General features: G+C 65.2%; 39 protein-coding genes (1 of these 39 cut by a window edge). 25 read left to right on the forward strand and 14 right to left on the reverse strand.

Going from position 1 to position 49,466, the window contains the following annotated elements:
- From C9F12_RS04910 to C9F12_RS04925, 4 genes are all read left to right on the forward strand, one after another.
- A protein-coding gene (locus tag C9F12_RS04910) for a DUF945 family protein (protein ID WP_108448154.1) crosses the window boundary here: on the forward strand, positions 1-534 show its final stretch. Its footprint begins 723 nt before the window's first position; 534 of the gene's 1,257 nt are visible here — the last part of the coding sequence; its start codon lies off the left edge, out of view; its stop codon occupies positions 532-534.
- A 201-nt stretch (positions 535-735) separates the two neighbouring features.
- Entirely contained in the window at positions 736-3,183 is a 2,448-nt protein-coding gene (gene lon, locus C9F12_RS04915; protein ID WP_108448155.1) for an endopeptidase La, read from the forward strand.
- 213 nt (positions 3,184-3,396) lie between these two features.
- Positions 3,397-5,244, forward strand: a complete 1,848-nt coding sequence (ilvD, locus tag C9F12_RS04920; protein WP_108131397.1) for a dihydroxy-acid dehydratase — start codon at positions 3,397-3,399, stop codon at positions 5,242-5,244.
- A gap of 246 nt (positions 5,245-5,490) precedes the next feature.
- Positions 5,491-6,582: an oxidoreductase gene (locus C9F12_RS04925; protein ID WP_045993077.1), complete on the forward strand. Its 1,092-nt coding sequence runs from the start codon at positions 5,491-5,493 to the stop codon at positions 6,580-6,582.
- Between the two features lie 122 nt (positions 6,583-6,704).
- On the opposite strand, the gene nudE is transcribed toward C9F12_RS04925, so the two are convergent.
- Complete coding sequence (gene nudE / locus C9F12_RS04930; RefSeq protein ID WP_045993076.1) at positions 6,705-7,289, reverse strand: ADP compounds hydrolase NudE; 585 nt, start codon at positions 7,287-7,289, stop codon at positions 6,705-6,707.
- A gap of 269 nt (positions 7,290-7,558) precedes the next feature.
- Between nudE and yrfG the strand changes: the two genes are divergently transcribed.
- The 10 genes from yrfG to C9F12_RS04980 all read left to right on the forward strand — a co-directional run bounded on the left by yrfG (position 7,559) and on the right by C9F12_RS04980 (position 19,230).
- The gene (gene yrfG, locus C9F12_RS04935) at positions 7,559-8,239 is read left to right on the forward strand and encodes a GMP/IMP nucleotidase (RefSeq protein WP_108131398.1); all 681 of its coding nucleotides are present in this window, start codon (positions 7,559-7,561) and stop codon (positions 8,237-8,239) included.
- Positions 8,232-8,618 (forward strand): S4 domain-containing protein, encoded by a 387-nt coding sequence (locus C9F12_RS04940; RefSeq protein ID WP_108131399.1) that lies wholly within the window; start codon positions 8,232-8,234, stop codon positions 8,616-8,618. The genes yrfG and C9F12_RS04940 overlap by 8 nt, the downstream gene beginning before the upstream one ends.
- A gap of 99 nt (positions 8,619-8,717) precedes the next feature.
- Positions 8,718-9,593, forward strand: coding sequence for an Hsp33 family molecular chaperone HslO (gene hslO, locus C9F12_RS04945; protein ID WP_108448156.1), 876 nt, complete (start codon positions 8,718-8,720; stop codon positions 9,591-9,593).
- A gap of 329 nt (positions 9,594-9,922) precedes the next feature.
- Positions 9,923-11,479, forward strand: coding sequence for a phosphoenolpyruvate carboxykinase (locus C9F12_RS04950; protein ID WP_045994135.1), 1,557 nt, complete (start codon positions 9,923-9,925; stop codon positions 11,477-11,479).
- Positions 11,480-11,848: 369 nt separating this feature from the next.
- Positions 11,849-12,346, forward strand: coding sequence for a peptide-methionine (R)-S-oxide reductase MsrB (gene msrB / locus C9F12_RS04955; RefSeq protein WP_045994136.1), 498 nt, complete (start codon positions 11,849-11,851; stop codon positions 12,344-12,346).
- Positions 12,347-12,453: 107 nt separating this feature from the next.
- Complete coding sequence (locus C9F12_RS04960; RefSeq protein ID WP_045994137.1) at positions 12,454-14,823, forward strand: Tex family protein; 2,370 nt, start codon at positions 12,454-12,456, stop codon at positions 14,821-14,823.
- Between the two features lie 170 nt (positions 14,824-14,993).
- Positions 14,994-16,631 carry a glutamate--cysteine ligase gene (gshA, locus tag C9F12_RS04965; RefSeq protein ID WP_108131631.1) on the forward strand — a complete coding sequence of 546 codons (1,638 nt, stop codon included), beginning with the start codon at positions 14,994-14,996 and terminating at the stop codon, positions 16,629-16,631.
- Positions 16,628-17,152 carry a disulfide bond formation protein B gene (locus C9F12_RS04970; RefSeq protein WP_108448157.1) on the forward strand — a complete coding sequence of 175 codons (525 nt, stop codon included), beginning with the start codon at positions 16,628-16,630 and terminating at the stop codon, positions 17,150-17,152. The genes gshA and C9F12_RS04970 overlap by 4 nt, the downstream gene beginning before the upstream one ends.
- A 152-nt stretch (positions 17,153-17,304) precedes the next feature.
- Positions 17,305-17,787, forward strand: coding sequence for a sigma D regulator (gene rsd / locus C9F12_RS04975; RefSeq protein ID WP_108448158.1), 483 nt, complete (start codon positions 17,305-17,307; stop codon positions 17,785-17,787).
- A 468-nt stretch (positions 17,788-18,255) separates the two neighbouring features.
- The gene (locus C9F12_RS04980) at positions 18,256-19,230 is read left to right on the forward strand and encodes a malate dehydrogenase (protein ID WP_108448159.1); all 975 of its coding nucleotides are present in this window, start codon (positions 18,256-18,258) and stop codon (positions 19,228-19,230) included.
- A 157-nt stretch (positions 19,231-19,387) separates the two neighbouring features.
- On the opposite strand, the gene C9F12_RS04985 is transcribed toward C9F12_RS04980, so the two are convergent.
- Positions 19,388-20,044 (reverse strand): HAD family hydrolase, encoded by a 657-nt coding sequence (locus C9F12_RS04985; RefSeq protein ID WP_045994142.1) that lies wholly within the window; start codon positions 20,042-20,044, stop codon positions 19,388-19,390.
- Between the two features lie 221 nt (positions 20,045-20,265).
- Here C9F12_RS04985 and C9F12_RS04990 point away from each other — a divergent pair, with 221 nt between their 5' ends.
- Both C9F12_RS04990 and ptsP read left to right on the forward strand, forming a co-directional pair.
- Positions 20,266-20,757: an RNA pyrophosphohydrolase gene (locus tag C9F12_RS04990; protein WP_045994143.1), complete on the forward strand. Its 492-nt coding sequence runs from the start codon at positions 20,266-20,268 to the stop codon at positions 20,755-20,757.
- 122 nt (positions 20,758-20,879) lie between these two features.
- Positions 20,880-23,141 (forward strand): phosphoenolpyruvate--protein phosphotransferase, encoded by a 2,262-nt coding sequence (gene ptsP, locus C9F12_RS04995; RefSeq protein ID WP_108448160.1) that lies wholly within the window; start codon positions 20,880-20,882, stop codon positions 23,139-23,141.
- Positions 23,142-23,205: 64 nt separating this feature from the next.
- Here the strand turns inward: ptsP and C9F12_RS05000 are convergent, their stop codons facing one another.
- Positions 23,206-24,000 carry an NRDE family protein gene (locus tag C9F12_RS05000; protein ID WP_108448161.1) on the reverse strand — a complete coding sequence of 265 codons (795 nt, stop codon included), beginning with the start codon at positions 23,998-24,000 and terminating at the stop codon, positions 23,206-23,208.
- Positions 24,001-24,121: 121 nt separating this feature from the next.
- Between C9F12_RS05000 and C9F12_RS05005 the strand changes: the two genes are divergently transcribed.
- From C9F12_RS05005 to C9F12_RS05040, 8 genes are all read left to right on the forward strand, one after another.
- Entirely contained in the window at positions 24,122-25,327 is a 1,206-nt protein-coding gene (locus tag C9F12_RS05005) for a response regulator (protein WP_108448162.1), read from the forward strand.
- Positions 25,327-26,115, forward strand: coding sequence for a sulfite exporter TauE/SafE family protein (locus C9F12_RS05010; RefSeq protein WP_045994147.1), 789 nt, complete (start codon positions 25,327-25,329; stop codon positions 26,113-26,115). Before C9F12_RS05005 ends, C9F12_RS05010 begins: the two co-directional genes overlap by 1 nt.
- Before the next feature lie 121 nt (positions 26,116-26,236).
- Positions 26,237-27,040, forward strand: a complete 804-nt coding sequence (lgt, locus tag C9F12_RS05015; protein ID WP_108448163.1) for a prolipoprotein diacylglyceryl transferase — start codon at positions 26,237-26,239, stop codon at positions 27,038-27,040.
- Positions 27,041-27,262: 222 nt separating this feature from the next.
- Positions 27,263-28,102: a thymidylate synthase gene (locus C9F12_RS05020; protein ID WP_045994149.1), complete on the forward strand. Its 840-nt coding sequence runs from the start codon at positions 27,263-27,265 to the stop codon at positions 28,100-28,102.
- The gene (locus C9F12_RS05025) at positions 28,099-28,662 is read left to right on the forward strand and encodes a dihydrofolate reductase (RefSeq protein WP_108448164.1); all 564 of its coding nucleotides are present in this window, start codon (positions 28,099-28,101) and stop codon (positions 28,660-28,662) included. Before C9F12_RS05020 ends, C9F12_RS05025 begins: the two co-directional genes overlap by 4 nt.
- Positions 28,663-28,867: 205 nt before the next feature.
- Positions 28,868-30,403, forward strand: a complete 1,536-nt coding sequence (locus C9F12_RS22885) for a ProQ/FINO family protein (protein WP_240184175.1) — start codon at positions 28,868-28,870, stop codon at positions 30,401-30,403.
- 518 nt (positions 30,404-30,921) lie between these two features.
- Entirely contained in the window at positions 30,922-32,079 is a 1,158-nt protein-coding gene (locus C9F12_RS05035; RefSeq protein WP_108448165.1) for a porin, read from the forward strand.
- A 102-nt stretch (positions 32,080-32,181) separates the two neighbouring features.
- Positions 32,182-33,351, forward strand: coding sequence for a hypothetical protein (locus C9F12_RS05040; protein WP_045994153.1), 1,170 nt, complete (start codon positions 32,182-32,184; stop codon positions 33,349-33,351).
- 201 nt (positions 33,352-33,552) lie between these two features.
- Here the strand turns inward: C9F12_RS05040 and C9F12_RS05045 are convergent, their stop codons facing one another.
- Positions 33,553-34,998 (reverse strand): catalase, encoded by a 1,446-nt coding sequence (locus C9F12_RS05045; RefSeq protein WP_108448166.1) that lies wholly within the window; start codon positions 34,996-34,998, stop codon positions 33,553-33,555.
- Positions 34,999-35,184: 186 nt separating this feature from the next.
- On the opposite strand from C9F12_RS05045, the gene C9F12_RS05050 reads away from it, so the two are divergent.
- On the forward strand, positions 35,185-37,164 hold the full coding sequence (locus tag C9F12_RS05050) for a diguanylate cyclase (protein ID WP_345840274.1): 1,980 nt from the start codon (positions 35,185-35,187) through the stop codon (positions 37,162-37,164).
- A 149-nt stretch (positions 37,165-37,313) separates the two neighbouring features.
- On the opposite strand, the gene C9F12_RS05055 is transcribed toward C9F12_RS05050, so the two are convergent.
- The 10 genes from C9F12_RS05055 to C9F12_RS05100 all read right to left on the reverse strand — a co-directional run.
- The gene (locus tag C9F12_RS05055; protein ID WP_205254628.1) at positions 37,314-39,668 is read right to left on the reverse strand and encodes a tetratricopeptide repeat protein; all 2,355 of its coding nucleotides are present in this window, start codon (positions 39,666-39,668) and stop codon (positions 37,314-37,316) included.
- Between the two features lie 118 nt (positions 39,669-39,786).
- On the reverse strand, positions 39,787-41,445 hold the full coding sequence (locus C9F12_RS05060; RefSeq protein WP_108448167.1) for a BatD family protein: 1,659 nt from the start codon (positions 41,443-41,445) through the stop codon (positions 39,787-39,789).
- A complete protein-coding gene (locus C9F12_RS05065) occupies positions 41,442-43,073 on the reverse strand; it encodes a VWA domain-containing protein (RefSeq protein WP_108448168.1) in 1,632 nt (543 codons plus the stop codon). Before C9F12_RS05065 ends, C9F12_RS05060 begins: the two co-directional genes overlap by 4 nt.
- Positions 43,070-44,137 (reverse strand): VWA domain-containing protein, encoded by a 1,068-nt coding sequence (locus tag C9F12_RS05070; protein WP_108448169.1) that lies wholly within the window; start codon positions 44,135-44,137, stop codon positions 43,070-43,072. The genes C9F12_RS05065 and C9F12_RS05070 overlap by 4 nt, the downstream gene beginning before the upstream one ends.
- The gene (locus C9F12_RS05075; RefSeq protein WP_108448170.1) at positions 44,134-44,661 is read right to left on the reverse strand and encodes a DUF4381 domain-containing protein; all 528 of its coding nucleotides are present in this window, start codon (positions 44,659-44,661) and stop codon (positions 44,134-44,136) included. Before C9F12_RS05075 ends, C9F12_RS05070 begins: the two co-directional genes overlap by 4 nt.
- Positions 44,654-45,691 carry a DUF58 domain-containing protein gene (locus C9F12_RS05080; RefSeq protein ID WP_108448171.1) on the reverse strand — a complete coding sequence of 346 codons (1,038 nt, stop codon included), beginning with the start codon at positions 45,689-45,691 and terminating at the stop codon, positions 44,654-44,656. Before C9F12_RS05080 ends, C9F12_RS05075 begins: the two co-directional genes overlap by 8 nt.
- Before the next feature lie 108 nt (positions 45,692-45,799).
- On the reverse strand, positions 45,800-46,798 hold the full coding sequence (locus tag C9F12_RS05085) for a MoxR family ATPase (protein WP_108448172.1): 999 nt from the start codon (positions 46,796-46,798) through the stop codon (positions 45,800-45,802).
- Positions 46,795-47,799 (reverse strand): HAD family hydrolase, encoded by a 1,005-nt coding sequence (locus C9F12_RS05090; RefSeq protein WP_108448173.1) that lies wholly within the window; start codon positions 47,797-47,799, stop codon positions 46,795-46,797. Before C9F12_RS05090 ends, C9F12_RS05085 begins: the two co-directional genes overlap by 4 nt.
- Before the next feature lie 99 nt (positions 47,800-47,898).
- The gene (locus C9F12_RS05095; protein ID WP_108448174.1) at positions 47,899-49,371 is read right to left on the reverse strand and encodes an arylsulfatase; all 1,473 of its coding nucleotides are present in this window, start codon (positions 49,369-49,371) and stop codon (positions 47,899-47,901) included.
- Positions 49,343-49,466, reverse strand: a 124-nt coding sequence (locus C9F12_RS05100) for a transposase (protein ID WP_146188265.1), incomplete at its 5' end; no start/stop codon positions are given. The genes C9F12_RS05095 and C9F12_RS05100, both read right to left, overlap by 29 nt.

The raw sequence follows: 49,466 nt of genomic DNA on the forward strand, positions 1-49,466 counted from the left end.
AGCGAGCTGAGGCTGCAGAGCACCTTGACCATCGGTGAGGTGCGCTCCGGCGACGACATGCTGGTGGACGGCGAGGTCAGTCTGGAGCTGTCTCGCATCAACGCCGAGGCGCTGCGTTCGGTGGTGGCCCTGGCGCGTCACAAGACCGCGCTAGGCACCGTCTCGCTCGAGGACGCCGAGGCCTACTCGGCGATGGATCGCGCCCTGGCCCAGTTGCTCAAGGACTCTCCGCGTCTGGATCTGAAGGACGTGGATCTCGACAGCCCCATGCTGGGACTGAGTCTCAAGGGCGAGGGCGTGCTGGTGCTGGACCCCCGAGACCTTGCGTCGCTGAGCCTGCTGTCGCTGGATCGCCCCGAGATGCGTGAGCGCTTTCGCCAGCGCCTGGACGGAGACTTCGAATGGCGTGAGCCGCCGGCCGTGGTCGCGCTGTGGCTGGGGTTGCCGCTGGATACCTCGATGCTGGGCATCGACGTGGTCAAGGGGCGACTGCGGGTCAACGGACGTCCGGTACCACCGCTGCTGGGTGGTTGAGCGGACTCCGCTCACACCGTCAGACGTCAGAAGAGCCACCAGATTCCTGTCCCCTGAAGTCCCTCCCGGCCGGGCCCGGCAGCGTCCCCGATGGCGGCACTCTGCTGCTATCCTCCTTTCACGCCTTGAACTTGGTCGTGGTCGCCCGCATTGCTGATACCCAGACGGGCAAGACGCCCCCTACTTCAGGATGAGGACACCATGAGCGATGATCGCGATCCCCGGTCCGACGATCTGGACTGGATTCCCATGAGTGGCGACGCCGAAGACGGAACCGCGGACGGCCTGGCCGATGGCGAGCAGGTCCAGGGCCATGCGGTGATTCCTGCCAGCGCCTCGCTGCCGGAACGGCTTTACCTGTTGCCGATTCACAATCGTCCCTTCTTTCCCGCCCAGGTGCAGCCGCTGGTGATCAACCGCGAACGCTGGTCCGAGACCATCGAGCGGGTCGCCAATACTCCCCATGACACCGTCGGTCTCGCCTTCGTCGGAGAGGCCGGTGTCGAGGAGCTGTCCCACGAGGACTTTCCGACCATCGGCACCGCGGTCAAGGCCCACAAGCTGCAGGGCGAGGACAACCAGATCCAGTTCATCGCCCAGGGCGTGCGACGCTTCAAGATCGAGCGCTGGCTGTCGCGCACCCCGCCGTTTCTGGTCGAGGTGTCCTACCCTCGTGAGCCGGTGGACGCGGAGGAAGACGAGACCCGCGCCTACGCCATGGCGCTGATCAACGGCATCAAGGAACTGTTGCCGATCAATCCGCTGTACGGCGAGGAACTCAAGCACTACCTCAATCGCTTCAGTCCCCACGAGCCGGGCCCGTTGACCGACTTCGCCGCCGCCATCACCTCCGCCCAGGGGCAGGAGCTGCAGGACGTGCTCGCCACGCTGCCGGTGGTGCCGCGGATGCAGAAGGTGCTGCCGCTGCTGCGCAAGGAGATCGAGGTGGCGCAGCTGCAGAGCGAGATCAGCGAGCAGGTCAACGCCCAGATGCAGGAGCGTCAGCGCGAATTCTTCCTGCGCGAGCAGCTCAAGGTGATCCAGCGTGAGCTGGGCATCTCCAAGGACGACCGTGAAAACGACGTCGACACCTTCCGCGCGCGCCTCGAGGGCCGCGAGGTGCCCGAGCGGGTGCAGGAACGCATCGACGACGAGCTGGCCAAGCTGTCGGTGCTCGAGACCGGTTCGCCCGAATATGGCACCACCCGCAACTATCTGGACTGGCTGACGGCCATGCCCTGGGGCCAGCGCAGCCAGGACCAGCTGGACCTGGCCCACGCCAGACAGGTACTCGACCGCGACCATGACGGACTCACCGACGTCAAGGAGCGGATCGTCGAGTTCCTCGCCGAGGGTACCTTCAAGGGTGACGTGGGGGGCTCCATCGTGCTGCTGGTGGGACCGCCAGGTGTCGGCAAGACCTCCATCGGTCGCTCCATCGCCGAGGCGCTCGGCCGTGAGTTCTATCGCTTCTCGGTGGGTGGCATGCGCGACGAGGCCGAGATCAAGGGCCACCGGCGCACCTACGTCGGCGCCATGCCCGGCAAGCTGGTCCAGGCGCTCAAGGAGGTCGAGGTCGAGAACCCGGTGATCATGCTCGACGAGATCGACAAGATGGGCCAGTCCTTCCAGGGCGATCCGGCCTCGGCCTTGCTCGAGGTGCTGGACCCGGAGCAGAACGTCGACTTCCTCGACCACTACCTCGACGTTCGCCTGGACCTGTCCAAGGTGCTGTTTGTGTGCACCGCCAATACCCTGGATTCCATCCCGCCGGCGTTGCTCGACCGTATGGAGCAGATTCGCCTGTCGGGCTATATCGCCGAAGAGAAGCAGGCAATCGCCAGGAACCACCTCTGGCCCAAGCTGCTCAAGCGCGACAACATCCCCAAAAAGCGTATCAATCTGACCGCCGCAGCCCTGCGCCAGGTGGTCGAGGGCTACGCCAGGGAGGCCGGTGTCCGCCAGCTGGAGAAACAGCTGCACCGGATCGTGCGCAAGGCCGCCGTCAAGCTTCTGGAGAACGACCAGGCGACGGTCAAGGTCTCGCTCAAGAACCTCGAGGAATTCCTCGGCGCCCCACTGTTCCGCAAGGAAAAGGTGATGAAAGGGCAGGGCGTGGTCACCGGCCTGGCCTGGACCTCCATGGGCGGTGCCACCCTGTCCATCGAGGCCGGCAAGGTGCACGGGCTGGATCGCGGCTTCAAGCTCACAGGCCAATTGGGCGACGTGATGAAGGAGTCGGCCAACATCGCCTACAGCTATGTTCAGGGGCACCTGACCGAGTACGGCGCCGATGCCGGCTTCTTCGATGCCTCCTTTGTTCACCTGCACGTGCCGGAAGGCGCCACCCCCAAGGATGGCCCCTCGGCGGGGGTGACCATGACCACGGCGCTGCTGTCACTGGCGCGTCATCAGTCCATCGAGCGCAACCTGGCGATGACCGGGGAGCTGACGCTGACCGGACAGGTGCTGCCGGTGGGCGGGATCCGCGAGAAGGTTATCGCCGCGCGCCGCAGCGATATCTTCGAGGTGATCCTGCCCGAGGCCAATCGGCGCGACTATGACGAACTGCCGGAGTACCTCAAGGACGGCATGACCGTGCATTTCGCTAATCGCTACAAGGATGTCGCCAAGGTGGTATTCGGCTAACGGCAATATGACGGTGTATTTCGCCGACAGTGAGCCGGCAAGCCGTCCCGGATCGGGCCCGAGGCCGCATGACGCGGTTCTCGGGCCCGTGGCGTGATGGCCTGTGCAAGGCTAGTCAGTGCCGTCTGTGCGTGACAGAATCGACAGTCTGGACACGCGACACCGCCCGGTTGCCTTCTGCATCACGGGTGGACGAAAAATGACGAGGATTCCATGCCTGAGTATCGCTCCCGTACCACCACCGCCGGTCGCAACATGGCCGGCGCTCGCGCCCTGTGGCGCGCCACCGGCATGAAGGATGGCGACTTCCAGAAGCCGATCATCGCGGTGGCGAACTCCTTCACCCAGTTTGTGCCGGGCCACGTTCACCTGAAGGACATGGGCCAGCTGGTCGCCCGTGAAATCGAAAAGGCCGGCGGTGTGGCCAAGGAATTCAACACCATCGCCGTGGACGACGGTATCGCCATGGGCCACGACGGTATGCTCTATTCGCTGCCGAGTCGCGATCTGATCGCCGATAGCGTCGAGTACATGGTCAACGCCCACTGCGCCGACGCCCTGGTGTGCATCTCCAACTGCGACAAGATCACGCCTGGAATGTTGATGGCCGCCATGCGCCTCAACGTGCCGGTGATCTTCGTCTCCGGCGGCCCCATGGAAGCCGGCAAGACCAAGCTGCTGGATCACGGCCTGGACCTGGTGGACGCCATGGTCATGGCCGCCGACGATTCGGTGGACGAGGAAACCCTGAACGAGGTCGAGCGCAGTGCCTGCCCCACCTGTGGCAGCTGCTCCGGCATGTTCACCGCCAACTCCATGAACTGCCTGACCGAGGCACTGGGCCTGGCGCTGCCGGGCAACGGCACGGTGCTGGCCACCCACGCCGATCGCCGCCGCCTGTTCGAGACGGCGGGCGAGCGCATCGTCGAGCTGGCCAGGCGCTACTACGAAGGTGACGAAGCGCACCTGCTGCCCCGTGCCATCGGCTCCAAGGCGGCGTTCAAGAACGCCATGACCCTGGACATCGCCATGGGCGGCTCCACCAACACCATCCTGCACCTGCTGGCCGCCGCCCAGGAGGCAGGCGTCGACTTCAACATGATGGACATCGACCGGCTGAGCCGCGAAGTCCCTCAGCTGTGCAAGGTGGCGCCCAATACCCAGAAGTATCACATCGAGGACGTGCACCGGGCCGGCGGCATCATGGCGATCCTCGGCGAGCTGGATCGCGCCGGAGTGCTGGATACCTCGGTGCCCACGGTCTACGGCGACAGCCTCAAGCTGGCCCTCGACGAGTGGGACATCATGCGCAATCCGTCGGCGGAGGTGGTCAACTTCTTCAAGGCCGGCCCCGGTGGTATCCCGACCCAGACGGCGTTTTCCCAGAGCGCCCGCTGGCCGAGCCTGGACGGTGACCGCGCCACCGGTTGTATCCGCGACTACGAACACGCCTTCTCCAAGGAGGGCGGGCTCGCCGTGTTGAAGGGCAACATCGCCGAGAACGGCTGTGTGGTGAAGACCGCCGGCGTCGACGACAGCATCCTGGTGTTCGAAGGGCCGGCCCACGTGGTCGAGTCTCAGGATCAGGCGGTGGAACATATCCTTGGCGACAAGGTGAAGGAAGGCGACGTGGTGGTGATCCGCTACGAAGGCCCCAAGGGCGGCCCGGGCATGCAGGAGATGCTCTACCCGACGTCCTATCTCAAGTCCAAGGGACTGGGCAAGGGCTGCGCCCTGCTCACCGACGGACGCTTTTCCGGCGGCACCTCAGGGCTGTCGATCGGCCACGTCTCGCCGGAGGCCGCCGCCGGCGGCGCCATCGCTCTGGTGGAAAACGGCGACCGTATCCGCATCGACATCCCCGCTCGGACCATCAATGTCCTGCTGGACGACGCCGAGCTTGCCGAGCGCCGCCAGCGCCAGCAGGAGCGCGGCAAGGATGCCTGGAAGCCGAGCATTCAGCGTCTGCGCAAGGTGACTCCTGCGCTGAAGGCCTATGCCCTGCTAGCCACCTCGGCAGACATGGGCGCGGTGCGCGATCTGGAAAAGCTTGACGACTAATATCTGCGCTTTTTAGCACAGAGTAGCTCGATGAAGGCCGGCATACGCCGGCCTTCATCGTTGATGGCGTCCAGCGCTCAGGCGACCCGCTTGAGGAAATGAGCGACCGATCAGCGAAATGAAACAGCTTGCGTGTACGCCGGAACTCGATAATTTCCGGGGATTTGGTCATTCTGACGTGACAGGGGATCGACAGATCAAATAAGCCCTCGACAAGATGGGCGAGATGCAGGCACGGGGACCGCTATGAAAACACAGACTCTCAATGTGGGCCTGGTGGGTTACGGCATGGCTGCCAAGACCTTCCATGCCCCCTTGATCCAGGCCGCGCCAGGGCTCGAGTTGACCTCGGTGGTCAGCTCCGACGCCGACAAGGTCTTGCGTGACCTTCCGGACGTGACGGTGCACGCCAAGCTCAACGAGCTGCTCGAGGTGCGCCACGTTGACCTGATCGTGATTGCTACACCCAACGAGCAGCACTATGCCATGGCCAAGGCGGCCCTTGCGGCAGGCAAGCACGTGGTGGTGGACAAGCCGATCACGGTGTCGGCCTCGGAGGCGCGTCAGCTCCGCGCCCAGGCGGACCGCTCGGAATTGCTGCTCAGTGTCTTTCACAATCGTCGGTGGGACTGCGACTTCCTGACGGTGCGCAAGCTTCTGGAGCAGGGCCGGCTGGGGCGAGTGACATCCTTCACCTCGCGATTCGATCGCTATCGACCGGCGGTGAACAACCGCTGGCGAGAGCAGCACAAGCCCGGTGGCGGCATCTGGTACGACCTCGGCCCGCATCTGCTCGATCAGGCCATAGAGCTGTTCGGCATGCCCCGGGCGATTCTGCTGGAACTGGCCTCCGCCAGAGACGGTGCCGAGGTGGACGACGACTTTCTGGCGCTGCTCGAGTACGACCGCCTCAGGGTGACCCTGCAGGCCAGTTCGCTGGTAGCGGAGCCCAGCCCGCGCTTCGTGGTGCATGGCACCGAGGGCAGCTATTCGATCTACGGGCTCGACCCCCAGGAAGGCTGGCTCAAGCAGGGACTGATGCCGAGTGAAGACTGGGGCGTCGACGATGCGCCGGGACAACTGACCCTCAACCGAGGCAGCGCCGAGGAGCCGGACCTGGTCACCGAAGAGTGGCTGTCGGAACCGGGCAATTATCCCGCCTTTTACACTGCCGTCGCTCAGACCCTGCTGCATGGCGACCCGCCGCCGGTGTCCGGCGAGCAGGCGGTGGACGTGATGACCTTGCTGGAAGCGGGGCTCGACAGCTACCGCCAGGGGCGCTGGGTGCGCCTGAAGGAAGGCAACAGCAACCTCCGCCGGCTGCACGCCCGTCGCTGAGGCGAATCAGCCAGGCACGACAAGAGGGCCTTGGCCAAGGAAGCTTGGCCAAGGAAAATTCGACCAAGGCACGTTGACCAGGGGGCCGTCAGGGCCCCCTGGTCGTATTGGTAGGGTGGGTCTTACCAAAGTGAGGTATCGGCCTGCTCGCCCTTGAGCTTGTCCCGGGCGATGTACAGCGCGGCGATGGCGCGGGCCTCGTGGAAGTCCTCCCGGGCGAGCAGCGCGGTTATGCTGTCCAGCGCATGGGTCTCCACCACCAGCGGCTCCGGCTCATCGCCCTCCAGGCGCTTGGGGTAGAGGTCGCTCGCCAGCATGACCTGCATACGCTGGCGCATATAGTTGGGCGACAGGGAAAGCTCGACCAGCGGTTCGATACGCCGGGCGCCCACACCACACTCTTCCATCAGCTCGCGGTTGGCGGCGGTGACGATATCCTCGCCGGGGTCCACGACGCCCTTGGGCAGGGTCAGTACATAGTCCTCGAAACCGGCGGCGTACTCTCGGATGAGCAGCACATGGTCGGGGTCGGGCATGGCGACGATCATGACCGCGCCGATGCCCTTGCCGTTGCCAAGCAGCCGTTCGAAGTGACGCTCGGCGCCGTTGGAAAAGCGCAGTTCGAGTTCCTCGACCCGGAACAGACGGCTCTCGGCGACGGTCTTGCGTGAGAGGATGCGGGGTTTTTCCGGGGAACTGTCGTCCATGGGAGCTCCTGGGCGGTGGGATGGGCTGGTGGATCGCGTAATGAATAACGCAACGAATAGCGCAATGACTAGCGTAAAGAACTTGGGGCAGGCGGGGTTGGCGGCGTCGCGGGACATCCGCCGTCCGCACCGGGCCGAGACCAGGCGCAAGCGCCCGGGCTGCGAGCCCGAATGCCTTTGAGGTACACTAACACGTTACTCAGGTGTCGGCGGACGTTCGCCGGCGCAGTGGAACAAGCATTGAGCCGGTGATGGCGGGAGATGAGGTAATGCTCGATTGGGACACCATCGATACCGTGCTGCTGGACATGGACGGCACCTTGCTGGACTTGCACTTCGACAGTCATTTCTGGCTGGAGCATCTGCCTCGCCGCTACGTAGAACTGCACAAGCTGGATGAGGCCACCCAGGAAGTGGTGCGCGCGCGGATCATCCGGGAGCAGGGCACTCTCAACTGGTACAGCCTGGCCTACTGGAGCCGCGAGCTCGACGTGGATATCGTCGCGCTCAAGCGCGAGGTCCAGCATCTGATCGGCCTGCGCGGCGATGCTCTGGACTTTCTGGGCTGGCTCAAGAGCGCCCATCCGCGAGTGGTGCTGGCGACCAACGCCGATCGCGAGAGTCTGGCGCTGAAGCTGCCGCTGACGGGCCTCGACGACTACCTTGACGCCATCGTGTCGTCTGCCGATATCGGTGAGCCCAAGGAAGAACAGGCGTTCTGGCATGCGCTCAACGAGATCGAACCCTTCGACCGCGAGCGGACCCTGTTCATCGACGACAACGCGGCGGTGCTCGAAAGCGCTCGCGAGTACGGTATTCGCCATCTGCTGGGGATCCGCCAGCCGGACAGCCGGCGGCCGGAGAAGTCGCTCAAGGACTTTATCGCGCTGGACCGTTTCGCCGATATCATGCCCTCGGCGCCGCAGACTCCGGAGGCCCCCCGTGGATAGCGTCAGACTCGACAAGTGGCTGTGGGCGGCACGATTCTTCAAGACCCGGGCCCTGGCCAAGAAGGCCATCGAGGGTGGCAAGGTCGAGGTCGACGGGGCCAGGGCCAAGACCAGCAAGTCGGTAAGCCCCGGCATGTTGATACGTGCGCCTCAGGGCTGGGATGTGTGGGAGGTCGAGGTGCTCGAGGTCAGCGAGCAGCGTCGTGGGGCGCCGGAGGCGCGGCGGCTGTACCAGGAGACCGAGCAGAGTCGCGAACGTCGCGAGCGCGAGGCCGATCAGCGCCGCCAGGCCAACGAGGTCTTCAAACATCCGCTCAAGCGCCCCGACAAGCGGGCGCGCCGCGATATCAAGCGCTTCCAGCGCGAGGGCGGCTCCTGACGGCGCGCGTCGCGCTCATCCCAGCGCCCTCGTCGAACACCCTTCTTCTTTTCGTCAGACGCGCGCCCGCCGGGGCGCGCCCAGCAGAGATCGTTTTTCATGGCTGATCAGATCCAGCGATTCATTATCGATGACACCAACGTCCGCGGCGAAGTCACCCGCCTGTCCGAGGCCTACGACGAGGTACTGAAGCGTCACGAGTATCCGGCCGCCGTCAATCGCCAGCTCGGTGAACTGCTGGCGGCGGTGGCTCTGTTGACCGACACCGTGAAGCTTGACGGCACCATGACCCTCGAGGTGCGCGGCAGTGGTGACGTCTCCCTGATGATGGCGGAGTCCAATCCTGGTGGTGAGCTTCGCGCCATCGCCCGCCTCGCCGAAGATGCGGCACTGCCCGGCGATGAGGCCGGCTTTCGCGAGCTGGTGGGGGAAGGCCAGATCGTGATCACCCTCGACCCCAGGGAAGGGCGGCGCTATCAGGGTATCGTCGGCATCGAGCACGATCGCCTGGCCGGTTGCCTGGAAGCCTACTTCACCCAGTCCGAGCAGCTGCCCACGCGGCTGTGGCTGGCGGCGGACGGTGTCAGCGCCGGTGGCCTGCTGCTGCAGCGACTGCCCGACGAGTCGCTCAATCAGGATGACGACGCCTGGGATCGCGCCTATCACTTGGCTGCCACCCTCAGCGAACAGGAATTGCTGGAACTGGATGCGGCAACTTTGCTGGTGCGGCTGTTCCATGAGGAGCCATTGCGTGCCTTCGAACCCAAGGCGTTGCGTTTTGGTTGTACTTGTTCTCGTTCGCGCATCGCCGGGGGACTGATGTCGCTGGGGCACGAGGAATTGCGTCAGATCGTCGCGGAGCAAGGTACGGTCGAGACCCAGTGTCATTTCTGCAACACCCGCTACGCCTTCACCGCGGCCGATGTCGAAGCCTTGATCGAGGACCCCAGCGACGGCAGCCCAACGGTGCATTGAGCGGTTGCAGCGTCCAGGACCGAGCCGTCTCGCTGGCATGAACGGCAGGCTCGAGGTCATCGGGGCTGCGGCGTTGGTTGCAGGTTTGTAGTGGAATGACAGGAAATGCAGCAAAAAGGCCGAAATGTTGTAATTAAACTACAATAACGTCTTGAAAAATGGGCATTTCCTGTCTCGGGGTTTTTTGCCATAATCCCCGCCGATCCCGGACGCGTCGTCAGTCGAAGAAGACGGTCGAACCGCGTAGTCGACTCGCCGGATCCCTTGCGCCGTTCGCCCTGTCGGATGGCGCCAGTCCACGAGAGAGAAGCCGAAGGCCCAGGAATCCTATGACCACCACCACGCAGTCTTCTACCGTTCACGTCAACCTCAGCACTGCCGAGCTCATCGAGCGTGCGGTGGCCCAGGGCGAGGGCCGACTGGCCTCCCACGGCGCCCTCGTGGTCAAGACGGGTGAACGTACCGGGCGCTCCCCCAAGGACCGGTTCATCGTCGACGAACCGTCCACCAGCGCCCAGATCGACTGGGGCAGCGTCAACCGTCCCTTCGACGCCGAGCGTTTCGATGCACTGTGGGAGCGAGTGGAAGGCTACCTGGGCGAGAAGGACAGCTATGTCAGCGAGCTTCACGTGGGCAGCGATCCGACCCACTACCTGCCGGTTCGTGTGACCACCGAGACTGCCTGGCACAACCTCTTTGGCCGCACCATGTTCGTGCGTCCCGAGGCCTACAATGCGTCACGCAAGGACGAGTGGGAAATCCAGAATGCCCCGCACTTCGTGTGTGAGCCGAGCCGTGACGGCACCAACTCCGATGGCTGCGTGATCATCAACTTTGCCAAGCGCCGGGTGCTGATTGCCGGCATGCGTTACGCCGGTGAGATGAAGAAGGCCATGTTCTCGGTGCAGAACTTCCTGCTGCCCGAGGCCGACGTGCTGCCCATGCACTGCAGCGCCAACGTTGGCGAAGACGGCGAGACCACCCTGTTCTTCGGCCTGTCCGGCACCGGCAAGACCACCTTGTCAGCGGACCCGGGTCGCTACCTGATCGGCGACGACGAGCACGGCTGGGGCGTCGGTACCGTGTTCAACTTCGAGGGTGGCTGCTACGCCAAGTGCATCGACCTGTCGGAAAAGAACGAGCCGGTCATCTGGAACGCCATCAAGTTCGGTACCGTGCTCGAGAACGTGGTGCTCAACGATCGTCGTGAGCCGAACTACGCCGACGACAGCCTGACCCAGAATTCCCGCGCCGCCTATCCGCTCGAGCACGTCGACAAGCGTGTGGCCGAAAACCGCGCCGGCGAGCCCAACGCCATCGTCTTTCTGACCTGTGACATGAGTGGCGTGCTGCCGCCGGTGTCGGTGCTGTCCAAGGAGGCCGCCGCCTATCACTTCCTGTCCGGCTACACCGCCAAGGTGGGCTCCACCGAGATGGGCTCTTCCAGCGGTCTGGAAGCGACCTTCTCCACCTGCTTCGGTGCGCCGTTCTTCCCGCGCCCGGCCCGCGAGTACGCGGATCTGCTGATCAAGCGCGTGGCCGAGAAGGACGCCCAGGTCTACCTGGTCAACACCGGCTGGACCGGCGGTGCCTACGGCGAGGGCGGCTCACGCTTCTCCATCCCGACCACCCGCGCCATCATCCACGCGATCCAGACCGGCGTGCTGCGTGATGTGGAAACCCGCCACATCGACGGCCTGAACCTGTCGGTGCCGGTGTCCGTGCCCGGCGTCGACTCCAGCCTGCTGGACCCGCGTCAGACCTGGGAAGACCAGGCAGCCTACGATCGCAAGCGCAGCGAACTGGCGGGCAAGTTTGTCGAGAACTTCAAGAAGTTCGACGGCGTCAGCGACGCCATCGTCAAGGCGGGCCCGAGTCTGGTCTAGGCGGCTCCGGGCCTGGTCTAGGCGGCTTCGGGCCTGATACAGGCCGAGGGCCAAGTTTGTCGGGCTGACATACGGCCAAGAAGTTCGACGGCGTCAGTGACGCCATCGTCAAGGCGGGCCCGAGCCTGGTCTAGGCGGCTCCGGGCCTGGTTTAACCTGCGGGTTGCCAAGGCAGTAAACGACTGAACCTTGCCGCGAGGCAGGGGTCGAGAAGAGGAGAAGGCGATGGCCTTCTCCTCTTTTTTTGCTCTTGTTCCAGCGCCTTGCCGTCGATAGTTGGCGAAGGTCCGGACGGACAGCGACGATTGAGTGTAAGGAAGGGGAGGGGCAGACCGACCCAGCATAATCCTTGACGCAGGAGACTCTACAATGAAACGACGCAACTTCCTCGCGCTGCTCGGGCTCGGCGGCCTCGCCAGCATGGTGCCGGCGGTGGCCAATGCCCGCCCGGAGCTGGAGCTTTCGCCAAGTCCCGATATCGAGCCGCTGGAATTGAGCGAGAGCGAGTGGCGTGAGCGCCTGAGCCCAGCCCAGTACGATGTGCTGCGCGAGGCAGGGACCGAGCCGGCAGGCTCCAGTCCGCTCGACGGCGAGAAGCGTGAAGGTGAATTTCGCTGTGCCGGTTGTGATCTGTTGTTGTTCACCAGCGCCATGAAGTACGACTCCGGCACCGGCTGGCCGAGCTTCTACGAGCACGTGGAGGGCCACCTGCTGACCAGTGTGGACTACAAGATCCTGTGGCCGCGTACCGAGTATCACTGCGCTCGCTGTGGTGGTCATCAGGGGCACGTGTTCGAGGATGGGCCCGATCCCACCGGTCTGCGCTGGTGCAACAACGGGGTCGCGCTCAAGTTCGTCCCGGCCTGAACGAAAAGCTGCCCGGGGGATGACGCCGGGCAGCGGGTGGCGGCGGCGCAAAAGGGCGCTTTGTGATACCTTGGCCGGATCACAGACGTCGTATTGCCAAGGATTTCATGGACGCTACAGCCAAGATCATTGCCCGCCTGGCCGAAGAACTGGCGGTCAAGGCCCCTCAGATCTCCGCGACCGTCGAGCTGCTGGATGGCGGCGCGACGGTGCCGTTCATTGCGCGCTATCGCAAGGAAGTGACCGGAGGACTCGACGATACCCAGCTGCGCAACCTGGAAGAGCGCCTGGGCTATCTGCGTGAACTGGAAGAGCGCCGCACCACAGTGCTTGCGGCCATCGACGAGCAGGGCAAGCTCAGCGACTCGCTGGCCGCCAGCATCCAGGCCGCCGATACCAAGCAGCGCCTGGAAGACCTCTACCTGCCCTATCGCAAGAAGCGCCGGACCAAGGCACAGATCGCCCGGGAAGCGGGTCTCGAGCCGCTGGCCGACGCGCTGCTGGCCGATCCGACCCTCGACCCCGAGACCGAAGCCGCGGGCTACCTGCGGCCCGCCGAAGGCGAGACGCCGGCGATCGAAGACGCCAAGGCGGCGCTTGATGGTGCCAAGCAGATCCTGATGGAGCGTTTCGCCGAGGACCCCGAGCTGGTCGGGCGCCTGCGCGAGAGACTGTGGAGCGAGGGCGAGCTGTCCAGCCGCGTGATCGCCGGCAAGGAGCAGGAAGGCGCCAAGTTCTCCGACTACTTCGAACACGACGAACGGCTCGCCAAGGTGCCTTCTCACCGCGCCCTGGCGATGTTCCGTGGCCGCAACGAGGGTGTGCTGGCGCTGGCGTTGCGCCTGCCTGGCGAAGACGAGGCGCCGGTTCACCCAGCCCAGGTCGCCATCGCGCGTCACTTCGAGATTCGCGACGAGGGGCGCAAGGCCGACCGCTGGCTGGCCGAGGTGGTGCGCTGGACCTGGCGGGTCAAGCTCTACACCCATCTCGAGACCGAGCTGATGGGGCGTCTGCGTGAGCGGGCAGAAGGCGAGGCCATCGACGTCTTCGCCGCCAACCTCAAGGATCTGCTGTTGGCGGCGCCGGCCGGCCCCAAGGCCACGCTGGCCATCGATCCCGGCCTGCGCACCGGCTGCAAGGTGGCGGTGGTCGATGCCACCGGGCAGTTCCTCGAGCAGGCCACCATCTTTCCCCACGCCCCGCGCAATCAGTGGGATGCGTCGCTTGCCGAACTGGCGAAACTGGTCAAGAAACACGGCGTCGAGCTGATCGCCGTGGGCAACGGCACCGCCAGCCGGGAGACCGATCGGCTGGCCGGGGATCTGCTCAAGGCGATGAAGGATCCCCGGTTGTCGAAGGTCATGGTCTCGGAGGCGGGGGCTTCGGTGTACTCTGCCTCAGAATATGCCTCCCGTGAGCTGCCTGATCTCGACGTGACCATTCGTGGCGCGGTGTCGATCGCGCGCCGCCTGCAGGACCCCCTGGCCGAGCTGGTCAAGATCGAACCCAAGTCCATCGGCGTCGGCCAGTACCAGCACGACGTCTCCCAGGTCCAGCTGTCACGCAGCCTCGAGGTGGTCATCGAGGACTGCGTCAACGCGGTGGGGGTCGACCTCAATACCGCCTCCTCGGCGCTGCTGTCGCGGGTGGCGGGGCTCAATCCGGGGCTGGCCGAGAACATCGTCACCCAGCGCAACGCCAAGGGCGCCTTCCGTGATCGCCGTGATCTGCTCGAGGTGTCCCGGCTGGGGCCCAAGACGTTCGAGCAGTGCGCCGGCTTCCTGCGCATCATGAACGGCGCCAATCCGCTGGATGCCAGCGCCGTGCACCCGGAGGCCTATCCACTGGTCGAGCGTATCGCCGAGCGCAGCGGGCGCGAGCTGTCCGGGCTGATCGGCGACAGCGCCACGCTGAAGGCGCTCAAGCCCAGCGAGTTTGCCGACGAGCGCTTCGGGGTGCCCACCGTCAGCGATATCATCGCCGAGCTCGACAAGCCTGGCCGCGACCCTCGTCCCGAGTTCCGTGCAGCGCAGTTCCGCGAGGGCGTCGAGACGCTCAAGGACCTCGAGCCGGGCATGGTGCTGGAAGGTACCGTGACCAATGTCACCCACTTCGGTGCCTTCGTCGATATCGGTGTGCATCAGGACGGTCTTGTGCACATTTCAGCGCTGTCGGATCGCTTCGTCGAGGATCCACGCACCGTGGTCAAGGCGGGCGACATCGTCAAGGTCAAGGTGATGAACGTGGATCTGCAGCGCTCGCGTATCGGGCTGTCCATGCGCATGGACGATACTCCCGACAGCGCCGACGGAGGTGACGCTCGCCAGGCCCCCAGACGTCGCGAAGGCGGTGGCAAGGGCAAGGGCCCTCGGAGCCAGCAGGGTCGCGGTCAGGCAGGCAAGGGAGGGCGCGACGAGGCCGCTCCCATGGGCGCTCTGGGTGCCGCTCTGCTCAAGGCGAAGCAGGGTCGTTCTTGAAACCTGCCAATGGAACGCCATAATCTGTCGACCTTATCCAGCGATCTCGACTGTCGACATTCGCTGTCGACCGTATCTGTCGACTGAAACAACGGGCGCCTGAGCGCCCGTTGCCGTCGCCGCCATTCGAAGCAGGCCCCCGGGCCCTTCCACGACACGGGGTGTTCACCTTGTCCACTCAGCTTTCTTCGCTCCTCGAACGCCTGCGCGGCCCGGCGGCCGCACGACGCTTCGGCCGCCTGCGCCGCGGCATTGAAAAGGAGGGGCTTCGGGTCGACGACCGCGGCGTGATCGCGGCGACCTTCCATCCCCGGGCGCTGGGCTCCAAACTGACCCACCCCCATATCACCACGGACTACTCCGAGGCGCTGCTGGAGTACATCACGCCGGTCTACAGCCGTCCCGACGAGGCGCTGGAATTTCTGGCCGATCTCCATCGCTACACCTATCGCCATCTGGACGGAGAGTGGATCTGGCCGGCCAGCATGCCTTCCCGGCTCAATGGCAACGACAGCGTGCCCATCGCCGACTACGGGAGCTCCAATGTCGGCACCATGAAGCATGTCTATCGTCGCGGCCTGGACGCTCGCTACGGGCGGATCATGCAGTCGATCGCCGGCATCCACTACAACGTGTCGCTGCCCGACGACCTGTGGACGCTGCTGCAGACCCTGGACGAGCAGGAGCAGGTGTCCATGGGCGAGTATCGCTCGTCGCGCTACTTCGGGCTGATCCGCAACTTCCGGCGCCATAGCTGGCTGCTGCTGTATCTGTTCGGAGCATCGCCCGCCATCGACGACAGCTTTCTGGATGACGGCGAGATTCCTGAGGGTCTGGAACGCCTCGGCGAGCGCACCCTGGTATCTCGCTATGCGACCAGCTTGCGGATGTCCGATCTGGGCTACCAGAACAAGGTGCAGGATCAGCTCAAGATCTGCTTCAATTCGTTGTCGAATTACGTCAACACCCTGCGCCATGCCATCGCCACCGGCTGGCCGGACTACGAGGCGTTGGGTGTGCGTGATGGCGATAGCTGGCGTCAGCTCAACGCCAACATCCTGCAGATCGAGAACGAGTACTACAGCGATATCCGTCCCAAGCGGGTCACCCGTCACGACGAGACACCGAGCCAGGCCCTCGAGGCCCGCGGTGTCGAGTACATCGAGGTCCGCTGTCTGGATATCGATCCCTTCGCTACCCTGGGGATCGATGCCGCCCAGACACGCTTTCTCGACACCTTCCTGGTGTGGTGTCTGCTGTCCGACAGTCCCTGGATCTCCGACGAGGAGTGTGACCACCTGGACGACAATCGTCGCCTGGTGGTGGAGCGCGGTCGCGAGCCAGGGCTCGAGCTCAATGACCGAGGCAACCGCCGCGGTCTGGTCGACTGGAGTCGTGCCATCGTCGCCGAGATGCGCGAGGTCGCCGCGCTGCTCGACCAGCTCGAGGATGGCAGTCCCCACCAGCAGGCGGTGGACGCGATCGCGCCGCGCATCGATGATCCGTCGCTGACGCCTTCTGCTCGCGTGCTGGCGCGCCTCGAGGACAACGGTGAGGAGTTTGTGGAGGCCATGGTCGCCATCGCCCGTGAGCAGGCCGCTGCGCTGGCTGACGAGCCGCTCAATCGGTGTCGTGCGTCCATGCTGGAAGACCTGGTCGAGACCTCTCATCAGCAGCAGCGAGAGATCGAGGCGTCCGACACCAGCGATTTTGCTCAGTTCCTGAGCGACTATTTCAGCCGAGCCCGGGAGACTCGGGCGTTGGCACCCACGGATCAACCGACCCATAGCGGAGAGAGCCTGAAATGAGCGAGTGGAGCCTGCGGCAGTGGAGCCTGGCGGGACTGGGCTTTTGCGTGGCAATGATGGCCGTGGCCCTGGGGCTTGAACACCTGGTCGGGCTCGAGCCCTGTCCGCTTTGTGTGTTTCAGCGGGTGGCGGTGATCGCGGCGGGGCTGGTGTTTGCCGTGGCTGCGCTGCATGGACCTCGTGGTGCATTCGCCACAGTGGCCTACAGCGGTCTGGCGACCCTGGCGGTGCTGTCCGGGATCGCTGTTGCCGGGCGTCATCTGTGGCTGCAGTCGCTGCCGGCGGATCAGGTGCCGAGCTGTGGCCCTGGTCTCGACTACATGATCGATGTGCTGCCGCTACAGAAGGTCATCGCCTCGGTGTTGTCCGGCTCCGGCGAGTGCGCCGAGGTCGGCGCTACCCTGCTCGGGCTGTCGCTGCCAGGCTGGACGTTGATCGGCTTTGTGGTACTGCTGGCGGTGCCGGTGGGCATGCTCACGACGCTGCGGGCCACGACCAGCGGCTATCGCTGGAACGGCTGAAGCTTGGCGGTAGAGGCGTTCTCTGCGCCGTTTTGCTGTCGGTGATGACGGCCAATCAGGTACTTGGCATGCATTCGTTGACAGGGGCGGCGGCACGAGGGAGTCTGTTCATCCGCCTGGATTCGGGGTGAGGCAGTGCTAGGGAGGCCGCCATGTTGGAAGATTGCAAGACCGCTCGCGAACGCTGGGGAGGCGTCCATCGACTGATCGACCGCTGGCTCGAGCAGCGCGAGGGTCTGCTCGTTGTCTTGAATGAGCTCGAACAGTCATGCGATGCGGATCTGGAAACCATCACCAAGGAACGCATCGACACCTTCAGCGAGACGCTGATGGACTACATCAGCGCCGGCCATTTCGAGGTCTATCCGCAACTGAGGGAAGAGGCGCGTGCCTTCGATGACACGGCGGCACTGAATATCGCCGATCGTCTGCTGGAACGCCTCGAGATGTCCACCGAACTGGTGCTGTCCTTCGACGAGGACTACTCTACTCCGGTGCGCTGCCAACGCTTTCTGCCGCGTTTGCCGGCCTGGCTCGAGCGTCTGAAGAAGGGCCTGTCGGAGCGCTTCGGCCTGGAAGATCAGCTGATTGCACGGCTCCACGACGAGCACGCTCCCGCCGAAGGCATCTCCTGACAGGGGGTGCCGGAAGTGCGGGAGAGTGAAGGAGGGCAGTGAGGGCGGACCGTGAGGGCGGACAGTGAGTTAGAGGGTGAGTGAGAGGGTGAGTGAGAGGGTGAGTGAGCGTGCAAGGCCAGCGCGGTGCCTTGATCGCCTTCGATAACACCGAAGGCTTTGGCGGCGTCGTTCGCACCAGGCCGCCGATTTCGCCCGCTCCCGATACTCGAAGATCCGACAGTTCCGACACTTCTGGATCTGGCGCTTGAGGGGCCGCCACGTCAGATCGTCCAGGCGGACGTGCCTGGCGACAGCCCAGGTCGGCGGTGCGAAGCCAGGTCAATTGCGTCGGGCCAATTGAGTTTTGTGCACTGCAAGCATAAGATTTTCCGCGTCCTGAACGCCGCCCGAGGCAGCCAAGGTGTCGGCCGACGTCTGCATGATGCCGCCCGGGCCCCTTCACGGCGACAATCCCAAGGAGCCATGATGAAAGACCCCGTACGTATTGCCATCACCGGTGCCGCCGGTCAGATCAGCTACTCTCTCGCCTTCCGTATCGCCGCCGGCGACATGCTGGGCCCGGACCAGCCGGTCATCCTGCAGCTGCTCGAGATCACTCCGGCCATGGAAGCGCTGAATGGCGTGGTGATGGAGCTCAACGACTGCGCCTTCCCGCTGGTTCAGGACATCGTCGCCACCGACGATGCCAACGTGGCCTTCAAGGACGCCGACTTCGCCCTGCTGGTGGGTGCCCGTCCGCGCGGTCCGGGCATGGAGCGCAAGGACCTGCTCGAGGCCAACGCCGCCATCTTCTCCGCCCAGGGCAAGGCCATCAACGACAACGCCAGCCGTGACGTTCGCGTGCTGGTGGTGGGCAACCCGGCCAACACCAACGCCCTGATCGCCTCCTGCAACGCGCCGGACCTCGACGCCGGTCAGTTCACCGCGATGATGCGTCTGGACCACAACCGGGCCAAGACCCAGCTGGCGCAGAAGGCCGGCAAGCACGTCACCGACGTCGACAGCATGATCGTCTGGGGCAACCACAGCGCGACCCAGTACCCGGATCTGTCCCACTGCAAGGTGGACGGCAAGCCGGCCTTCGACCTGGTCGAGCGCGACTGGTACGAAAACGACTTCATCCCGACCGTGCAGCAGCGTGGCGCCGCCATCATCAAGGCGCGTGGTGCATCCTCCGCTGCCTCCGCCGCATCCGCCGCCATCGATCACATGCGTGATTGGGCGCTGGGCAGCGACGGCATCGTCAGCATGGGCATTCCTGCCGACGGCAGCTACGGCGTCGAGCCGGGCATCATGTATTCCTACCCGGTGGTGTGCAAGGACGGCAAGTACGAGATCGTCCAGGGCCTCGAGGTCGACGAGTTCAGCCGCACCAAGATGAAGGCGACCGAAGACGAGCTGCGCGAAGAGCGCGCTGCGGTCGAGCACCTGCTGGGCTGATATCGGTCTCGCAAGGCCCGACAGGGCCTTGCAGAGCATCGCCTGCACGTCGACCAGTGGTCATCGTGCCAACGAAGAACCCCGCCACATTGTGGCGGGGTTCTTTTGTGGATGGCGTCGGCGTCGGGCGAGGGGGCTTGGCACAACCGCGCTTGGCTCAACCGCGCAGGGAGATGATCTTCCAGCCCTTGGCCTCGGCGACTTCGCGCAGGGCCGGGTCCGGGTCCACCGCGACCGGATGATCGACCTGCTCGAGCAGCGGCAGGTCGTTGTGGGAGTCGCTGTAGAACCAGGCGCCGTCGAGGGTGTCGTCGCGCTCAGAAAGCCACTGTTCGAGGCGGGTCACCTTGCCCTGCTGAAAGCTCGGCACGCCGCTGACCCGGCCGGTGTAGCGGCCATCGACGAGCTCCGGTTCCACGGCGATCAGGTCATCGATGCCCAGACGTTCGGCGATGGGGCCAGTGATGAAGCGATTGGTGGCGGTGATGATCAGCAGGGTGTCGCCCCGCGCGCGGTGGCGGGCGATCAGTTCCTCGGCCTGGGGCAGGATGGCGGGCTCGATCTTGCTGGCCATGAACTGCTGGTGCCAGGCGGCGAGCTGTTCCATGGAATTGTCCGCCAGTGGCTTCAGGGCCACCTCCAGGAAGGCCATCATGTCGAGACGACCGGCGTCGTAGTCGGCCTTGAAGCGGTCATTGGCCTCGCGATAGGCCACCGCGTCCACGGCGCCCTGCTCGAGCAGGAATTCGCCCCAGGCATGGTCGCTGTCGATCGACAGCAGGGTATTGTCCAAATCGAAGATGGCCAGACTCAAGGTGTGTCTCCCGGCGCTTGGGTGAGGCGACCTCCCGGCCCGGCGATCTGTGTCGGAGTGGCCAGCAACAGGCGTACGTCATGCCCATGGGCCCCTGGCCCGGGAAGGCCACAAAGGGGGCGATTATGTCAGAACCTCGGCAGGGGTTCGAGATGTCGTATTGATGCGCTTCGAGCCATTGTGGAAGAATGCAGTCAATACCGATTGGAAAGGTGAAGCCCGTGATCGACGCAGACGGCTTTCGCCCCAACGTTGGCATCATCATCGTCAACGACCAGGGGCAGCTGCTATGGGCGCGTCGGGTAGGGCAGAACGCGTGGCAATTTCCCCAGGGAGGCATCAAGTCAGATGAGACGCCCCAGCAGGCTTTGTTCAGAGAGCTCCACGAAGAAATCGGCCTGACCGCCGAGGATGTGGAGGTACTGGCCTGCACCAGGGGGTGGCTACGCTACCGCCTGCCGCGACGCATGGTTCGCACACATTCGCGCCCAGTGTGCATAGGACAGAAACAGAAGTGGTTCCTGCTGCGGATCCGCTGCCAGGAAAGCCGCATCTGTGTGGATGGCACCCCCAAGCCCGAGTTCGATGGCTGGCGTTGGGTCAGTTACTGGTATCCGCTGGGGCAGGTGGTACCGTTCAAGAGGGAGGTCTACCGCCGAGCACTACGTGAGCTATTGCCTCGCGCCCAGAGCCTGGCGCTGGAGAAGGGATGAATCCAGCGCCCGCGGCAGCACATCAGCCACGTCGGCGAGAGGCCGGTGGCGTTGCTGCCTCCCACTTATCGTTCGGTCGCCCCATGGCCGGACCAGTACAAGAACAGGGGTGAGACCTTTCCATGCTCAAGGTCCTGCAACGAATCATTCAGGAGGTCAACAGCGCGCGCAGCCTGGACGCGGCGCTGGCGACCCTGGTGCGCCGGACACGCAAGGCGATGCAGACCGATGTCTGTTCGTTCTACCTGTTTGACGGCGAACGCGATGCGCTGGTGCTGATGGAGACCATCGGCCTGAGAACCCAGGCGGTGGGCCAGGTGGCTCTGCCGGTAGGGGAGGGGCTGGTCGGCACCGTGGCCCGCCGCGAGGAACCGCTCAACCTGGAGGACGCCCAGGCTCACCCCAGTTTCCGTTATTTCGAGGCCACCGGTGAAGAGCGCTACTCGAGCTTTCTCGGTGTGCCCATCATCCATCAGCGCCGCATGCTCGGTGTGCTGGTGGTGCAACAGGCAGAGCGTCGTCGTTACGATGAATCCGACGAGGCCTTCCTGGTCACCATGGGCGCCCAGCTTGCCGGGGTGCTGGCCCATGCGCTGGCTACCGGTGGGTTGACCTGCCCGGCCTTTCCCGGTGTCCAGGCGACCTTCATCGGGGTCGCCGCCTCACCCGGCATGGCCATCGGCGAAGCGGTGGTGCTGTCACCGCCGGCCGATCTCGACAGCGTGCCGGATCTGGTGCCCACCGACGTCGAGTTCGAGATCGCGCGACTCAAGGACGCCATCGCCCGGGTGCGCGAAGAGATTCGTGCCGCCGGCGAGCGGCTGGCCAATCGTATCTCGGCCCAGGAGCTGGCGCTGTTCGACGTCTATCAGCAGATGCTCGGTGAGGCGGCCCTGTCCCAGGAAGTCGAAAAGCGTATCCGCGAGGGCCAGTGGGCGCCCGGCGCCCTGGCCGACGTGGTGCGCCGCCATGTGCAGTATCTGGAGAGGGTGGACGACGATTACCTGAGAGAGCGTGCCGCCGACGTGCGCGATCTTGGACGTCGAGTGCTGGCCCATCTGCAGGAAGAGTCGCCGCGGTTGCCCGAACACTACCCCCAGGGGGCCATCCTGATCGGTGACGAGATCAGCGTCGCGCTGCTTGGCGAGGTGCCCCGGGACCGACTTGGCGGACTGATCTCGGTACGCGGGTCGAGCAACTCCCACGTGGCCATCATCGCCCGTGCCATGGGGATTCCGCTGGTGTCGGGGATGATCGACCTGCCGTTGCCGCGACTCGACGGTGCCCCGCTGGTGCTGGACGGTCACCGAGGGCGCGTGTTCGTGCGCCCTGGTCCGGAGCTGGTGGCCCATTACCAGAGCCAGATCGACGAGGAGAAGGCCCTGGCGGCGCTGCTCGAACACGAGCAGGACCTGCCCAGCGTGACGCCGGACGGTCACGCCATGACGCTGATGGTCAATACCGGGCTGACCGTCGATACGGTTGCATCGCTCAAGACGCGTATCGGCGGGGTTGGGCTGTATCGCACCGAAGTACCGTTCATGATCACCGAACGTTTCCCCGGCGAGCAGGAGCAGACCCGGCTGTACAGGGAGCAACTCGAGAGCTTTGCCCCGCTTCCGGTGGTGATGCGGACCCTGGATATCGGTGGCGACAAGGACCTGCCGTACTTCCCCATCGAGGAGGCCAACCCCTTCCTCGGCTGGCGCGGTATTCGCGTCACCCTGGATCACCCCGAAGTGCTGATGGTACAGCTGCGCGCCATGCTCCGGGCCTCCCAGGGGCTCGACAACCTCGAGCTGCTGCTGCCCATGGTGACCAACGTCGATGAAGTCGATGACACCCTGAAGCTGATCGAGCGGGCGATCATCGAGCTGGGCGAAGAGGGGGTGGACGTGCGCCGGCCGCGCCTCGGGGTGATGCTCGAGGTGCCGGCGACGCTCTACCAGCTCAAGGCACTGGCGGCGCGGGTCGACTTTTTCTCCGTGGGCAGCAACGACCTGACCCAGTACCTGCTGGCGGTGGATCGCAACAACCCGCGGGTCGCTGACCTCTACGATTCCTGTCACCCGGCGGTGCTGTCGGCGCTGCATCGCCTGGCCGCCGAGAGCAGCGAGCTGAATGTGCCGACCTCGGTGTGTGGCGAACTCGCCGGCGACCCGGCAGGTGCGCTGCTGCTGATGGGCATGGGCTTCCGGGTGCTGTCGATGAATGGCCCCAACCTGCCCCGCGTGCGGGCGGCCATTCGCCGGGTATCGCGGGAGGCGGCAGCCGAGCTGGTGGAGCAGACCCTTGCGCTGGATACGCCAGCGGAGGTGCGCGCCCACCTGGCGAGCCGCATGCAGGCCTGGCAGCTGGCCCATCTGCTGCCGCCCAGGGATTGAGCGAGGCAACGGCCGTCAAGGAAGGCCGCGCGCCTTGGCATCTCGCAGCGTGGCCAGCGACGCTTCAGCCGTCTCGTTCGATGGTCAGCGCCAGCCGGGTCTCGCCCTGAGGCCGCCCGCCCGGGCCAAAGCGCCGTTCCGAGATGTCGAAACGCTCGCCGTTCACGTCGCGGTGCAGCGTCAACTCGCTGGTGGCACGGGTGCCGTAGTCGTCGCCGACGATAAAGGCCGGTGACAGGAAGCGTTCGAGCTCCAGCCCCACGCCGGTGTCCGGCAGGCTAGCGTCCGGCACCGGGTGGCGGTCGAGGAAGCCCTGGCGGGCGTTTGCCAGGGAGGCGTGTCTGGCCTCGGCGATGTCTTCGGCCAGGGCGTTGCGCACCTGGACCAGCTTGGGCCAGGGGGTATCCAGAGAGGCGTTGGACAGGCCGTGCACTCCGGCCTCGACCGCCTGCAGTGCGCAGCCGTGGCGATGCCGCTCGAGGTGCCACAGCCGCTTGCCGTCGCCGATCAGCAGATTGAAGCCACCGTAGCGCAATGCCTCGCCCGCACTCTGGCATTCGAGCCAGGCTTCGAGGTCATCGGTTTCAAGGCCACGGCGCACCAGCAGGCCGCGGCTTTCGCTCGGTTGCGGAGGTATCAGTTCCGGGTCGCGAACATTGGTGATGGCGGCGAAGCGGCCGCGACGATGGATGCCGAGCCAGGTCCCGCCGGCCTCGAGGTCGCGACCGGCGACCAGTCCCGGGGCGTCCGGCCAGGCGGCCAGGGGCGCGGTGGGGCGCGCGTGGACCTCGTCGCGGTTGGCGATCAAGGTGATCGGCCGCGCACTGTCCGGGGCGAAGTGAAAGGCAATCAGGCACATGGGCGCAGCGTAGCCGGATTTTCTGCCCAGGGGAATCCGGGGCGAGCCTACAACTGTGCCACCATGACAGGCTGCGGCCGGCAACGTACACTCTTGGCTTCTTCATTCAACAGGATGGAAGATGGAAGGCGACGATAGCAGGGATCGCTTTTGGCGCAGGCTGGTGATTCCCATCCTGTGGCCAGTGGTAGCCGCCCAGGGGGTGCTGCTGGCGCTGTGTCTGGTGCTGGGCGCCTCGCTGCACTGGCTGATGCCCGCCGCCGCCGGCTGGAGTACCACCCTGTGGATCGTCATGGGGTTGCTGGTGGGCACCACGCTCAACATCCTCGTTTTCCTGGTGCTGCTCAAGCATCGCCTATCCCGCGCTCAGCGTGACTTCGACAGCCTGCTCGAACGGGTCGAGAGCCAGTTGTCGCCACAACTCGATGGGCGGCACGAAGCACCCTCGCCGGAAGACTCGCTGATGGAGCGAGTCAGGAGGCTGCTCGAGGCCATCGACGCTCGACCGAAGGCAGGCCAAAGACGGCGCGGCAGTCCGCCTGACGTAGAGAGCAGTGATGCGGTTTGGCTCGAAAGCCAGGGGGAAGTCAGAGGAGATATCGGAGTAGATAGCCGAGCAGATAGCCGAGCAGAGAACACGCCGGATTCGCTGGGCGAGCCCAGCGACTGGGAGCACGAAAGCCGGCGCCTGGCCGCGGCGCTGTCCCGCGCCAGAGAAGAGTCGCGTCTGAAGTCGAGCTACCTGAGCCACGTCGGCAAGGCATTGGCGCCCTTGATCGCCGAGCTCGATCAGCTGATCAACCGGGCCGGAGACGGCGCCGAGCCCGAGGCGTTACGCCGACTGAGCGATATACGGTTGTTGCTCGACAACCTCGAGGACGGCGCCGACACGGCGCCTGTGGCAGAGCCTTCCGAGGCATCGGCCGACGAAGTGACCCCCAGGGTGCTGATCGTCGACGATGGTCCGGTCAACCTGATGCTGGCGCGGGAGGTTCTCGAGCGCCGAGGTGTCGAGGTGGTGACCGCGACCCGCGGAGAGGAAGCGCTGGAGCGGCTGGCGGCGGTTGCCGTCGATCTGGTGCTGATGGATATCGTGCTGCCGGATATCGACGGCGTCGAGACCTGCCGTCGTCTACGCGCGATGGAGGCTGCGGACTCGGGCCGCCCGCGTGCGGTGGTGATCGCCTTGACCGCCAATGCCAGCGACCAGGACCAGGCGCGCTTTCAGCAGGCCGGCATGGACGCCTGGCTGGCCAAGCCCTATCGTCCCCAGGCGCTGCTCGAACTGCTCGATCACTGGCTGCCGCTGTCGATGAGGTCGGTCTGATGCTGGCGTCCCTGGTCTCCTATCTGGCGCTCGGTACCGCGGCGGGCTTCCTGGCCGGACTCTACGGCGTGGGTGGCGGGCTGATCATCGTGCCCAGCCTGATGACGGTATTCGCGCTGCAACAGGTGTCCGGCGAGGTGGCCATGCATCTGGCGGTGGGGACCTCGCTTGCGACTATCGTGATCACCGGCGCTTCGTCCGCCTGGGGCCACTTTCGCCGGGGCAGCATTCGGCGTGACTGGCTGGTAGCGCTGCTGCCGGGGCTGGTGATGGGCGCCGTGCTCGGGGTGTTCGTCGCCGGCGCCCTGTCCGGGGGATTGCTCGGCACGCTGTTCGGCGTCTTTCTGCTGCTGGTCGCCGCCAAGCTGGTGCTGGGGCGCTCGCCCAAGGCGGGGCGTCAGGCCCCCGGGCGTGGCAGCATGGTCGTCGCCGGCGGTGTCATCGGAGGTGTCTCCGCCCTGTTCGGTATCGGTGGGGGGACACTGAGCGTTCCCTGGCTGATTCGCTGCGGTGCCAGCATGACCCAGGCGGTCGGTACCTCGGCGGCCTGCGGACTGCCCATCGCCCTGGTCGGCGCCGTGACCTTCATCGCCGTGGGCCTTGGTGATCCGCGACTGCCCGATGGCGCCTTCGGTTTTGTCATGCTGCCGGCGCTTTTGGGGATTGCCCTGACCAGCGTTCCCTGTGCGCGGCTTGGTGTGCGACTGGCGCATCGGTTGCCCGCTCGGGTGCTCAAGCTGTCGTTCGCGCTGTTGCTGACGGTGGTGGGGCTCGGCTTCCTGCTGTAGCGAACCGTCGCCGCCGCTTGCTGTCCTATTGCCGCTGTGGCGTTTTTCTGGCGGTCATCCGCTCGTATAGCGCTACGTTACTCTCTGGTCACCTCGGTCACTTTCAGGAAATCTACCGACTATGCTGTCTTATCCCCAGATCGATCCCGTTGCCATCTCGCTGGGTCCGCTCCAGGTCCACTGGTATGGACTGATGTACGTGGTGGGCTTTGTCGCTGCCTGGTGGTTGGGCTGTCGGCGCGCTCACCGCATCGGCCTGACCCGGGACGACGTGGGCGACCTGCTGTTCTACGCAGCCCTCGGCGTGGTGCTCGGCGGACGCCTTGGCTACGCGCTGTTCTACGGGCTGGATCAGTGGCTCGCGGACCCGCTGTGGATCGTCAAGGTGTGGGACGGGGGCATGAGCTTCCATGGCGGCCTGCTCGGGGTCTTGCTGGCGGCCTTGCTGTTCGCCCGGCGCAAGAACCTGGCGTTCTTCACCCTGACCGACTTCGTCGCGCCGCTGGTGCCGATCGGCCTGGGGGCCGGGCGTATCGGTAACTTCATCAATCACGAACTGCCGGGCCGCGTCACTGACCTTCCCTGGGGCATGCCGTTCCCTGGCTACGGCCCCGAGCCGCGTCATCCTTCCTCGCTGTACGAGGCGCTGCTCGAAGGCCTGGTACTGTTCGTGGTGCTGTGGTGGGTGTCGAGCACACCGCGACGTCGCGGCCTGGTCTCTGGTCTGTTCCTGTTGATCTACGGCTTGAGTCGCTTCGCCGTGGAGTTCGTGCGTCAGCCGGACCCGCAGCTTGGCTTCATTGCCCTGGGCTGGGTCACCATGGGCATGCTGCTTAGCCTGCCGATGATCCTGTTCGGCGTGCTGTTGGTGGCCTGGTCTCGCCGCCAGCCGGTGGATGCCAGCAAGGTGCCTGCGGCCGGCTAGGCGCTGACGATCCGCCGATGCATGATGCGGCCGCCTTGGCCGGGCCCGGTTGGTCACGCCCGAGAGGCTGCGTCACGCAGGCCGGGCCCCGGTGGCCGCGCCAAGCTGGCCGCGCCAAGCTGGCCGCGTCTGGCATCGAAGCATGCCGAGCAGTACAATTGCCGGTTTTTCTGGTTTCGAGAAACCGTCCCGAATCCGTCACGACCAAGCGAGTGAATCCCGATGCCTGTTGATAGCGCTGCCGAAGCCACCGACCTTCCCGCCCTGGAGCAGCCGTATCTGGATTTGATGCGCAAGGTGCTGGACGAAGGTATCGAGCGTGACGACCGCACCGGCGTGGGCACACGCTCGATCTTTGGTCATCAGATGCGCTTCGATCTGTCCCGCGGCTTTCCGCTGGTGACCACCAAGAAGCTGCATCTGCGTTCGATCATCCATGAGCTTCTGTGGTTTCTGAAGGGTGATACCAATATCGCCTACCTCAAGGAAAACGGCGTGCGTATCTGGGACGAATGGGCCGACGAGAACGGCGACCTCGGCCCTGTCTATGGCTATCAGTGGCGTAGCTGGCCGGATCCTCGCGGTGGTAGCGTCGATCAGATCGAGACACTGCTCGACCAGCTTGCCACCAACCCGCGCTCACGGCGGCTGATCGTGTCCGCCTGGAACCCGGCGCTGGTAGACGAGATGGCACTGCCTCCCTGTCATTGTCTGTTCCAGTTCTACGTGGCCGACGGCAAGCTGTCCTGCCAGCTATATCAGCGCAGTGCCGATATCTTCCTCGGCGTTCCCTTCAATATCGCAAGCTACGCGCTGCTCACTCGGATGATCGCCCAGGTGGCGGGTCTTGCCCCCGGTGATTTCGTTCACACCCTGGGGGATGCTCACCTTTATCTGAACCATCTCGAACAGGCCGAGTTGCAGCTGAGTCGAACGCCCACCCGGGCGCCTCGCCTGGAGCTGGAGCCGTCGGTGGATAACCTGTTCGACTTCCGTTTCGAGCACATCAGCATCCACGACTATGAACCCCATCCCCATATCAAGGCCGAGGTAGCGGTATGAGCAGCGCCGACAATGCGAGCGAAGGCCAGGATCTGGCGAGGCTCGACACCTTCGTGCCGGTGGCGATGATCGCCGCCATGTCGCGTAACCGGGTCATCGGGGTCGACAACCAGCTGCCCTGGTACCTGCCGGAGGACCTCAAGTTCTTCAAGCGCATGACCCAGGCCAAGCCCCTGGTGATGGGACGCAAGACCTTCGAGTCCATCGGCCGTCCGCTGCCTAACCGGCTGAATATCGTGGTCACCCGTGACACCTCCTTTCATCACGACGGCGTCAGGGTCTGTCACGACCTGGCAAGCGCCATCGAACTGGCCGACCGTCAGGCCACCATCGAGGCCGCCGAAGAGATCATGGTCATGGGCGGGGCTCAGATCTACGCCCAGGCCATGCCGATTGCATCGCGGCTCTATCTCACCGAGGTGGATGTCGATATCGAAGGTGACGCCCACTTCCCGGCGCTTGGGGGCGACTGGCAGGAAGTCGCCAGCGAAGCCGGCTCGCCGAGCGAAGGCCAGCCCGCCTACCGTTTCGTTCGCTACGAGCGTTCAGCCGAGAGCTGAACCGCCGCTTGCGTGGTTGCGGATTTGCGGTAATGCCACGGGACGAAATTGGCGTCTTGCTGGTGACACAATGAGCGTCGCCGAGCGGCGACAATTGCGACATCGCAAGCCCTGGCACAGACTGTGGCGACAACCCTGACAACAGCGGGGCGTGACCGGAGTCACCCCTGCAACGCGGCATTTTGCTGAGCCTGGAGGAGTCGACGTGATCGAGACACACGCAGAACACCCGTTGGAGGCGCTCGAGCAACGCACGGCGACGCTATTGGACGGACTGCGTGAGGGGCGTCGGCGCGAGCGGCAGCTGTCCAGCGAGCACCAGCGGATGGCCGACGAGCGCCAGCGCTTGATGGATGAGTGCGAACGGCTGGCGTCCGAACGAGAGCGGTTGAGCGCTGAGCTGAACGCCGAATTGACCGCCGCCCGAGAACGTCAGCGTGAGCTCGAGTCGCAGCTTGGCAGCGCCGTCGAGCGCAGCGGTCAGCTCGAGACGGAGCTTGAGGCACTGCGCGCCGAGCGCCAGGCGCTGTTTGAAGAAAATAGCGAACTGACCGAGGAAAATCGCGAACTCGACGAACAGAATCGCGAACTCGAGGCCCACAATGCCAGGCTGCGTGAGCGCGTCGAGCATCCCGAGGCCGAGCCTCAGTCCCCCGCCTTTATTCGCCCCAAGCGACGTGCCCAGGGCCTGGCCGCCCTGATGCAGCATCGCCCGCGTCATGCCAGTGGTGATCAGTCAGCCGACGAGACAGACGATCGGACGACTGAACAAGCAGCCGACCAGGCGTCTGACCAGACAGCGGCTCATACAGCCGTTGAGCAAACCGAGCAAGCCGACAAGACATCTGCCGAGCACAGCGGTGAGCAAGCGCCTGACCAGTCCCGTGCCCAGTCTCCTGAGCAAGCCCCTGAGCAAGCCTCTGACCAGGATGCTGAGCGAGATGGCGAGCCGGCCGGCGAGGTCGCTTCGGCTGTAACGGCCAGCGAGGCGTCCCCGGCCCCGTCCACTGACGCGACGATGTCATCCGACGCCTCTCGGTCGCAGTCAAGCCAACAAAGCCAAGGGGCGCCTTCCAGGGACGCTGACCTCCAGGGTGATACATCCGAAGCGACGGCCTCCGACGAGGCTGGCCGCCAGGGGGATCTGGCCATCGACAAGGCGCCGTCTCCCCAGGCGCTGTTGGGTGAGTGGTACCGGCGTTATGACAAGACCTTCTTCAAGGGCCACACCCGTCCCTTGAAGGTGGGCATCCACGAGGACCTGGCGGCCAGCGAGCCCTGGCCCGAGAAGCTGGTGCGGCGGGCCCTGGCCTGCTACGTCAACCTGCCGCGGTATCTCAAGTCGGTCAGGGAAGGCGCCGAGCGCATCGACCTCCAGGGCGCGCTGGTCGGGGAGGTCGATGCCCAGGCCGCCGAACACGCCAAGCGCAAGCTGGACCGCCTGCAGGCGGAGCAGCAAGGGCGCGGCAAGGTGTCGCAGCGGCGCAGCGGCCAGGGCCGGCGGCGCGCTGGCGCAGGCAAGGGCAAACAACCCCAGGGCGCATCAAAGGCCGACCCGCAGCCCCATCGGGAAGCCGAGAGTGAACAGAGCAGCCGCACGGCGATGTCACAGGGGCACGCCCCGCATCTCCACCAGCCACAGAACGATTCCAGGCACCAGCCTCATGGCCACGACAGCGAGGAATCGCGTCTGCAGCGCAAACTCGACGCCCTGATGGCCCGCCACAATGGTAGTCACTGACCGCGCTCCCTGGGTGTGGTCGTTGTCTGGGCGCTTTATGCCTGGTCCTGATGTGCGGCCCTCAATTGTGCGGTCCTTATGGGCCGCCGCCGCCGTTGACGACTGTCGACAGTGTTCAACCCAGCTGACTTGAAAGCGTCACATCAGCGGGGCATGATGTAGTCGCCATGCCCGGCGCAGCATTCTATGCAGAATCGGTACGAGGTTAGCGAACAATGTTCGTTAAGTCGGTTTTCCGGTTCCAGCGCTGGCGGCGCCTTCGCAGGGATCGGTGTCGAATCGAGGGGCAGCGGGAACGAAAACAGTGTTTTTTTCTTGTTGCGCTCCTGAGAATCCCGGTATATGGTTGCCCTTGCGAGCATTGGACTATAACAAGGCTTCGCCGCTGTCAGGCTCGCTGCCTCGGTTCCCTGCCAGGAACCACAAGGCCAGAAAAACGAGCCGGCAATGACCGGCAAGCCAAGGCTGCCAAGCGCAGCAACGATCGAAACAGCAAGCTAGTCAAAAGGAACTCAGCAATGAAAAAGACACTGTTAGCGACTGCCATCGCCGGTGCTGCCGCCTTTACCGCTGCAGGCGCCCAGGCTGCCACCGTCTACAACCAGGACGGCACCAAACTCGACATCTACGGCAACGTCCAGATTGTCTACGCCGGGGTGAAGGACGAAGACGGTCACTCCCGTGACGAGATTGCCGACAACGGTTCTACCTTCGGCTTCGCCGCTGAGCACGTCATCTACAACGGTCTGATCGGCTACGCCAAGATCGAAATCGACGACTTCAAGGCCGACGAAATGAAGGTTGCTGGTCGTGATGCAGGCGACACCGCCTACATCGGCCTGAAGGGCAACTTCGGTGACGCGCGCATCGGTTCCTATGACTCCCTGCTGGACGACTGGATCCAGGATCCGATCTCCAACAACGAATACTTCGACGTCTCCGACTCCAACACCTTCAAGGGTGCTCCGGGTGAAGACGCCGATGACGCCAGCGTTGTTGCCGGCGATCCCGAAGGCGACAAGATCACCTACACCTCTCCGGTCTGGGGCGGCTTCCAGTTCGCTCTGGGTACCCAGTACAAGGGTGACGCCGAGAACGAAAACCTGACCGACGGTGGCGAAGCCTCCATCTTCGGTGGTCTGAAGTACACCATCGGCGGCTTCTCTGTCGCCGGTGTCTACGACGACCTGGGCATCTACGACATCGAAGACCAGTCTGTCAGCTACCTCTCCACTGACGTGGCTGCTGACGGCACTGTGACCACCACTCAGAAAAACGTCACCATCGATGACGAAGATCTGGGCGACCAGTACGGTGTCACCATGCAGTACCAGTGGGACAGCCTGCGCGTCGCCGTCAAGTACGAGCGCTTCGAGTCTGACAACGACTTCCTGAAGGACGCTGACTACTACGCCATCGGTGCCCGTTACGGCTACCTGAACGGCATGGGTGACGTCTACGGCTCCTACCAGTACATCGACTTCGGTGGCAGCGGCTTCAGCGACTTCGACAGCGCCAACGATGACGAGAACGACGACGACAACGTCAACGAGGTTGTTGCCGGTGTGACCTACAACATCTCCGACGCCATGTACACCTACGTGGAAGGCGCCGTGCGTGACCGTGACAACGACCAAGGTGACGGCTACGCCGTGGGTCTGACCTACCTGTTCTAATCCGACAGGTTTGACCCCCTAGCGTTGGAACGCTATAAACGAAAGCCGATCCTCCGGGATCGGCTTTTTTTCTGCTCTCAATCGGCAAGCATGTGAGGATCCATGAAAGACGTCACCCTACCCGCGGCGCTGCTGGCGCTTGGTGTTGCCCTTGCAGGTACCACCGTACAGGCTTCCGACAGTGCCATGACCGAGCGCTTTCGCGAGGAAAACCGCCAGCTCGATCTGACCGGCTTCTTCAAGCCGGAGAGTGACGCCCGCAGCCAGAGCTTCATGTTCGGATCCCCCCATGCCCACGACTTCGAGGTGGAAGAAGAAGGCGTCTACCGCTTCGAGAGCCGCGTCAGCGCAGGCTACGAAGACAGCTACCAGATCGATGCGGTGCTGATGGATGATGCCGGCAACGTGATCGCTCGGGGCGAGGGCTACGGTCAGGACGGCGGTCTCCAGTTGGAGAGTCGCCTGACGCCTGGCATGTACGAGCTGCAGGTCAAGGGCACCCGCTTTGGCCGACGCGGCCGCGCCGGCGACGGCTACAGCATCGCCGTGGTGGGTCTCGATGATCGCGGCAATCGTATCGAGGTGGATGATGGCACGGGTCTGCAGTTCGTGGGCTCGGATCGTGACGGAAGCCAGAGCGCCTTTGTTACCAGTCGTGACGCCGTGGTCACCTTGGGTAGTCAATCCGGTGCCTCCGGGGCCGCCGCGACTCAGTCTGCCGCAGCCCAGTCCTCCAGCGCAGCAGCGACTTCTGCGTCTGCCTCCTCCGCAGCGGCAGCAGGCGAAGTGGCCTCAAGCGCTGGTGCCTCGGCGGCCACCACGGCGTCCACGGCCGGGGTGGCGGGTTCCTCCTCGGCGGCCGGTGCCACAGCAGGTGCAGCCGCCGGCGCTGGCGCGGCGGCCAGCGTCAGCGGTAGCGCAGCACGCAGCGATAACCCGGATGAGCGTCAGGTGCAGAGCGTCAAGACCGACGTCAAGATTCGCGCTCGCGGTGAGGTACTGAGCTTCAACGTGGCCGAGCCGAGCAGTGTGCGCATCACCACCTCGACCTTCCCGCCGGGCGACGAAGACACCTATCGCCTGACCATGGAGGTGGCCGATTCCTCCGGGCGTATCGTCGCCGAGGGCGAAGGCCAGGGCTTCAACGGCAACGTCGATCTGACCACCCAGCTGGACCCGGGCATGTACCATATCCGGGTCGCCGGTCAGAAGTTCGGCAACGCCCAGGACGGCCCCAACAACTACGAGCTCAAGGTCGTGCTCGACAACTGATATCGCGAGCGACGTATCGTCGCGAGTGGTGACAACAGGACGGGCCCTTCGGGGCCCGTTTTTTTGTGCAAGACGTCGGTGTCCAGCAGGTGTCGTAAAAAAGATCCGACAAACAGAATGCCCCCGCCTTGGGGCGGGGGCTTAAGGTTTAGCTGTGACTGAATTCAGCGGGTGTCACTGCTCGCCTGGTGGCAAGATGGCTCAGTCACCGACCCTTGCGATGGCCTCACGGACACCTGCGGCGTACTCCGGGTGGCACTTCTCGAAGTGGCCGAGCTGACGCTCCTTGATAAAGTCCGGGACACCCTGCATATGCCGGGCGATATTGCCGAACAGTCGCTCCCGCTGCTCCGGGCTCATCAATTCGAACAGGGCGCGAGGCTGCGAGTAGTCGTCATTGCCTTCGCGATGGTCGTAGCGCCAGGCGTCGCCTTCCAGCGGCAGCGGCGGTTCCACTACGCTCGGGTCCTCGGTCGGTCCATCGAAGGAGTTGGGCTCGTAGTAGGCGTCGCCGTTTTGCTCTCCGTTGGCGAAGAAGCGCATCGGGCCGTCCTTGTGGTAGTGGTGGACCGGACACTTCGGCTGGTTGACCGGCAGCGCCTCGTAGTGGGTGCCGAGGCGGTAGCGGTGGGCGTCGGCGTAAGAGAACACCCGCGCCTGCAGCATCTTGTCCGGCGAGAAGCCGATGCCCGGCACCTTGTTGGACGGTGAGAAGGCAGCCTGCTCGATCTCGGCAAAGTAGTTGTCGGCGTTGCGGTTGAGCTCGAAGTAGCCGACCTCGATCAGCGGGTAGTCGCCATGGGGCCACACCTTGGTCAGGTCGAAGGGGTTGAAGGGCGCCTGCTTGGCCTGTTCCTCGGTCATCACCTGGATAAAGAAGTTCCAGCGCGGGTAGTCGCCGTTTTCCAGGGCGTTGTAGAGGTCTTCCTGGGTGGTCTCGCGGCTCTTGCCCACCACCTGTTCGGCCTCGGCATCGGTAAAGTGCTTGTGACCCTGGGCGGTGCGGAAGTGGAACTTGCACCACACGCGTTGGTTGTCGGCGTTGATCAATGAGTAGGTGTGGGAGCCGTAGCCATTGATGTGGCGGACGTCGGTGGGCAGGCCACGGTCCGACATCAGCATGGTCACCTGATGCAGTGACTCCGGTGACAGCGACCAGAAGTCCCAGGCTGCGGTGGCCGAGCGCATGTTGGTGCGCGGGTGGCGCTTCTGGGTGTGGATGAAGTCCGGGAACTTGGACGGATCACGGATAAAGAACACCGGCGTATTGTTGCCGACCACATCCCAGTTGCCTTCCTCGGTATAGAACTTCAGGGCGAAGCCGCGCACGTCACGCTCGGCGTCCGCCGCACCCTGTTCGCCGGCTACGGTGGAGAAGCGGGCCAGCATCGGCGTCTGGCTGCCCGGGGTGAAGACCTTGGCCCTGGAGTAGCGGGTGATGTCCTGGGTGATGGTCAGGGTGCCGTGGGCGCCCCAGCCCTTGGCGTGAACGGTGCGCTCGGGGATGCGCTCACGGTTCTGGTGAGCGAGTTTCTCGAGCAGCTGGTAGTCCTCGAGCAGCAGAGGTCCACGGGGGCCCGCACTCAGGCTGTTCTGGTTGTCACCGATGGGGGCACCGGCGCTGGTGGTCATTGTCTTGCGGGTCATGTGGCGTCTCCTGCTCTTGGTCTGGTCCGATATAAGGTATAGACCGCTGTCGACGAGGGACAATCGAACCTTTCTATTTCGTCTATAGGAAATGGATGTTTAGCGTTACTATTTATGCTATTCACGATGCATGTAACGTATTTCGCACCACCGCCAACTGCGGTTCGACCCTGAAGGAAAGCCTTCGTGCCCAAGCTGTGCAAATTTGTCGCTTCGCTCTCGCTGCAACTGAGGATGATGACAGGCCTGGCGATGACCTGGGTTGTCGTGGTGACGATCCTGCTGGCATGGGGCTGGTACACAGGCAAGGACCTGGTGCGTGAGGTGAATTTTTCTCACCTGCGTTACGAGACCCATCTGATCGCCGATGAGGTGACCGAAGAGATCGAGACCCGCCTGGCGATGCTCGAGCGGGTGGCGTCCAGACAATCGAGTGGCGCGTTGCTCGACCCCGACGGTGGGGTGTTGAAGGACAACAGCGTACTGCTCGAGTTGTTCGACGGCCTGGTGGTATTCGACGGCGACGGCAAGGTGGTCACCGATTGGCCGGTGACACCGGGGCGCGAAGGGCTCGATATCAGCGATCGCGAGTACTTCAGTTTTTTGCGCGAGGTCGAGCGGCCCTACGTCAGTGACCCCATCTATGGGCGTATTACCGGGCTTCCGCTGGTGCTGTTACTGGTGCCGCTGAAGGGCGACGATGGTCGTTTCATGGGGGCTCTGGGAGGCGTAGTCGAAGTTCACTCGGGCGGTATCTTCCGACGCTTGAGCCGGGTCCGGCTGGGTAACGAAGGCTACGCAGCCGTGTTCAGCGCCTCAGGGCAGGTGCTCTACCACCCTGACCGCCAGCGCGTGATGGGGACGCTGGGAGACCTGTCCCACAACCCGGCCCTGGACCTGGCCCTCGACGGCTGGGAGGGCGAGCGTTATGGACCTACGGTAAATGGCGAAATGACCTTTCAGGCTTACCGGCAGGTGTGGCCGGCGGACTGGATCGTCGGCGTGTTCTTGCCGGAAGGCCAGGTATTGGCGCCCTTGTGGGGCTTGCTGAAACGCCTTAGCTGGGTCGGGGTGGGTATCGCGCTATTGCTGTTGCCACTTCTTGGCTGGATGGTTTGGCTGCTGCTGCGGCCGCTTTACCAGTTGCAGTCGCAGATCGCCCAGGTAGGCAAGGGGCTGCGTGGTCGCGTCGTGCTGGGTACCGAGATGAAGGAATTGACCCAGGTGGCCGAGGCATTCAATGCCGTGGAGGTCGAGCGAGAACGGGCGCTGAATGATCTGCGCGGACGCCAGGCGTTCCTCGACAGCGTGCTGGCGTCCTCGCCGGTGGGCATGTTCGTGACCGACACCCAGGGGCGCATCACCTACATGAATGACGCCCTGGCCCAGTTGACCGGTCGTACCATGAAAGGGCAGGACCGCTATGGTTGGGTCCAGGCGATCCATGCCGAGGATCGCGATGCGGCGATCGAGCTGTGGCGCTACAGCATGGCCTCAGGGAAGGACTTTCTGCGTCAATACCGTTACTGGCGGGCCGATGGCGAGCTACTATGGCTGGAGGTTCACGCCAGCCAGGTCGCCATCGATACCGAGGTCATCGGCTTCGTCGGTACCGTCAAGGACATCACCGCCCGTCGTCAGCAGGAGGCAATACGTCAGTGGGAGGCCGAACACGATCCCCTTACCGGCCTCTTGAACCGACGAGGCTTCGAGCGTCGCCTCGAAGAGGCCATGGCGGACTGGCGCAAGATGGCCAAGCCCTCCGTTCTGATGCTGTTCGACCTGGATCGGTTCAAGCCGATCAACGATGAAGGCGGCCACCCGCTCGGTGACGAGATGCTGCGTCGCATCGCTCGGGAAGTCGGCCGCTGTGTGCGCAGCAGCGATCACGTGGCACGCCCGGGCGGCGATGAATTCGCGGTGCTGCTGCCAAGTTGCACGCTGGCTCAGGCGCAACGTATCGGCGAAGACATCCTGACAGCGATCAATGACACCTGTGTGGTCCACGAGGGGCGTGAATACCATGTCACCACGAGCCTCGGCATCACCGAGTTTCGCGCTGGAGATGCCGATATCCACGCCCCCATCGAACGTGCCGATGCGGCCAGCTATGCGGCCAAGCGCCAGGGGCGCAATCGCCTGGTGGTGGACGAGAGCGAGGCGTAAGGCCGGCCGCGCCGACGACGTCACCGACGTCCCCACCGCCATCCTCCCGACGCCTTTCTGCCGGTCGTGTCAGCGGCTGGGCGACGTCGGTCGACGACGCCCAGGCACTTTTCATCCAGGCCGAGGGTCTCAGGGCATCTTCAGGGGTGCTATTGATTGCCGCGTAGCTGTCGCTCCAGCTGCCCCAGTCGCGGGTCGTCGGGGCGCAGTCGGCGCAACTCGGCCAGGGCCGACAGCGCCTGGGGGATGCGCCCGCTGGTGGCGTTGACGTAGACCAGGGCGTAGAGCAGGTCGGGATCACCGGGTGCCTGCCGGCGTCCCTGCTCGAGTGCCGCGAGGGCCTCGTCCTTGCGTCCCAGGCGGTCCAGCATCAGTCCGCGGTTGTAGTGGGTGCGGGCGTGGTCCGGGCGCCATTCGGCGGCCTTCTCGAGCCAGGACAGGGCCTCTTCCATCCCACCCTCTTCTTGCATCCCTCCATCCTCGGCCAGCGACAGTGCCAGCAGGTAGGCCAGGTGGCCTCGATCCGGCGCGGGCATGCCATCGAGGGCGATGCCGTCCTTAAGCAGTGCTCGGGCGTCCTGTTGGCGGCCTTCGGCACTGAGCTGGGTGACCAGGTTGGCTCGGGCCGGCAGGAAGTAGGGGTCCATCGCCAGCGCCGCACGATACTGTTGCTCGGCTTCGTCCTCGCGTCCGGTGCGCGCCAGCAGTACCGCCAGGTTGAGGCGGTTGCCGGGCAGGTCGGCGTTCTGCTCCAGGCGCCGCTCGTAGTCGCGGCGTGCCTCCAGAAAGGCTGCACGACGCTCTTGTGGCATGACCATCAACGAGGTGCCGGCCAGCGCCTTGACCGCCTCGTCGCGTACCGCCAGGCGTTCGTCATCGATCAGTGGCAGCAGCAGCTCGACCCTGGCGCCTTCGGGGGCCTGGGCGAATACTGGCGCTGCGGCGGCACGGACCATTGGGGACTCGTCCTTTAGCGCCTGCTCAAGCGTCGGCAGGGCGTCGCCGGCAAAGGGGGTGAGCTCGTCCACCGCGGTGGCGCGCACGATGTCCGGAGTATCGTCATCCTCGATCAGCGCCTTCAGGTAGTCCGGCGCTTCGGGGCGGCCCTGGCGGGCAGACTGAAGCGCCACACCGTAGTGGGAACGACTGGCGCTGCGGCTGTCGTCACCGAACCACTCACGAATCTGCGCCGCGGCGTCGGCGGGTGACAGGTCCTGGTGGCAGCCGGTGCAGGCGTCGGGGCTACCGGTGGCCTCGGCGAGATCCGGGCGGGGCACCCGGAAGCTGTGATCGCGCCGCGGGTCCACCACCATGTAGGTGGTCTCGGGCATATGGCAGCTCACGCACTGGGCGCCTTCGCTGCCGGGGGTATGGTGATGGTGCTCGGGACTGTCGTAGTTGTTGCGTTGCATGGTCGGGAAACGCGGCGGAGGCGCCGGGTTGTGGCACTGCAGGCACAGGCCGTTGCCCTCGATCTTTACCTCGCTGGTATGCGGGTCATGACAGTCCACGCAGCCGACGCCCTGCTGGTACATGCGGCTCTGGGTGAACGAGCCATAGACGTAGACCTCGCCCTGGATCTGGCCGTCGGCGTGGTACATGCCCTCGCCCAAGAGGCTCGGCAGGGCGGCATCGGTCAGCGGAGCACCATGCACCGGGCCCGCGCCCAGCATCTGGCGACGACTGTGGCAGCGAGCGCACTGCTCGACCAGCTCGGGGGCGTCCATATCGGCGAGATCGAGGGCAAGGCCCATATCGCCGGCTGAGGCGGGAGAGGACGCGGGAGCGTCCTCGTCGGCCTGCCACCGGGCCGCCCAGTCCAGGTGATCCTGGGCGGGGCCGTGGCAACTCTGGCAGCCGACACTCTGCTCGTGCCAGGTGGTGGCGAAGCTGTCGCTTTCAAGATCGTAGTGCTTCTCGAGGTTGGTCGAGTGGCAGTCGGCGCACATGGCGTTCCAGTTCTGGTAGCGCCCGCGCCAGTGCAGGGGGTCATCGGGGGTAAACGCCTGGCCCGGGTAGAGCGAGAACCAGCGCTGCCCACCTTCGCCTGCGGGGCGCGAGTCCCAGGCGATGGTCAAACTCTGCAGTCGTCCCCCTGGCTGCTCCACCAGATACTGCTGCAGCGGGCGTACGCCGAAGGTGTGGCGGATCTCGAAGGTCTCGGCGGGGTCCTGTGGGCCTTCCAGGGTCGCCAGGAAGGTATCGCCTCGGCGGTGAAAGCGTGCCTTGACCTCGCCATCCTCGAAGCTGGCGTCGTCGAAGTCGCCCAGTACATTGTCGGGGGTGGCGTCGCGCAGCGCCCAGGCGTGGTCGGAATCCTGCCATGCCTGGGTCTCGGCCTCGTGACAGGAGGCGCAGCTTCCTTCGGGGGCGTAGCCCCTGGCTTCGGTGGCCGTCGTCGGGGACGTTCCCTGGGGCGTCCCCTGGGGCGTCTGAGCGATGCTCTCCGGTGCGGCCAGCAACCCCGCCATCAGGGCCACGGCAAGCGCTGGTGCCGATACCATCGAAAGCGCTGGTGCCAGCGTCGACGAAAGCGCTGGTGCGGGCCCTGTGGACTCGACGCTCGGAAGGAGCGTTGCAAGTCGAGCACGCAGGCATCGGAGAAAGGATAAACGGCCAGGTTCACGCATTACGTCGGGTCACTTGTGCAGTCGGGTTCAACGCCGTCAGGCGGTCGTGGGCAAGCTGTCGGTTTGCGGGGCGCGATGATGCAAGCTCTCGTGCACTTGGCAGGGCCTGTGCCAGGCGTTGCCAGAGGGATTCTTTACTGTCCATACCATCGCCGCCGCCATCCCCATCGCTGCCGCCGTCGCCACCAGTATCGCGAAAACCTGCCGTTGGCTTGGCGATCTCGCGGTCAGGACCGAGGCGGGCCCGACACAGGGCGTCGAGTCGGTTGGCAAAGCGGGCGCGTGCCTCGCTATTGCTGTCCAGATGGGGTTCCAGGGCCTCCCAGTGTCGGCGCACCGCGACCAGGTCGCGGGCATCGAGGGATCGCTTCAGGCGCTGAAGCCCGGCCACGCCGCTGGCCTCGCGACGCTGGCGCTGTTGTTGCTGGTGATATTGCCAATGCGCGCGCACCTTGGCACCGATGGCAAGGCGCCGCCACAGCCAGGCGGTGAGCGACACCAGCAGCACCAGTCCCAGCAGCCAGGGCAAGACGCCGAGAACGAGGCGCGACCAGTCCTCTGCGCTGCGAGCGGCGCGGGGCGCCGAGACGCTGACCTCGATTGGCGCAAGCTCTGCCTGCTCCAGGCTGTCGCTCTCGGGATCGTACCAGCGCAGCGAGACTCCGGGCAGAGAACTCTTGCCTCCGGTTTCGGCCACATAGGTCACGCGGTCGGTACGGGTGCCGCCATCGCTGGACTCTTCAAGGCGTGGTGTCTCGGGATAGACCCCGAGCGGGGCCATCGCTGTCTCGTCGCCTGCCTCCTTGGCCGGTGCAGACAGCAGGTCGGGCAGCAGCAGGGCGCTGCCGCCGCTCAGTCGCGCGGTGACCGTGCGGGTGACGCTGTCGCCGGCCTCGAGCTCGATGGGGCCGCTGTCACCGTCGGCACCGTCTTGCTCCGGTGACTGTCGGTCGTCGCCCGCGTTTTCGGTGTCGTCAGCATCACCATCGTCTCCTTTCTGGCCCTTCGCCTGCTCACCGTTCTCTCCGCTCTTGCCGCTCTTGCCGCTCTTGCCGTTCTCACCCGCTCGCACGATCTCGAGCGTCTGGGTCAGCTCGATGTCGCGGGCCGACAGATAGGGGTCGAGTCCCTCGGCGGCCTCGGGCAGCCGGGCCGTCAAGGTCACCGGTGGCAGGGTGAGGCGTTGCTGGGTCGGGGAATTGTCCTCGGGAGAGGTGTAGGTGACCTCGAGGCTGCCGCTGCCCAGTTCGAAGCGTCCGGCGGACAGTGGCGTCAGGCGATAGCGGCGCGATACACCGGACCAGGTCTTTCCATCGACGCGCTGGCTGGTCGGGGTGGTGGCGCGATCGCCCAGGGTCACCCTGAGCCCCGGCTGGTCCAGGCTCGGAAAGGTCACCGGCTCAGGCATCCAGGTGGGTACCAGCACCTGGACACGCAGCTCGGCGCTGTCGCCGGGCGCCAGCTCCTGTGGCTCGAGTTCGACCGTGAGCCGGACCGGGGACGAGCGGGTATCCGCCGCTGTCGCTGCGGCCGAGCAAAGCGTCGACATCAGCGCCAGAGACGACAGCAGCAACGACAGCAGCATGAGCCCCGCCAGACGCGGCGCACTCTTGCCAGGGCGCGAGGTGCGACTGACTCGACGTGGGTTCATGGCGCCGTCTCCCTGTCGTTGTCGCTATCACTATCAGAGCTAGCGGGAGCCTGCGCCTCGATGGCGAAGCGCTGGCGCAGGAAGTCGCTGGTATCGGTGTCCAGGGTCTCGATCCACTGCTCGGCGGTGATCTGCTGACCAGGTTCCTCCACCGGCTGTTCGGTGTCCTCACCCCGGGCCTCTTCATTGTCGAATACCACGTCGTCGGCGCCGATGCCGAGCTCCTCGCCGGTATCGGACTGCTCACGGGTGTCCTCGACGTAGGCGAGGATCTCCCTGGCCAGTTCCAGGTTGCGTTGACCTTCGGGGTAGTCGGGGTCGCGCTCGAGCACCGTCTCGAAGGCGTCGATGGCGGGGCGGTACTGACGATTCTTGATCAGCGCCAGACCCTGGGTGAAGGCAGCATCGGCGCTGTCGAGCCGTTCGAGCACCTCGACCGCCGCCTGGTACTGGCCATCGCGGTAGAGCGCATAGCCGAGCCAGGCCGGATCCTCGAAGTGGCGGGCCGCACGGCCGTAGTCGTTGCGTTCGGCCCACCATCGGCCCTGCTGATCCGGCGTCAGAAAGGCGTCCGCGAGGCCCTGGGTCAGCCTTCCCGCCAGGCTGGTGTCGAGGGTCTCGGTGGCCCTGGACGCCTCCTGGGCCAGGGCCGGCGTGACGGGCCCGGCCCACAGCACCGGCAGCAGCGCCAGGCCGGACAGGCCGAGCTGCCAGCCGCGGCGAAAGCCCAGCAGAGCGAGCAGCGCCGCCGGCCAGGCCAGCCATACGCCGCGATCTTCCCAGGCCAGGCGGTCGTCATCGCGTAGCGCCTGCTGGTAGGTGGCGGCCAGGCGGCGGGTGATCTCGTCCACGTCGGCGTCGTCAACGCTCAGCCCCACGCGGGTCGCGCCTGCCACCGACGCCGTGCTTGTCCCGGAGCTGCCGGGAGCGTTCATGTCCAGCACCAGCAGGGTGTCATCCTCGCCGAGACCGGCCGTGACGGAACCCTGGGCGGTGACGCCATCGCTCACCAGCAGTACCGCGCCGGGAAGCCCTGCGTTGTCGCGTCGAGCCCCGTCGAGCACGCTGGCGGCAAGCGCCAGCGCTTGCCCGGCGGCGTCGCCGTCTTCCGGCATGACGTCGCTGGAAAGCCCCTCGAGGTAGGGCGTGACCAGCGCCGGGTCGTCGGTCAGCGGCACCACCTGGTGGGCACTGCCGGCGTAGGCGATCAAGGCGGTACGGGCGCCGTCGCGACGTTCGAGCAGGGTCTGGATCTTGTGCTTGGCGCGCTCCAGGCGGCTTGGTGGCACGTCGCTCTGGTCCATGCTGGCGCTGACCTCCAGCACCACCACCAGCGGGGCGCTCTGGGCGATCAGCGGGTTGGGCATGCGCGTCCAGGCGGGACCGGCAACGCCCAGGATCAGCAGGATGGCCAGCAGCGCCAGGGTGTCCAGCGGCCGCAGTCGGCGGCGGTCGTGCCCATCGGCACGCAGGGCAGTGACCAGGTGGGGGGCAAAATGGTCACCGCCGATGTCCGCCGAGGGGATCCGTCGGCGCCACCACCACAGCACCACCACCAGCGGCAGCAGCAGGCACCACAGTGGACGCAGCAGGTGTAGCGCAGAGAGACCGTCGAGCCACTCGCTCATGGCGTGCCCTCCTGCGTGTTGTCACCGCGGCTGGTATCAGGGTGTTCGGCGACGTCTGTCCGGGCATCTGCCTTCCCGCCAGCGGGAGCGCCAGCCGTCCGTGAGCGGACCAACTGCCGGCGATCGAGTGCCAGGGTCAGCAGCACCAATGCCGCCGCCAGAGCGAGCGGCCAGTGACTCAGCGAGCGGTGCTCGCGATAGCTGTGGGTGGCGACCTCACGCGGTGCCAGTTCATCGATCCGCGCGTAGATGGCGGCAAGCGCCTGCTGGTCGGTGGCGGTGAAGAAGGCGCCGTCGGTGATCTCGGCGATGGCCTCGAGGGTTTCGCTATCGACGCGGTTTTCGCCGCTGCCCTGGGGGGCACCCATGGCGATGGTGATCACCCGCACGTCGCGCTCGGCGGCGATGGAGGCGGCGTTGATGGGGCTCATGCGGCTGCCGGTGTCGGCGCCGTCGGACAGCAGGATCAACAGCCGCTGTTCCACGTCGCTTGCCTCGAACTGGCGGATGGCCAGACCCATGGCGTCACCCAGCGCGGTATGCGGGCCGGCCATGCCGACCTCGGTCTGGTCGAGCAGCGTGGTCAGCGTCTTGAGGTCCTCGGTCAGCGGCGCCTGGACGTAGGCCCGCGAGCCAAACACGATCAGCGCCAGACGCTCGCCCTCGCGATCGGCGACGAAGTCGGCGATGACCTCCTTGACCGCCGCCAGGCGCTGGCGGGGCTCACCCTCGGCATCGATCAGGTCGGACTCATCCATGCTGCCGGAGATGTCCACCGCCAGGATCAGGTCGCGGGCGGCGCTCTGCCAGACGATGGGTTCGCTGAGTTTCTCCGGACGGGCCAGGGCCAGCACGATCAGGCCCCACACCAGCGCCTGTGTCAGCCGAGCCAGCGGCGAGCGCTGGCGGCCGCGTGGAACCGAGACACCGGCGGCCTCCACCAGTCGCTGAAAGAACGGCAGGCGCAGCGCTGCCAGCCGTTGGCGGTGGGCTGGCAGCAGCCAGTAGGCCAGTAAAGGTAGCGGCAGCAGGGCCAGCGCCCAGGGCGTCGCCAGTTCGATCATGACGCCGACTCCTGGGGAATATCGCGACGGTGGTGGCGGATCCAGCGTCGGCTCAGTGCCACGAGTTCCGCCGATGGGGGTGTGGTGCCGTCTGTCGTGGTGGCCCGGTAGGGCGCCGTGGACAGCTCCTGGCCCAGCGGGCCGTCGAAATGCGGGGTGCGTCTGTCGCCCAGGCTTGCATCGAGAAAGCGCCACCAGCGCTGACCGGTCAGGCCGGCGACACGCTCTCGCGGATAGGCAGAGAGGGCGGTCCGCCTGAGGATCTCCGCCAGGGCGATCGCTCCTTCGTCATCCAGGCGCTGGTCGAGCTCGATCAGGGCGGCGCGGCGATAGGCATCGGCACGCCAGCGCAGATACCGACGGATGCCCCATAGCGCCAATAGCGCCACTATCACGACGGCCAGCAGCGACCAGCCCCAGGTCTGGGGTATCCAGGGGATCGCAGGGGGAACCGGTGCCTCGGACAGCTGATCGATCAGGTCGGGCAACATCACGATATCGTCGTTGCTCGCAGCGCTACTCATCGCGGCCCCCTGTCGCCCGGTCATTGCCAGCGTCTGAACCAGCAGCACCCTCGGACGGCAGTCCAAGCAAGGTACGCAGCTGGGGCAGGGTGGGTGAGCCAGCGGACAGCGACGCCAGGCCCACGCCAAGCTGTCGTGACCAGCGCTCGAGCTGCTGGCGGCGCTCCCTGGCCACGCTTTCCAACGCCCGGCGCTGATCGGCGTCGGAGGTATCAAAGCGGGCGTGGCGCTGACCATCGGTGGCCACGCAGGCGAGGTCGTCAGGCAAGCGCTCGGATAAGGGGTCGCTGACCGCCACCAGCATCAGGTCATTGTGGCGGCGGATGGCGCCGAGCAGTGCTTCGGTGCGCGGGCCCGGAACATCGAAATCGCTGAGCAGGATGATCAGGTGGTCACGGCTGGCCAGGCGTGCCACCGACGTCAGTACCCGATCCAGCGAGGTCGGCGCGGGTGCCTTGCGCTGTGGATGCAAGGCCTGGTTGGCCTGGGCCAGGGCGCTCAGGTAGCGCATCAGCTGGGCCCGGGAGCGACGTGGCCGGAACTCTTCGACGGCCTCGTCGCTGACCACGATGCCGCCGACCCGGTCGCCCTGCTCCAGCACCGCGAAGCCCAGCAGCGCGGCGGCTTCGGCGGCGGTGACCGACTTCATGGCGTGGCGGCTGCCGAAGAACATCGACATGCGCTGGTCGACCACCAGCAGGGCGGGGCGATCGCGCTCTTCGGTGAACACCCGTACATGGGGAGTGCCGGTGCGCGCGGTGACCCGCCAGTCGATGTTGCGCACGTCGTCCGATGGCTGATAGTCGCGTAATTCAAGGAAGTCCAGGCCGCGCCCCCGGAGGTGCGAGCCATGGCGGCCATTGAGCACGCTGCGAGCCGGCTGGCGCGGCAGCAGTCGCAGGCGGCGGCCCTGGGGTTCCAGCGCCGTCAGCTGGGCCAGGTCCAGGTGCACGCGCGGATCCAGCGTGGTTCGCTCCGTGGAGCCGGGCACCGTCCGGGAAGCCGGGTGTCTGGCGAATGGCAGGCGCATCGATACCTCTTGTCCAGGGATCCGTCCCTTGCCGGGGCGAGGCAAAAGCCGTGGCGAAGTCTGGCGGCTAGAAAGCGTGTACGGACCGGGTTTGCACGAGACCAGACCTCAGGGGAGCGCCACGCAGCCAAGCAGGGTGGCGACCGCGTCGTCGGCGCTGAAGCCCTGGCCCTGGGCCTCGAAGCTCAGCCCGATGCGGTGGCGCAGCACCTCCGGTGCCACCTGCTGGACGTCCACCGGATCCACGTAGTCGCGGCCTTCGAGCCAGGCGTGGGCGCGGGCGCAACGGTCGAGCGCCAGCGAGGCGCGCGGGCTGGCGCCGAGTTCGATGTAGCGGGCCAGGTCGTCGCTGAAGTCCGCCGGGTGACGGGTGGCGTCCACCAGCGTGGCCATGTACTGCTCCATCGGCTCGGCCACGTGCAGGGCGGCGATCTCGCGGCGGGCGGCGAAGATCGCCTCCTGGGCCAGGGCCACGGGGACCTGAGCAGGAGCGTCGCCGGCGGCCGGGCTTGCCTCGCGATTCTTGGCCTGTTCTTCCTGACGCACCAGGCGAATCACCTGGACCTCTTCCTCGCGGCTGGGGTAGTCGACCCGCACATGCATCATGAAGCGGTCCATCTGCGCCTCGGGCAGCGGGTAGGTGCCTTCCTGCTCGATCGGGTTCTGGGTAGCCAGCACCATGAACAGCGCCGGCATCTTGTGGGTCGTGCCGCCCACCGTGACCTGGCGCTCCTCCATGGCCTCGAGCAGGGCCGACTGCACCTTGGCCGGGGCGCGGTTGATCTCGTCGGCCAGCACCAGATTGGCGAACAGCGGGCCCGGGTGAAAGCGGAATACCGCGCCTTCCTCGCCCTGATGATAGACCTCGCTGCCGGTCACGTCGGAAGGCAGCAGGTCGGGCGTGAACTGGATACGACTGAAGTCGGCCTCCAGGTGGCGCGCCATGGCCTTGACCGCGCGGGTCTTGGCCAGTCCCGGCAGGCCTTCGATCAGCAGGTTGCCGCCGGCCAGCAGGCCGATCACCAGCCGCCGAATGACGTCGCGCTGGCCGATGATCGACTCGCCGATGGCGGCCTCGAGTCCCTTGATGTCGTCGTTGAGGCTCATGGTTTCTCCGGGTAAAGGCGTTGCCAGTCGCGGGCCATGTCGATCAACTGCCAGTCGCGCGCTTCAGCCTGTTCCAGGCCATCGGCCAGGCGTCCGATATGGCTGTCGCTGTCGTAGGCGACCTCGCGCTCGCCATCGGTGTGGTGAACCAGCACGCCAAGGCGCGGGCCTTCGCCCTCGGTGGTCCAGATCAGCATCGGCACGTCGCCGTCTGAGTTGCCCACGGCGAGAATCGGGCGCTGGCCCAGATGGCGGTTGATCGATATCACCTTGCCGGGGCCGTCATCGAGCCAGATGTCGCCGCCGCGCTTGTAGAGCTGCGGATCGTCCTTGAGATCGACCAGTTCCATCTCGCCGGTACTGCCGATGATGTTCTGGGGTGGCACGCCATAGACGTCGCTGGCGAAGACGCGCATGAACTCGAGCCCGCCACCGGAGACGATGTAGGTCGAGAAGCCGTGGTCGCGCAGATAGCCGAGCAGTTCGAGCATCGGCTGGTAGACCATGTCGGTGTAGAAGCGGCCGGTCGCGGGGTGGGTGGCGTTGGCCAGCCAGTCGCTCACGTCCTGCTGGAAGTCACTCAGCGACAGGTCCTGGTGGGACAGCGACAGCAGCGCCTGGATGCCTTCCTCGCCTGCCTCCAGCAGGGTGTCGATGTCACCTTCGGCGGCGGCCTTCTTGAGCGGCGTGTCGAGCGCCTCGGGGTCGGCCTCGCTGGCGCGGTCCAGGGCGTAGAGCAACTGGGTGTAGGCGGGCTGCTCACTCCACAGAGTGCCATCGTTGTCGAACACCGCGATGCGTCGCTCCTGTGGCACGAAGTCATCGTTGTCCGGATCGCTGGTGGACTCGACAAAGTCGACGATGGTGCTCTTGCTGTGACCGGCATTCCAGGAGGGCAGCGGGTCGGCCAGTGCCATCGCAGGAAGCAGGGACAGAAGTACCGCGGGCAGCAGCGTTGCCAGTGACTGTCGTTGGAGGATGCTCGGATTAGGGGGATTCATGCACTCGGTTCCTTGAGAGAATGGAAGGGGCTCTTCGACCCGTCTTTTTTCACCGACGAGCCTCCCCCGGGGGAGCGGCTCGTGGCGTTCAAGCCGGCGTCAGTGAACGCTGGCGGGCTGTTCCAGGGCTTCCATTACCTGATCCAGACTGAAACTTGCTGCCTTCATGCGTGGCGGAAACTCCTTGAAGGTCTCCAGGAAGTTTGCCACATAGGACTGGGCGGGAAGAGCCAGGAAGGAGTGATCCAGCAACCAGTCATAGTAGGTGTTGGAGGTCAGCTGAGCACGCTCGTAGGGATCGCGGCGCAGGTTGAACATCAAGGGGACACGCAGCGGGGTGAAGGGGTTAGCCCACACTTCGAAGGTACCCTCGATGCGCTGCTCCATGAACACCAGCTTCCAGTCATCGTAGCGCAGCGCGGTCAGGTCACCGTCATCTGAGAAGTAGAACACCTCATGACGGGGGCCTTCCTCACTTTCCCCGGTGAGCAGAGGCAGGAAGTTGTAGCCGTCCAGATGTACGTTGTACTCGCGACCGATGGCCTGAACGCCACCCTCCAGCAGGTCCTGCTTGATGGAATCGTTGCCGACGGCGGCCATGAAGGTCGGCATCCAGTCCATGTGGTGCATGACCTCGTTGGAGATGGAGCCTTCCTCGATCTGACCTGGCCAGCGGACCATGGCGGGTACCCGCCAGCCGCCTTCCCAGTTGGTGTTCTTTTCACCGCGGAATGGCGTCATGCCAGCGTCGGGCCAGGTATTCATGTGCGGCCCGTTGTCGGTGGAGTAGAACACGATGGTGTTGTCGGCGATGCCCAGCTCGTCAAGCTTGTCGAGGAACTGGCCCACGTGCATGTCGTGCTCGACCATACCATCGGCGTATTCGTTCTGACCGGAGATACCGCGCAGCTCGTCCTTGACGTGGGTACGGAAGTGCATGCGGGTGGCGTTCCACCAGACAAACCAGGGGGTGCCCTCGGCGGTCTTGCGCTCAATGAAGTCCAGCGCCGCAGCGGAGGATTCCTCGTCGATGGTCTCCATGCGCTTCTTGGTCAGTGGACCAGTATCCTCGATCTGCCCGTCGGCGCTGGACTTGATCACCCCACGAGGTCCGAAGGCTTCGCGGAAGGTACGCCCGTCCGGCATTTCCATATCGGCAGGGTAGTCCGGGTGCTCGGGTTCTTCCTCGGCGTTGAGGTGATAGAGGTTACCGAAGAATTCGTCGAAACCGTGATTGGTCGGCAGGTGTTCGTCGCGATCGCCCAGGTGGTTCTTGCCGAATTGGCCGGTGGCGTAGCCTTCGGCCTTGAGCAGGGCGGCGATGGTCGGGTCCTTCTCGCTGATGCCCTGAGCGGCGCCCGGCAGGCCGACCTTGGATAGCCCTGTGCGAAACACGCTCTGGCCGGTGATGAAGGACGAGCGGCCGGCGGTGCAGGACTGTTCACCATAATAGTCGGTGAACATCATGCCTTCGTCGGCGATGCGGTCGATATTGGGGGTCTGGTAGCCCACCAGACCGTGGGTGAAGGCCGAAATATTGGGTTCATCGCACTTTGCCGGGAAATGCGGCACGGATCTTCAGGAAGAAGTACGCAGTGTCGCGGTATCCATAGGCCATCCGCTTGATAACTTTGATTCGGTTGTTCATGCCCTCCAGCACACTGGTG

Source organism: Halomonas sp. BN3-1 (assembly GCF_003056325.1).
GTDB classification, from domain to species: domain Bacteria; phylum Pseudomonadota; class Gammaproteobacteria; order Pseudomonadales; family Halomonadaceae; genus Halomonas; species Halomonas litopenaei.

Excerpts from the sequence above, each read along its gene's own strand:
- lon (WP_108448155.1), top strand. The coding sequence starts at position 736 with ATGAGCGATGATCGCGATCCCCGGTCCGACGATCTGGACTGGATTCCC.
- ilvD (WP_108131397.1), top strand. The coding sequence starts at position 3,397 with ATGCCTGAGTATCGCTCCCGTACCACCACCGCCGGTCGCAACATGGCC.
- C9F12_RS04925 (WP_045993077.1), top strand. The coding sequence starts at position 5,491 with ATGAAAACACAGACTCTCAATGTGGGCCTGGTGGGTTACGGCATGGCT.
- nudE (WP_045993076.1), bottom strand. The coding sequence starts at position 7,289 with ATGGACGACAGTTCCCCGGAAAAACCCCGCATCCTCTCACGCAAGACC.
- yrfG (WP_108131398.1), top strand. The coding sequence starts at position 7,559 with ATGCTCGATTGGGACACCATCGATACCGTGCTGCTGGACATGGACGGC.
- hslO (WP_108448156.1), top strand. The coding sequence starts at position 8,718 with ATGGCTGATCAGATCCAGCGATTCATTATCGATGACACCAACGTCCGC.
- C9F12_RS04950 (WP_045994135.1), top strand. The coding sequence starts at position 9,923 with ATGACCACCACCACGCAGTCTTCTACCGTTCACGTCAACCTCAGCACT.
- msrB (WP_045994136.1), top strand. The coding sequence starts at position 11,849 with ATGAAACGACGCAACTTCCTCGCGCTGCTCGGGCTCGGCGGCCTCGCC.
- C9F12_RS04960 (WP_045994137.1), top strand. The coding sequence starts at position 12,454 with ATGGACGCTACAGCCAAGATCATTGCCCGCCTGGCCGAAGAACTGGCG.
- C9F12_RS04970 (WP_108448157.1), top strand. The coding sequence starts at position 16,628 with ATGAGCGAGTGGAGCCTGCGGCAGTGGAGCCTGGCGGGACTGGGCTTT.
- rsd (WP_108448158.1), top strand. The coding sequence starts at position 17,305 with ATGTTGGAAGATTGCAAGACCGCTCGCGAACGCTGGGGAGGCGTCCAT.
- C9F12_RS04980 (WP_108448159.1), top strand. The coding sequence starts at position 18,256 with ATGAAAGACCCCGTACGTATTGCCATCACCGGTGCCGCCGGTCAGATC.
- ptsP (WP_108448160.1), top strand. The coding sequence starts at position 20,880 with ATGCTCAAGGTCCTGCAACGAATCATTCAGGAGGTCAACAGCGCGCGC.
- C9F12_RS05000 (WP_108448161.1), bottom strand. The coding sequence starts at position 24,000 with ATGTGCCTGATTGCCTTTCACTTCGCCCCGGACAGTGCGCGGCCGATC.
- C9F12_RS05005 (WP_108448162.1), top strand. The coding sequence starts at position 24,122 with ATGGAAGGCGACGATAGCAGGGATCGCTTTTGGCGCAGGCTGGTGATT.
- C9F12_RS05010 (WP_045994147.1), top strand. The coding sequence starts at position 25,327 with ATGCTGGCGTCCCTGGTCTCCTATCTGGCGCTCGGTACCGCGGCGGGC.
- lgt (WP_108448163.1), top strand. The coding sequence starts at position 26,237 with ATGCTGTCTTATCCCCAGATCGATCCCGTTGCCATCTCGCTGGGTCCG.
- C9F12_RS05020 (WP_045994149.1), top strand. The coding sequence starts at position 27,263 with ATGCCTGTTGATAGCGCTGCCGAAGCCACCGACCTTCCCGCCCTGGAG.
- C9F12_RS05025 (WP_108448164.1), top strand. The coding sequence starts at position 28,099 with ATGAGCAGCGCCGACAATGCGAGCGAAGGCCAGGATCTGGCGAGGCTC.
- C9F12_RS05035 (WP_108448165.1), top strand. The coding sequence starts at position 30,922 with ATGAAAAAGACACTGTTAGCGACTGCCATCGCCGGTGCTGCCGCCTTT.
- C9F12_RS05040 (WP_045994153.1), top strand. The coding sequence starts at position 32,182 with ATGAAAGACGTCACCCTACCCGCGGCGCTGCTGGCGCTTGGTGTTGCC.
- C9F12_RS05045 (WP_108448166.1), bottom strand. The coding sequence starts at position 34,998 with ATGACCCGCAAGACAATGACCACCAGCGCCGGTGCCCCCATCGGTGAC.
- C9F12_RS05055 (WP_205254628.1), bottom strand. The coding sequence starts at position 39,668 with ATGGTATCGGCACCAGCGCTTGCCGTGGCCCTGATGGCGGGGTTGCTG.
- C9F12_RS05060 (WP_108448167.1), bottom strand. The coding sequence starts at position 41,445 with ATGAACCCACGTCGAGTCAGTCGCACCTCGCGCCCTGGCAAGAGTGCG.
- C9F12_RS05065 (WP_108448168.1), bottom strand. The coding sequence starts at position 43,073 with ATGAGCGAGTGGCTCGACGGTCTCTCTGCGCTACACCTGCTGCGTCCA.
- C9F12_RS05070 (WP_108448169.1), bottom strand. The coding sequence starts at position 44,137 with ATGATCGAACTGGCGACGCCCTGGGCGCTGGCCCTGCTGCCGCTACCT.
- C9F12_RS05075 (WP_108448170.1), bottom strand. The coding sequence starts at position 44,661 with ATGAGTAGCGCTGCGAGCAACGACGATATCGTGATGTTGCCCGACCTG.
- C9F12_RS05080 (WP_108448171.1), bottom strand. The coding sequence starts at position 45,691 with ATGCGCCTGCCATTCGCCAGACACCCGGCTTCCCGGACGGTGCCCGGC.
- C9F12_RS05085 (WP_108448172.1), bottom strand. The coding sequence starts at position 46,798 with ATGAGCCTCAACGACGACATCAAGGGACTCGAGGCCGCCATCGGCGAG.
- C9F12_RS05090 (WP_108448173.1), bottom strand. The coding sequence starts at position 47,799 with ATGAATCCCCCTAATCCGAGCATCCTCCAACGACAGTCACTGGCAACG.